The organism is Flavobacterium luteolum, assembly GCF_027111275.1.
GTDB lineage: Bacteria > Bacteroidota > Bacteroidia > Flavobacteriales > Flavobacteriaceae > Flavobacterium > Flavobacterium luteolum.
Window position 1 is genome coordinate 288,356 of record NZ_CP114286.1, and the last position, 57,671, is coordinate 346,026.

At 36.2% G+C, this 57,671-nt stretch carries 33 protein-coding genes and 1 tRNA gene (2 of these 34 running past the window's edge); 7 read left to right on the forward strand and 27 right to left on the reverse strand.

Annotated features, from left to right (window positions below):
- The 3 genes in view from OZP10_RS01035 to OZP10_RS01045 are tightly spaced (at most 28 nt apart) and all read right to left on the reverse strand, a layout consistent with a single transcriptional unit that may run on beyond the window.
- Positions 1-1,818: the 5' portion of a SusC/RagA family TonB-linked outer membrane protein gene (locus OZP10_RS01035; RefSeq protein ID WP_281633112.1), read on the reverse strand. 1,200 nt of this gene lie to the left of the window's left edge; the window shows 1,818 of its 3,018 coding nt (coding positions 1-1,818); it begins with the start codon at positions 1,816-1,818; its stop codon lies off the left edge, out of view.
- A 28-nt stretch (positions 1,819-1,846) separates the two neighbouring features.
- Positions 1,847-2,929: a hypothetical protein gene (locus tag OZP10_RS01040; protein WP_281633113.1), complete on the reverse strand. Its 1,083-nt coding sequence runs from the start codon at positions 2,927-2,929 to the stop codon at positions 1,847-1,849.
- Between the two features lie 8 nt (positions 2,930-2,937).
- A complete protein-coding gene (locus tag OZP10_RS01045) occupies positions 2,938-3,459 on the reverse strand; it encodes a DUF5004 domain-containing protein (RefSeq protein ID WP_281633114.1) in 522 nt (173 codons plus the stop codon).
- A gap of 482 nt (positions 3,460-3,941) precedes the next feature.
- On the opposite strand from OZP10_RS01045, the gene susR reads away from it, so the two are divergent.
- Positions 3,942-5,540, forward strand: coding sequence for a SusR family glycan utilization regulator (susR, locus tag OZP10_RS01050; RefSeq protein ID WP_281633115.1), 1,599 nt, complete (start codon positions 3,942-3,944; stop codon positions 5,538-5,540).
- 368 nt (positions 5,541-5,908) lie between these two features.
- On the opposite strand, the gene OZP10_RS01055 is transcribed toward susR, so the two are convergent.
- The 9 genes from OZP10_RS01055 to OZP10_RS01095 all read right to left on the reverse strand — a co-directional run bounded on the left by OZP10_RS01055 (position 5,909) and on the right by OZP10_RS01095 (position 14,178).
- Positions 5,909-7,132 carry a sterol desaturase family protein gene (locus OZP10_RS01055; protein ID WP_281633116.1) on the reverse strand — a complete coding sequence of 408 codons (1,224 nt, stop codon included), beginning with the start codon at positions 7,130-7,132 and terminating at the stop codon, positions 5,909-5,911.
- 132 nt (positions 7,133-7,264) lie between these two features.
- On the reverse strand, positions 7,265-8,551 hold the full coding sequence (locus OZP10_RS01060; RefSeq protein ID WP_281633117.1) for a Glu/Leu/Phe/Val family dehydrogenase: 1,287 nt from the start codon (positions 8,549-8,551) through the stop codon (positions 7,265-7,267).
- A 447-nt stretch (positions 8,552-8,998) separates the two neighbouring features.
- A complete protein-coding gene (locus OZP10_RS01065) occupies positions 8,999-9,853 on the reverse strand; it encodes an EamA family transporter (protein WP_281633118.1) in 855 nt (284 codons plus the stop codon).
- Between the two features lie 100 nt (positions 9,854-9,953).
- A complete protein-coding gene (locus OZP10_RS01070) occupies positions 9,954-11,417 on the reverse strand; it encodes a MoxR family ATPase (RefSeq protein WP_281633119.1) in 1,464 nt (487 codons plus the stop codon).
- A gap of 163 nt (positions 11,418-11,580) precedes the next feature.
- Positions 11,581-12,699: a vWA domain-containing protein gene (locus OZP10_RS01075; RefSeq protein WP_202004307.1), complete on the reverse strand. Its 1,119-nt coding sequence runs from the start codon at positions 12,697-12,699 to the stop codon at positions 11,581-11,583.
- Between the two features lie 106 nt (positions 12,700-12,805).
- A complete protein-coding gene (locus tag OZP10_RS01080; protein WP_281633120.1) occupies positions 12,806-13,204 on the reverse strand; it encodes a YchJ family protein in 399 nt (132 codons plus the stop codon).
- Complete coding sequence (locus OZP10_RS01085) at positions 13,176-13,409, reverse strand: hypothetical protein (RefSeq protein ID WP_281633121.1); 234 nt, start codon at positions 13,407-13,409, stop codon at positions 13,176-13,178. Before OZP10_RS01085 ends, OZP10_RS01080 begins: the two co-directional genes overlap by 29 nt.
- Positions 13,410-13,489: 80 nt before the next feature.
- On the reverse strand, positions 13,490-13,636 hold the full coding sequence (locus tag OZP10_RS01090; protein ID WP_281633122.1) for a hypothetical protein: 147 nt from the start codon (positions 13,634-13,636) through the stop codon (positions 13,490-13,492).
- Entirely contained in the window at positions 13,636-14,178 is a 543-nt protein-coding gene (locus OZP10_RS01095) for a hypothetical protein (RefSeq protein ID WP_281633123.1), read from the reverse strand. Before OZP10_RS01095 ends, OZP10_RS01090 begins: the two co-directional genes overlap by 1 nt.
- Before the next feature lie 84 nt (positions 14,179-14,262).
- Between OZP10_RS01095 and OZP10_RS01100 the strand changes: the two genes are divergently transcribed.
- The 5 genes from OZP10_RS01100 (at position 14,263) to OZP10_RS01120 (ending at position 17,265) form a co-directional block, all read left to right on the forward strand.
- A complete protein-coding gene (locus tag OZP10_RS01100; protein ID WP_281633124.1) occupies positions 14,263-14,508 on the forward strand; it encodes a hypothetical protein in 246 nt (81 codons plus the stop codon).
- Between the two features lie 393 nt (positions 14,509-14,901).
- Positions 14,902-15,342, forward strand: a complete 441-nt coding sequence (locus OZP10_RS01105) for a KTSC domain-containing protein (RefSeq protein ID WP_281633125.1) — start codon at positions 14,902-14,904, stop codon at positions 15,340-15,342.
- 261 nt (positions 15,343-15,603) lie between these two features.
- Positions 15,604-16,365: a DUF4369 domain-containing protein gene (locus tag OZP10_RS01110; protein ID WP_281633126.1), complete on the forward strand. Its 762-nt coding sequence runs from the start codon at positions 15,604-15,606 to the stop codon at positions 16,363-16,365.
- Between the two features lie 36 nt (positions 16,366-16,401).
- The gene (locus OZP10_RS01115) at positions 16,402-16,770 is read left to right on the forward strand and encodes a TlpA family protein disulfide reductase (protein ID WP_281633127.1); all 369 of its coding nucleotides are present in this window, start codon (positions 16,402-16,404) and stop codon (positions 16,768-16,770) included.
- A 414-nt stretch (positions 16,771-17,184) separates the two neighbouring features.
- Positions 17,185-17,265, forward strand: a tRNA-Tyr gene (locus OZP10_RS01120).
- A gap of 694 nt (positions 17,266-17,959) precedes the next feature.
- Here the strand turns inward: OZP10_RS01120 and OZP10_RS01125 are convergent.
- From OZP10_RS01125 to OZP10_RS01165, 9 genes are all read right to left on the reverse strand, one after another.
- Positions 17,960-19,894, reverse strand: coding sequence for an OmpA family protein (locus OZP10_RS01125; protein ID WP_281633128.1), 1,935 nt, complete (start codon positions 19,892-19,894; stop codon positions 17,960-17,962).
- Positions 19,895-19,904: 10 nt separating this feature from the next.
- Entirely contained in the window at positions 19,905-20,816 is a 912-nt protein-coding gene (locus OZP10_RS01130) for a PorP/SprF family type IX secretion system membrane protein (RefSeq protein ID WP_281633129.1), read from the reverse strand.
- Positions 20,817-20,888: 72 nt separating this feature from the next.
- A complete protein-coding gene (locus tag OZP10_RS01135) occupies positions 20,889-30,080 on the reverse strand; it encodes a T9SS type B sorting domain-containing protein (RefSeq protein WP_281633130.1) in 9,192 nt (3,063 codons plus the stop codon).
- Between the two features lie 39 nt (positions 30,081-30,119).
- Positions 30,120-35,714, reverse strand: a complete 5,595-nt coding sequence (locus tag OZP10_RS01140) for a beta strand repeat-containing protein (protein WP_281633131.1) — start codon at positions 35,712-35,714, stop codon at positions 30,120-30,122.
- Between the two features lie 691 nt (positions 35,715-36,405).
- The gene (locus OZP10_RS01145) at positions 36,406-36,783 is read right to left on the reverse strand and encodes a response regulator (RefSeq protein WP_281633132.1); all 378 of its coding nucleotides are present in this window, start codon (positions 36,781-36,783) and stop codon (positions 36,406-36,408) included.
- Positions 36,784-36,808: 25 nt separating this feature from the next.
- Entirely contained in the window at positions 36,809-38,575 is a 1,767-nt protein-coding gene (locus OZP10_RS01150; RefSeq protein WP_281633133.1) for a sensor histidine kinase, read from the reverse strand.
- Positions 38,576-38,644: 69 nt separating this feature from the next.
- Complete coding sequence (locus tag OZP10_RS01155; RefSeq protein ID WP_281633134.1) at positions 38,645-39,283, reverse strand: response regulator transcription factor; 639 nt, start codon at positions 39,281-39,283, stop codon at positions 38,645-38,647.
- Between the two features lie 107 nt (positions 39,284-39,390).
- Positions 39,391-40,362, reverse strand: a complete 972-nt coding sequence (locus tag OZP10_RS01160; RefSeq protein WP_281633135.1) for a helix-turn-helix transcriptional regulator — start codon at positions 40,360-40,362, stop codon at positions 39,391-39,393.
- Positions 40,363-40,366: 4 nt separating this feature from the next.
- Positions 40,367-41,353 (reverse strand): helix-turn-helix domain-containing protein, encoded by a 987-nt coding sequence (locus tag OZP10_RS01165; RefSeq protein WP_281633136.1) that lies wholly within the window; start codon positions 41,351-41,353, stop codon positions 40,367-40,369.
- 435 nt (positions 41,354-41,788) lie between these two features.
- On the opposite strand from OZP10_RS01165, the gene OZP10_RS01170 reads away from it, so the two are divergent.
- Positions 41,789-42,766: an AraC family transcriptional regulator gene (locus OZP10_RS01170; protein ID WP_281633137.1), complete on the forward strand. Its 978-nt coding sequence runs from the start codon at positions 41,789-41,791 to the stop codon at positions 42,764-42,766.
- Between the two features lie 33 nt (positions 42,767-42,799).
- On the opposite strand, the gene OZP10_RS01175 is transcribed toward OZP10_RS01170, so the two are convergent.
- The 6 genes from OZP10_RS01175 to OZP10_RS01200 all read right to left on the reverse strand — a co-directional run.
- Complete coding sequence (locus OZP10_RS01175; protein WP_281633138.1) at positions 42,800-43,723, reverse strand: helix-turn-helix domain-containing protein; 924 nt, start codon at positions 43,721-43,723, stop codon at positions 42,800-42,802.
- Positions 43,724-44,279: 556 nt separating this feature from the next.
- Entirely contained in the window at positions 44,280-52,418 is an 8,139-nt protein-coding gene (locus OZP10_RS01180; protein WP_281633139.1) for an Ig-like domain-containing protein, read from the reverse strand.
- A 56-nt stretch (positions 52,419-52,474) separates the two neighbouring features.
- Positions 52,475-54,418 carry an OmpA family protein gene (locus OZP10_RS01185; RefSeq protein ID WP_281633140.1) on the reverse strand — a complete coding sequence of 648 codons (1,944 nt, stop codon included), beginning with the start codon at positions 54,416-54,418 and terminating at the stop codon, positions 52,475-52,477.
- Positions 54,419-54,429: 11 nt separating this feature from the next.
- A complete protein-coding gene (locus OZP10_RS01190) occupies positions 54,430-55,341 on the reverse strand; it encodes a PorP/SprF family type IX secretion system membrane protein (RefSeq protein ID WP_281633141.1) in 912 nt (303 codons plus the stop codon).
- A 939-nt stretch (positions 55,342-56,280) separates the two neighbouring features.
- Positions 56,281-57,210: a carbohydrate kinase family protein gene (locus OZP10_RS01195; RefSeq protein WP_281633142.1), complete on the reverse strand. Its 930-nt coding sequence runs from the start codon at positions 57,208-57,210 to the stop codon at positions 56,281-56,283.
- A 310-nt stretch (positions 57,211-57,520) separates the two neighbouring features.
- On the reverse strand, positions 57,521-57,671 hold the 3' portion of the coding sequence (locus tag OZP10_RS01200) for a hypothetical protein (protein ID WP_281633143.1). 419 nt of this gene lie beyond the right edge of the window; the window shows 151 of its 570 coding nt (coding positions 420-570); the start codon falls outside the window, past its right edge; it ends in the stop codon at positions 57,521-57,523.

A 57,671-nucleotide genomic window follows, 5' to 3' on the forward strand; every position in this document is an offset into this window, starting at 1 on the left:
CATGAATTCTTCGTTAGAAACTCTCCAAGCAGCAGAAGCAGATGGGAAAGTTCCCCATTTATTATTTTCTCCAAAACGGCTAGATCCGTCACGTCTTACAGTTGCAGTCAATAAATATTTGCCATCGTAACCGTAGTTAGCACGAGCGTAAAAAGAAACTAAATTTGATTTTCCTTTGTATGAATACACATCGCTTAAACGATAGTTGTAACCAGCTCCTAAATTATTGTAGCTGAAAGCATCTGTTACAAATCCGCCTCTTTGCGCTCCAAAACCTTCATAGATATTTTCTAGGTAAGAATAACCCGCCAAAGCGCTAATATTATGTTTGTCAATAACTTTGCTGTAGTTCACATAAAGCTCCCCTTGTGCATTTGTGTATTCTGCATACGTTCTTTGTGCAAAACCGCCTTCAGTCTGCCCTTCCATAACCGCATAAGATGGTTTGTAAGTTCCTCCTTTTACAGCATTGTGCTCTAACGAAATGTTTGCAGTGGCAGTAAAGTCATTCAAGAATTTCACATCTGTTTTAAAATAACCTAAAAGTCTGTGTCTTTCATTGTCAAAAGTTCTGTTGGTTAAAATCTCAACTGGATTTTGATAAAGGTTTCCTGTTACAACACTAAAATCTCCATTTGCATCGTAAACCGGAATTGTTGGATTTAAGTTGTATGCTCTTTCAAAAATTCTATAATCAATTGGGTGCCATTTGTCAATGTTTGCAAATAATCCCATATCAAATTTTACTTCTTTGTTATCTCCAAGAAATTGATAAGCACTAACATTTCCGCTTAATCTTTCTAAACCAGATTTTTTAATAACACCTTCATTGTTTAAGTACGAAAGCGAAGTTCTAAAACCGCTATCAGCTTTTCCAGAATTGATACTTAAAGTATGTGACTGAGAAATAGCTGTCTGCTCAATTGCTTTTTGCCAGTTTGTATTTGCACCGTAATCTACCGCATCGGCAATTCCGTTCTGACGAACATAACCTCTCCATTGATTTGCAGATAATAAATCTAAGTTGTCATTAACATATCCAACGCTAGATAATCCGCTGTACACTACAGAAACTCCTTTTGTTCCAGATTTTGTTGTAATCATGATTACCCCGTTTGCTCCACGAGAACCATAAATTGCTGTTGCTGAAGCATCTTTAAGAACGTCAACCGATTTAATATCTGAAGGCTGAACCACGTTAATATCAACACCTGCAATACCATCTACCACAATTAACGGACTGTTGCTAGCTGTTAAAGAAGTTCCTCCACGAAGACGGATTGTAGAACCTGCAGCTGGATCTCCAGAAGGACGAATAATATTTAATCCCGCAACTTTTCCTTGCAAAACCTGCTCTGTAGAAGAAATAGTTCCTTTTACTAAATCATCTGCTCCAACTGTCGAAATTGCTCCAGTTAAATCTGATTTTTTTACTTTTCCGTAACCTACAGAAACTACTTGAACTTCTGCCAATGTATATCCATCATTTTGCAGACGCACCTCAACATTAGAAGTACTTCCTGTAATTTGGATTTTTTGTGTTGTCGATCCGATAAACGAAACTTCGATTGCACCTCCTACGGCTACCTGAAGGCTAAATTTACCATCAAAATCTGTTGTAGTTCCGTTTTTTGTTCCTACTTCAATGATAGAAGCTCCCGGCAATACCGTACCCGTATTGTCATAAACGGTTCCTGAGATTTGTTTTTTCGTCTGCGCGAAAGTGCTGGCAGAAAGAAAAAGCATAAAAATCATCAATACCGCTCCTTTAGCAGTCCACATTTGATGCAGGACGCTTTTTGTATTTTTACTATTCATTAGAATTGGTGTTTTAATTTAATAGTGATTATTTATCTAAAGTTTTAAGCGGAATCGTTGTATCCGAAATCGTTTTGTCTTTATTGTCTTTTACCAAAACATGGATTTCGCTTAAGCTTGGAATTCCGTTTAACTCTGAAACTAAATTGACAAAACCTTTAATTTCTGCAGTTCCTCCAGTAAACTCACCAGAAATTGTTTTAGGTCCAGCTGTAATAGTGTAGATTAATTTGGTTACACCTGCTTCGTTATTTTTTCTCGACATTCCAAGAAAATCTTTTTGACTGATTTGTGATGGAAAGAAAGCAAAACTTGGTGGCGGTGGTGGAACAAATTCTCCTGCGTAAATAACCTGATCGCCAGAATTTGCTGTCCAATTCTCTGCTACCATCAGAAAGTTTATTTTTTCCATTACAAAATCATCTGGTGCATTGAAGTACTGCTTAGGAACAAAATCCATTTTATAAAAACCGTTACCTAAATCTTTCAATTTTGTTTTTTCGGCAATTTCTGGTTTTGCAGCTTCATACATTTGCTGAATAGCCCAATCATTTAAACCACCATGCATATGTACACTTGGAGTGCCAGCAAATGCAGGATTAAGATTTGCATTAAAAATAATACTTACGGGTTTATCGATTAATGGTTTTGATGGGTACGATCTAAATAATTCACCTGAAGTATAGAAAGATGAAAAATCAGTATAAGGAACATTGCCAACATCACTTTGTTTAGATCCGTTTTTATTTTTCAAACGAAACCAGAATCCTGCACTTGCTGCTATTTCCTCTGGAGTCTTAGAAAAATATGTGGTTGGAGTCAAGGTAAAACTCCAGATTTTGTTTCCTTCATATTTTAGTTTTGCAAAATCTGATGAATTTTCCCAGTTTCCTGCATCTGGTTCAGATGGAGACCAGATCCAGATGTACAAATCTTCTGTCTCAGCAAATGTCGATGCCGACATATCAAAGTACCAAGTAACTTTTTCATCATATTTGTAGATAACAGGAAATGATGATATTGGCCCTACAGCTCCAGCGGCTTCTTGTGCCTGAATAAAATTAGGAGCCATCAACAAGGCAAGTAAAATTGTATATATAAACTTTTTCATATTACTTTTTAATTAATAGCATTTAATTTAAACACATAAGACACAAAATCTACACCTCCAGAAGCATGTGTTAATTGAATCTGCAGTTCTTTGGTTTTACCTGGAACCGAAACCAATCTCAATTCATCTGTTTTCTGCGTTTTTTGAGCATCGCTGTACAAGTAGATTTTTGTTCCAACGCCGTTGGTCTGCTGAAAATCTGAACTCAATGCCCAATATCCTTTAGGAGCAAATAACGGAGGGACATTTCCAGTTACTTCATAACTTGTTGGATTGTTCTTTTCATCTACGTTAAATTTGATTTTAAAATCTTCGTAGTTAAAATAAGTACTCAAGTTTTCTTCGTTTGGTTCGATATTATTTGCTTTCGCAACTTCATCAACCATTTTCAGATTTGTTAATCCCCAATTCCCGTTTACTTTTTCATAAAGAGTAATTGGTGCTACGTAGCTTCCGTCATCTGTGTTATCGCATCCAATCGCAAAAAAACACATCATAAAAGCTAGCCAATAAAGACTTTTACATTTCATAAATTTTTGGTTTTTGTTAGTTTGTTATCCCCTTCAAAAGGATACAGCGAAACTAGCCGTTAAATAAATCTTAAAAAAAAAATCTGATAAAAATCAAGATGAAATTCAAAGAATAAAAAACATAATCAACTAATAATCAACTATTTAACTTTTTGTATTTTAGTAAAAAATCAAGACGCTGTTTAGATAAAAATAAGCAGTTTTTATATGGTAAAAATGACAATATGTAAAATAATCAGTATATTTTTTTCACTATGCATATATATAACTAGTTTTTATTGTATAATTGCAAATAAATTACCTGTTTTTAACATTTACAGCTTATTTTCACTCCGAAAATCACCTTTTAAAGCTATGTTATTAAACATTTTACAAGATTCTTGAAAAACAGGTTTAGCTTAATCTCAAACTTATTCTTAATTTTAAAACGAATTAACTAACTATATCTATCAACCAACTTTTCCCTAAACCAAAACAAAATCATGCAAAGAATATTGATGCTGCTTTTCTTCCTGGCAGGTTTTTCTCTTACTGCGAAAGAGACAAATCCTTATTTAGAAGAATTAGATCAGGTTCTCTTAAAAAAAGAGATTTACCTGAAACAGAAATATCGAAAAATTGAAGCTTTAAAGAAAAACGTATCTAAGTTTACCCTTAGCCAAAATAATGAAGAACTGTACAACTGTTATATGTCTTTATTTGATGAATACAAATCTTTTAAATACGACTCTGCTTATTACTATTTAGAGCAATCCAAAATCAAAGCTAAAATCTTAAAAGACCCGAAGTATTTATCTAAAAGCCGAATAAAAGAAGGTTTTGTGCTTCTATCTTCTGGACTTTTTAAAGAAGCAATTGATACCCTAAATGTTATTGATGACACTAAACTGGATCAAAGAAATAAATTTGAATATTACAACATTAAAGCTCGTGCTTATTATGATTTAGCCGATTACAACCGTGATCAGCGTTTTAATATTCATTATGTACAGCAGGGAAATCATTTCTTAAAGAAAGCTTTAGAATTAATCGGAACCAATACTAATGAATATTGGGCTGCCGAAAGCCTAAAACGCTTGAAACAACAAGATTGGCGTGGTGCCGAATTTGCTTTCAGTTACTGGATAAACAACTATAATCTGCCTCCGGATTACTACGGAATCGCTACTTCGAGTCTTGGTTATATTTATTCTGAGCGGGGTTATACCAAAAAAGCCATTCAGTATCTTGCACTTGCCGCTATCGCCGATGTTAAAAATGCTACAAAAGAAACCGTTGCGCTCCGAAATTTAGCCAATGAACTTTTTAAAATGGGCTATTTGGATAAAGCAAACGAGTACATCAATATTGCAATGGATGATGCTACGTTTTATAATGCAAGACACCGAAAAATTGAGATTTCGTCTATTTTACCTATTATCGAAAAAGCGCAACTGAATAATGTAAAGGATAAAAATGATAAACTTGAGAAGATTATTATTCTCTTGACGATCTTAACGGTTATCATTTTCGTTTTCCTCGGCATCATTTTCAAACAATTAAAAGAAAAGAATAAAGCAAGAAAAATTATGGCCGATTCGTACTTGCAGTTGCAGGAAATGAATGTGAGTTTGAGTGAAGCCAATGCTATTAAAGAAGAATATATTACCTATTTTATCAAAGCAACATCAGCCTTCATTAATAAAATAGACCATATACAGAAAAGTACGCTGCATAAAATCATTACCAAAAAAACAGATGAAGTTATTGCGAGTTTAAAGCGTTATAATGTAAAAGAAGAACGCGAAAATCTCTTCCATCAATTTGATGAAATCTTCTTGAAATTGTTCCCAACATTTGTAACCGATTTCAATAATTTGTTTCCAAACGATCACAAATGTATCGTCAAAAAAGGCGAACTTTTAAATACCGAATTGCGAATTTTTGCTTTGTACAGATTGGGAATTCAAGATAGCAGTCAGATGGCAGAATTCTTAGAACTTTCTGTAGCTACAATTTATACGTACAAAACCAGAATTAAAAGCAAATCTGATTTTAAAGATACTTTTGAGCAGAAGATTATGGAGATAAAGACTATTTAAAGTTGCTAAGGTTCTGAGATGCTAAGGTTCTAAGTTTTTTAGCCACGGCTCTAGCTATAAGGACTGGCAAAGCAATTAACGAATTATGTTTTAATATCACAGCTCCGGAGGAGCGGCATATTTATAGAATGCAATTCAAACGACAATCAAAAAAGCCCCAGCGGGGTGACATATATATATTTATGTCACCCCGCTGGGGCTTTTCTACATCTGCAAATATCTTTTCTATAAATATTTCGTCCCTCTGGGACTAAGTTTTTTTAGCCACAAATTCACGAATTTTATTTTAAAATGATACGTGAAATTTGTTCACAATAATTACACAAATAGATATTCAAAAATAATTCGTGAATTCGTGGCTAAAAAAGTTATTCAGCTGATTCCAATTGCAAAATGGTATTCTGGTAAATCGTACTCAATGAAAACAATTGCTCTGCAAAAATCATTACAGCAATCGGAACAAAGAAAAATGCGATTAAATCTTCTTCATATAGAAAATAAGTTGAGATCAAGGCTAAACGAGCATATTCTAGATAATAAATCCATTTTCGCTGTTCTAACAAGGCACCACAATTGATCAAAGTTATAATGACCAGCGAAAGCACAAATATTTTATCGTAGCTTTCTAAATAATCAAAATAATAGGTAAAAATGGTTAAAATAAACGTACAAAACCCTAATTGAATATAAAGGTAATTCTTAAACCGAAGTCTCTGATTTGGAGCTGTTTTATCCTGAAGAAAACGCTTTTCTAAAGTTGGTCGAATATCCTGATCCATATCAGCTGGACTGCCGAAAACTGCGTTCCATCTGGCTTTGAATCCGCTGGAGCGTTTCCATAATTCGTAGATTTCAAAGTAATAATGAAAATGCTGCCATAAGAAACTGTAGCTTTTCAGCGGATGCGTCAATCCGTATTTAGGTTTTTCCTCTTCGGTTTGGAAAGTTCCAAAAAGGCGATCCCAAAAAGTAAACATATCGCCGTAATTTTTATCGAGATATTTTTCGTCAGAAGCATGATGCACTCCGTGAACAGAAGGTGTCACAAAAACATATTCCAACCATTTTATTTTTCCTATAAGCTGTGTGTGCGTAAAGAAAGAGTAAGCGCCATGAACAATCAGCATTGTAATAACCATTTTAGGGTGAAAACCAATTAAGGGTAAAACACACCAAAATCCTGTTCTAATAATGGCTTGAAATGTCGTAATTCTAGCTGCGGCGGTAAAATTAAATTCTTCGCTATGATGATGCACAATATGAGCTGCCCAAAAAAAGTTGACTTCGTGCCCTAATCGATGGTACCAATACCAGACAAAATCGGTAGCTAGAATTAATGCAAACCAAACCAAGGCATTACTCGGAATATCAAAAAGTCTATAATCATCATAAATTAAATAATACAGCTGATAAAAACTGGCTGCTACAAATAAGTTAATCAAACGCTCTGCAATTCCGATGGAAATATTGGAAACAGAACTTTCATAGTTAAAAATTTCAGGCTTTTTTCTGCGTTGAGCAAGCTTATATTCCAAAAACAAAAAAAGAAAAAAGGCCGGCATGGCAAATGCTAGAAAATTGATATTTTTCATTTTGTATGATACTTTTCGATTCTAAAAATTATAATTACTAGTTCAAACGAAAAAGACACTTCCATCAATTACGTTTTTAGCAGACAAAAAACGTAATCAACGAAAATGATCTTTTACGAACTAAACCTGATTTTAATTCTGCTTAAATAAAGGAGCTTCCAATGCCACTTCTTTAACCGATTGCGTTTCGGCTACTTTTTTCAAAGCAATAATATAAGCAGCAATACGAGGCGTTACATTGTGTTTTACTGCAACTCTAAAAACAGTTTCAAAACCTTTCTCTAAAATATCTTCCAGACGTTTGTTAATCTGGTGAATTCTCCAAGACTCCAAAAGCGAATTCTGAAGCCATTCGAAATAAGAAACGGTAACACCACCGGCATTGGCTAAAATATCAGGAACAACTAATATATTTTTATCATGCAGAATCTGATCTGCATCTGAAGCAACTGGACCATTAGCGCCTTCCACAATAATTCTAGCTTTAATATCTCCCGCATTCTTCTGCGTAATAACATCTTCTTTTGCAGCCGGAATCAAAACATCAACATCTAAAAGCAATAAATCTTCGTGTTTTATGGCAACCGAATTTGGATAACCTTTTATCGTTTTGTTATTTAAATTATAGTACAAAATTAATTCTGGAATATTAATTCCGTTCGGATTATAAAATGCTTCCGAAACATCACTTACAGCTACAATCTTCACTCCTTTTTCATGAAGGAACAAAGCAGAATGCAATCCAACATTTCCAAATCCTTGAATTGCTGCCGTAGCTCTTGCGGGTCTAATTTTTAGTTTTTGAAGCGCCAAAAGCGTAATAATGCTTACTCCTCTTCCAGTAGCTTCTACTCTGCCTAAAGATCCTCCAGAATGAAGATGTTTTCCTGTTACAACCGCATGAATTGGTCTTCCGTGCAATAACGAAAACTCATCCATCAACCAGCCCATTTCGTCTGGACCTGTTCCCATGTCTGGCGCAGGAACATCTTTCTCTGGTCCGAAAATATCAGCTAAAGCTTTGGTATATGCTCGTGTGATTTTTTCTAATTCGGTTTTAGAATGGTTTCTCGGATCGCAAATAATGCCGCCTTTAGCACCACCAAACGGAATTCCAGTTACGGCAGATTTCCAGGTCATCCAGGCGGCAAGTGCTTTTACTTCATCTAGATTTACAGCCGTATCGTAACGAATTCCACCTTTTGAAGGGCCTAAAGCCGTATTGTGAATTACGCGGTATCCTTCAAAATTCTGAACCTTCCCGTTATCTAAAGTGATAGAAAAATTTACTGTGATTTGTTTCTCTGGGCGTTGCAGTTTTTGTTTAATAGAATCATCTAATTTTAAAATATCTGCAGCAATATTAAAACGATCAATCATGGATTGAAACGGATTATGTTTTATAATTTCTGAGCTCATAATATATAGTTTTAGGTTTGGGTTATTTTTTATGTTTATCAATCTTCTCTCTGAAGATCTTATCTGTTTTATACTGCCATTAGTGACAACACGGAATCTTTATCAGGCAGCGGCGCATCAAAATTTTCATATTTCTGTTGGTTCTCATATCTTGATTTTTTAACGATTCAAAAAAAAGCCTTTCATGGTGCAATGAAAGGCTAAAAAAAAAAATAACTAACAAGTACTTTCTCTATTAACGCCATTTCAAAACGTGATTCACCATACAGCACATCGCAAAGCTGCATGGAAAAGACGTCATTATATTTCGGCTATAGTTTTTCATTGTTGAGACAAAGCTACAAAAATATATTTATAAATTCTATAGAATTAGTAGAGTTAATTTAAAAGATTTTTAATTTACTTACAAAAACAACTGTAAATTAAAGGTTTATGAACTAAAAAAAATTACTGCAATTGCGATAAAAAGATGAAAACAACTGCTATAAGAGCCAAAAACAAACCTAACATATTAATTTTTGAGAGTTTCTCTTTAAAGAAAAAAGCGCCTATAAGAGTTCCTAAAATAATTACGCCCATATTCATTCCAGCAAAGACCGTTGACGGATTTTCTGCAAATGCTTTATGAGCTTTTAAATAAAATAATATATTTCCGAAGTTAAAAACGCCGACCAATATTCCGAAAGGAATGCTTTTTAAAACAAATTTTTCTTTTGCTATAAAGAACTTGTAAATCACTATAAGAATAGAAACAGCAAAAGCAATTAGAAAGACAAAAAACAAAGATGTTGTATAAGGCACAACCGTGTATAGCGCTATTTTCTTAAAAAGAATATCAATAACTCCAAAACCAAGTAAAACTGTTGCTGGATAAATCCATTTGTTTTCTGCGTTGTCTGATGGCTTTTTTAAGATGAACAAAAGTGCAGCAAAACCAACTAAAACTCCTATAACTTTATAAGTATTAAATCCTTCATTAAACAAGAGCCAAGCTGCCAGAATAGGAATAAATAAAGACAATCTTTGCGCTGCATCTGTCTTTGCAATTCCCATATACTTTATAGAAAGTGCTAAAAACAGAAATAAAATCGGAAGTAAAATTCCAACAGAAGTGTAGATTTCCAATGGCGCATTATTGTCTAATGCATTTAGATCTGGCGCAAAAGTAAAGTAACAAAGCGTAATTGCAGTAATGTAATTAAACGAAATAATCTGTGATGGATTAGCATTATATTTTCTAGAAATTTTGAATATAACACCTACAATAACACTGCAAAGAATACTTAATATAAGGAACAACATAAATTTATTTTTGGATTGTAAAAGTAGCCATTGTAAAATAAAAAAGTCCAGCCGGTTTTAAAAAACCAGCTAGACCAGATTATATTTTAATCTTATGTTTTTAAAATTTACTAATATAACTTCCGTAAATATCTCTAAACTGACTTCCTTTTGCAAAGCGGTCTTTGCTCAGTTTCTTATATTCTACCAAGCCCCAAAGAATAAATTCTTTCATAAAATAAACATCTTCTTTTGCTAATTGAGGTTGGTATTTTTTCAATAATTCATCTAATGGAGCCACTTCATCTAGAATATTTTTATACTCTTTCTCCGAAGCATCATCTAACAACTCGAAACCGCTCTCGGCAAAAAACCATTCCACAAGATCTGAGTATGGTGTTTTTTCATCAGGTTTTTCCAATTTTTCGATTTTAGGAAAATATTCAGGGAATAAAGTTCTGATTGCAGAACCAATTAAGCTTTCTGCCACAACATCGGCTCCCTCCTGCTCTCCTTCATAAACCAATTCTACTTTACCTGTAATGGCTGGAATAATTCCGATAAAATCAGATAAACGCAAAGTAGTTTTATCTACACCAGAAATCAATGCTCGACGTTCGGCTGTACTTATTAAATTTTCAAACGCCGTAATGCTCATTCTGGCACTTACACCACTTTTATTGTCTATATATTCGCTTTCGCGGGCTTCAAAACTAATTTGCTCCAAAATATCTCTCGCCAAACTCGGAACATACACAACATCGGTCTGGTTTTGATCTAATTTAGATTCTTGTTCTGTAATTGTTCTGGCAATCTCGATACTTTCTGGATAATGCGTTAGAATTTGTGAACCAATTCTATCTTTTAAAGGTGTTACAATACTTCCTCTGTTGGTATAATCTTCTGGATTTGCGGTAAAAACGAATTGCATATCTAAAGGCATTCTCAATTTAAAACCTCTAATCTGAATGTCTCCTTCTTGCAATATATTGAATAACGCTACTTGAATTCTTGCCTGCAAATCGGGTAATTCGTTGATTACAAAAATACAGCGATTCGCTCTCGGAATCATTCCGAAGTGTATTACGCGATCGTCTGCATAAGATAGTTTTAAATTTGCTGCTTTAATTGGGTCAACATCACCAATTAAATCGGCAACCGTTACGTCTGGAGTTGCCAGTTTTTCGAAGAAACGTTCACTTCTATGTAACCACGATATTGGAGTTTCATCTCCTTTTTCAGCAATTAAATCTTTTGCAAAACGAGAAATTGGATTTAACGGATCGTCGTTAATTTCTGAACCTTCCACAAACGGAATATATTCGTCTAACAACTCGACCATTTTACGCGCCAAACGAGTTTTTGCCTGTCCGCGAAGTCCTAGTAAATTAATATTATGGCGAGATAGAATTGCGCGTTCTATTTCTGGAATTACAGTATTTTCAAACCCATGAACACCTTCAAAAACAGGTTTTCCCGATTTGATTTTTTCACGAAGATTATTTCGCAATTCGTCTTTGATGCTTGTACTTTTATATCCAGTGGCTTTTAATTGACCTAATGTCTTTATAGTATTTATTTCCATTGTGTTGAAATATAGATTTTGTTATTTATTATGTGCGCTTCGACTCCGCTCAGCGTGACAATTGTTGTGTTAGACGCACTGCAGTGCATCTCTACAATATACGTAACGTATATTCAGGCGCAAAGAAACCTTAGTATCTTAGCATCTTAGAACCTTAGCAACTTTACTTAATCCTCTTCTTCCTATTCGCTTCGTAATCTTCAAAAATCATTTCACCCAAACCTTTAATTCCGGTATAAAATGCTTTCCCTTGATTAGCTTCTGTAAACTGATTCACAAAACGCTGTAAATATGGATCTCTAGCAATCATAAAAGTCGTAATCGGAATGTGTAATTTTCTCGCCTGCTGCGCCTGAGTGTAGCATTTATCGACAATATATTCATCCAAACCATTACTATTCATATAATAAGAACCATCACGTTCGCGAACGCAACTTGGCTTTCCGTCGGTAATCATAAAAATCTGTTTGTTGGTATTACGCTTTCTGCGAAGAATATCCATCGCCAATTGCAAACCAGCAACCGTATTAGTATGATAAGGTCCAACTTGTAAATATGGCAAATCTTTGATTGGAATTGTCCAGGCATCATTACCAAAAACCAATATATCTAAAGTATCTTTTGGGTATCTTGTTGTAATTAATTCAGCCAACGCCATAGCCACTTTTTTTGCAGGAGTTATTCGATCTTCGCCATACAAAATCATACTATGACTGATGTCGATCATCAAAACCGTACTCATTTGCGCTTTGTATTGGGCGTCTTCTACAATCAAATCATTTTCAGTGAGCATAAAACTTTCGACACCGTTATTAACTTGAGCATTTCGAAGGCTTTCGGTTAAAGAAATTCTTTCTAAGCTGTCACCAAAATTATATTCACGGAATTCTCCTGTGTGTTCATCGCCACTTCCCGCATATTTTGTTTTATGATTTCCGCTCCCAGATTTTTTCAAGTTTCCAAAAATCTGATCTAAAGCTTGCTGTCTAATGGCTCTTTCGGTTTTTGCAGTAATTCCGAAACCAGAACTTCCATCGTCTTTTACTTCATCTCTAATGTATCCTTTCTTTTTCAGATCTTCAATAAAGTCGTCAATAGTATAATTTTCGTCGGTAAGTTTGTATTCTTTGTCCAGTTCCCGAAGCCAGTTTATTGCTTCATCAAAATCGCCCGAAGTATGGGTGATCAACTCTTTAAAAATCGTAAAAAGTTTGTCAAACGGAGACTGAAAAGGAGCTTCGTAAGTCTTAAAATAAAAGCCTTTTTTAAATTCGTTTTTCATAAATCTAAAATTACATCTTTTTAGAATTATGAAAAACGAATCGTTTATTAATTTTTAGTTAAAATATTTAACCAAAATCCGCAGCTAACAGTGTTAGATATAATAATTATTCAAACTTTCCGTCTACATAGTACCAAGCGCCATTTTCGAATTTAAAAGTAGAGAATTCGTAATGTACTTGCGGATTATTGTTTGAATCTAAAAAATAAGCTTTGAATTCAACTGTATTTTCAGTAAAACTTAATATTTCGAGTTTCTGCCATTTATTGGAAACTGCCCATCTTAAAATTTCAGGTTTTGAGTAATATTTTCTTTCTGAAACATAAGTGGTTTCCATCAAATAATCGGCATTATGTGTCGCATAAGCTGAATATCTAGATCGCATTAAAGCTAATGCCGAAGGGGCTTTTTGATTACCACTTAAATACAATTCACAGCAGTTTTCAAAAAGCAATCCTGTGTCGCAGAAACATTTTTTATTCTCCATCAACTGGCTCTTCTCCATTAATTTTTACATGAAGCTGATTTAACAAAACCTGATAACGAGTGATTTCTCTCACTTCTTCGTCTTCTTCAGCAAAATCAATCATGTCGTCAAGTGTTTCGCTTACTTCCAATAACTTATTGTTTGCTTCTCTATCATTTTTCGCAGCAATCAAATCAATGATTTCCTGTACGTTTGCTTTTAGTGTTTCAAATTTACTATTCATTATTTTTTTGTTTCAGGTTTCAAGTTTCAGGTTCGCTATGCTAACTTGTAACATGAAACCTAAAACTTGAAACTATTTATTTACTCTTCGCTTTTACTTTCGTTGAATTTCTTTATAATCTCTTTTAATTTTTCTTTTCGGGAAATTTCAGCTTGTTTAGCTTTTGCCTGAGCTTTGTGCAATTTATCATTGTGCTTTTTGATGTTCCTTTCGTTATTGCGTCCCATTACACTTCTCTTTTAATTTGTTCTAACGTTTTTTCAGTAAAAATCAATTCGTTGATAATTTGTTTTCGCAAATCATCAATATCGTCATAGTCAAAATGCTTTGCCCAATTGGTCAGCTGCTGCAGGTTTCTAATCTGTTTTAACCTTTTCGTGGTTTCAAAACTTGTTCTTAACACTGCTTTTCCATCATATTCTGGATTATTTTTGTGCTCGTAATTGGCAAGGTTGTTTTCAAAATCAGCTTTAATATAATAGAGCCTTTCTTCGGCATTATCAGGATAAAACTCTTCCCATTTTGCAAAACCTATTTTAGTCTTTGATTCTGTTTCTGGATCACGGGCAATTAGCCGCCATTTACTGTTTGCCAGTCTTCCCCAATGATTTGAAACGCGATACATTCCTTCTTCTGTATAGTAATAACTACTTCCTGCTTTGCTTTCAAATTGCTTTTTTAATCCTTTAATGGCTTCTGGAAGCACTTCATTAAAAGCGCAAAAGGTATTTTTAAAAGAATTAGGATGTGGCTTAAAATTTTTCTGCATGTGCAAATATACTCAGATTACAGCGAACTCCCTAAAACAAACCTAAATTGCTTACCTTTGTACTTTAATTCAAAACAAAAAATCATGTCTATAGATTCAGAACAAAAAATGCCGCAAAAAGGAGTTTTTACCGGTATTATCGAAAAAGATGAAAACAATAATTATTTCTGCGGAGAATATCTTTTAGACTACAAAATGGTTCAGGCTAAGTTTAATGAAGGTGATTGGATTACAATAAAATCTGTTATTGAAAACCCAAGCGACATGAGCTACGATAAATATCCTAAAAAATCAAGAAACTTCGATAAGGCGAATCATAAGCCGGAATAGTTTTTTTGTTTCAGGTTTTGTTGGAACGGTTAAGTTTTACCGCAAAGAACGCTAAGAATTACGCAAAGTTCGCAAAGTTTTTATATAAAGCTTTGCGAACTTTTCTTTTGTAAATAATTTATAAAATAAAACTCTTAGCGTTCTTTGCGTAATTCTTTGCGCACTTTGCGGTTAAAAAAATCTTAGTGTACTTTGCGTAAATCTTAGATTACTTTGTGGTAAAAAAAAATCCCTGCGCCCTTTACGGTTAAATAAACTTACAGTTAACTTTTTTCAATATTTTTTCGATCAAAACTGAAAAGTTAAAAAAAAGTGTACCTTTGCAAAAAATTTGTCGATTTGAACTAAAACAAAACGATTTCAAACTAATAGACAAGTAGTTACCTTTTATTTATGAAAAAAATAGTTGAATACCGCAAGTTACTAAACGTAGAAAAAACTGCAGAGTTAAAAGATTTAAAGACAATTTATCGTAATGCGATGAAAGAATCTCATCCTGATAAATTTGTGGGAAATGAAGCTGGTTTAAAAGAAGCAGAAGAAAAAAGTAAAACGATTATCGAAGCTTACCACTTTTTAGTAAGTATTCACCCTGATACTATCAAACTTAATTTACCTGAGTATACAGAAACAATTTCAACTTGTACTATCACAGATTACAAATTTGTTGAAGGTCGTTTAATTATTGACTTCTCTAACGGAAGTGTTTACGAATACATTAGTGTTCCTAAAGCAACTTACGTGAAAATGGTAAATGCTGATTCTCCTGGAAGATTTGCAAAAAGACATATTTTAAATGCTTTTACTTGGAGAAAGAAAACAAATCAAGAATAGTTTATAGCACTATATTTTACGAAAAAGCACTCTGTTAAACGAGTGCTTTTTTTATGTCCGAAATTTAAAAATTTGAATAGAGATCTCTCAAATATGTTCCACATTAAGAGTTCTTGATCAGATTAAGCTAGCAAACACACTGATTTTATGCATTTTACAACCAAAAAAACTATAACAAAATTTTAGGTTACAAAATTCTGTATGTTTTATAATTTTAGATACTTTTGTTGCACAAATCAATTAACTAATTAATTTTTTATAATGAAAAAAATACTTTTTGTACTTACAGCTTCTGCAGCTATCATTTCTTGCAGCAAAGTTAAAGATGGAGAATACCTTATTACTGGTACTGCTACAGGAATTGAAAACGGAAAAACGATCATTTTGCAAGGTCAAGACCCAGCTACAAGAATGCCAGTTTCTCTTGATACAGTAAAAGTTGAAAATGGAAAATTTGAAATAAAAGGAAAAGTTACAGAACCAGCTTTCCATACATTAATTTTACAAGGTGCTAATGGTCCTATTCCATTCATTCTTGAAACTGGAGAAATTAATGTTGCTATTGATAAAGATAGTATCCATAAATCTAAAATCTCTGGAACTTATAACAATGATGAGTACTTTGCTTTCATGGAAGATATGAACAAAACTCAAAAAAGTTTAATTGATTTCCAAAAAAAGAACAATGATAAAATGAAACAAGCTCAGCAAGCGCAAGATACAGCAGTTATCAATGGCTTGATGAAGCAATACATGGAAATTCAGAAAGAAGTACAAGAAAGCAGCAAAAAGAAATACATGACTTATGCTGAAAGTCATCCAAAATCTTTCATTACAGCTTTAATTATTCAAAGTTTATTGAATGATCCAACAGCTGACATGAAAAAATTAGAAGGACTTTACAATGGTTTGGATGAGTCTTTAAAAAATACTGCTCCAGGTAAAGAAATCAAAACTAGATTTGGTCAAGCAAAAATGCCATCTGTTGGTGCTACAGCTCCTGCAGTAGGCAGCGCTAAATGAAGAGCAGATTTTTCGGCTCCAAATCCAGAAGGAAAAATGGTTTCGCTTAAAGAAAGCTTAGGCAAAGTTACTATTGTAGATTTCTGGGCTTCTTGGTGCGGACCATGCAGACAAGAAAATCCTCATGTTGTAGCTCTTTACAAAGAATTTCATTCGAAAGGATTAAACATTGTTGGAGTATCTCTTGATAAAGATGCTGCGAAATGGAAAGAAGCTATTGCAAAAGATGGTTTAAATTGGACTCAGGTTTCTAATTTAAAGTTCTGGGAAGATCCAATTGCTAGACAATACAATGTTGAAGCTATTCCTGCTACTTTCATTCTTGATGCATCAGGAAAAGTGGTTGCACAAGATTTAAGAGGTGATGAATTGAAAGCAAAGATTCAAGAATTGCTAGCTAAATAATATATCTTGAAATAATAAAAAAAAAATCTCCCTAGTGGAGATTTTTTTGTTTTACGGCATAATCCATAAACTTAGAATGGAAATTCATAAAAAGAAATAAAAGTTCAGCTTATCACATTATAGTTTCTTTTTTCTTCAGCATTTCACTCAAAGCATCAATAAATACAATTAGTGAAGAGTTTATGAAAGATTAAGTCCAAAGAAAAGATCTTATATTTACCGTAATCCTAATCCTACTTTGATGAATGAATTTTAAAAAAGAATATTTAATTGAATTTTATTTTATTCAATTCCAATGAATTAAAAAATAACTATAAAATAACTTAAAATTAAGTCGTTTTTTTGTTTGGAAATGTAGAAAGAGTTCCTATCTTTGCCACCGCTTAGAACAACAAAGCACAACAAGCTGAGATCGGGGAGATACTCAAGCGGCCAACGAGGGCAGACTGTAAATCTGCTGTGTGAACTTCGCAGGTTCGAATCCTGCTCTCCCCACGGAAAGGCCGAAAAACCTGAAAACTAAAAGCTTTCAATCTTTTCAAAAAGCCGCAAAAAATGTCTGAAGACCTGCAAATTCAAGGATTTGCAGGTTTTTTTCGTTTTAGGCCTATTTTCAATATTTATAAATCCTCACAAAATTAAAGGTGCAGAATCGGTGCACTTTGTCTAAGACATTTTATAAAACCTAGTATAGACAGGGCTTCAGAAATAAAGTTCGAATCCTGCTCTCCCCACAGAAAGGCCGAAAAACCCAAAACATAAAGTTTTCAATCTTTACAAAAAGCCACAAAAAAAGTGTGAACACCTGCAAATTCAATAATTTCAAGATTTTTTTTCTTTTTTGTAAGAATATCCAAAAACAAAGAGCAAGAGCTCCGATAAGCATCAGATATGACAAATAGTATTATTAGTGTAAAGTGAATAACTCATCATTTTTTTTCCTCAAATACCAATATACTTGTTCAAACCCCTCAATACTTGTAGTACTAATTCGATTAATAGTGAAATTGTATCAATTATTGATTTATTGATTATAATTTCATAAAAGATATATTTCTGTTTGTTTCCCAAAAGTATTAAAGTCTCGCTAATGGTGAGGCGATACAAGTTATATTCAATGTTCCTCTTTTAAAACCAAAAAAAAAGAGCCCGATAGAATCGGACTCTTTTATATAATAATATGGATGTTTTAAATCTTCGTTACAATAAACTCAGAGCGTCTATTTGCCTGATGTTCTGCTTCTGTACAAGGTGTTTTAACACTGCCCTCGCATTCACAATTATTTATTAACTGCGACTCGCCATAACCTCTTCCTATCAAGCGTGATCTACTAATTCCTTGTTTTACAAGCCATGTAATTGTAGATTTAGCTCTTCTTTCTGATAAAGCCATATTATATGCAGCACTGTTTCGACAATCTGTATGTGAACACACTTCAATTTTAAAACCTAGGTTCTCTCTCATTGCCTCGGCAATTTTAGCAAGTTCAACCGCTGCATCTGGCCTGATATTAGATTTATCCAGATCAAAATATATATTTTTTATATCAAGGCTTTTAGCAAGATCATCACCTAAATTAATTTTCTGCTGTTTTATAGCAACGTCAGTCTGGACTTTTCCTGTTTCAGTTCCCGTTGTGATTGTTTTTTCAGCTGTAACAAATCCTTCTTTTTCAACTTTTAACTTATATAATGTGCCGCAATCTACTGTTCCAAAATCATACATCCCATCTGCTTTTGTTTGAAACTCACGAACAAAAGCACCTTTACTGTCATATAAAACTACAGCAGCAGCTATTGGCTGACCGGAAAATGCATCAGTAATCCTTCCATATATATTTTGCATACATTCCTCAATGTTTTCCTTGTCTTCTTTAAGTTTGTAGATATCGTCACTTCCAACTCCGTTGTCACGATTTGAGCTAAAAAATCCATTTTTTGTGTTGGTATCGATCAAAAAGGCAAAGTCGTCGCTCGGGCCATTTACAGGTTCACCTATGTTTACCGGTTTTTCAAAATCTCCTTTAGAATTAGATTTTGCAACAAAAATATCCAAACCTCCCAGACCAGGGTATCCATCTGAAGCAAAATACAATTCGTTTTTGGCACTTACAAATGGAAAACTCTCCCTTCCCTCGGTATTTATGCTCGGTCCTAAATTAATTGGATTGCCATAGCTGTCTCCTCCGTTTATACTTACTTTGTAGATATCAGATTCTCCCAATGATCCAGGCATATCTGATACAAAATACAAAGTTTTTTCATCTTGGCTTAAAGCCGGATGTGCCACACTGTATTCATTGCTGTTAAAAGGCAATTCTTTTATATATTTCCATTTTTTACCCTCTAATGTTGCTTTGTACAACTTAAGCAATGTAATTTTATTTTTATCTGCCCCTGTTTTACCTCCTATATAATTATTTCTAGTAAAATATACAGTCTTTCCATCTTTTGTGAAGACCGGAGTAGACTCATTGAACTTTGTATTTATTTTCCCTCCAAATTTAGCTGGCCTCTCGATGGATCCATCACTTTTCAGTGCCGAAATATAAAGATCCGTACAGTATTCTCCGCTTGAAGGGTTTAGCTGGCCTTTTCTGCGCGCAGAAGCAAATACTATATTTTGCCCATAAAATGCACTCCCATAATCAGATCTACTGCTGTTTATGCCAGCATCTGCAATCGTATAACGGCCGGAATTTTTTTTGATCACCTCCAGATAATTCTTTTCTTCTGAAGCCATAAGCGCTCTTTTATCCTGGCTATCATTTTTATAAAACTCCTGCAGCATTTCGTCTGCCTTGGCATAATTCTGAACCGCTTTCAAAGATTGGGCGTAGCGATAATAATATTCTCCCTCTTTTGCATCTGGCATTGAAAAAAGCTCGCCATACCATTTGACTGCATTTTGATAATCTGCCTTATAATAGTATGCATTACCTAATTTCTTAAGCATGTCGGCTGATTTATAACCGCGCTCATATACTCTCTCGAATACTTTTACAGCGTCGACATAAGCATATCGATTATAATCCTTATCCCCTTTTTTCATCTGCATATTCTGTCCATGAACTCCGCAAGACAATAAAACTGCAGCTGATAAACATTTAATTGTATTTCTCATAGTATTTTTTTTAGAAAAATCTCGGTGATATAAAACCTCTATTTTTATTTACTAACTCAAACCTTAAAAATATCTCATGAGAGCCTGCATTGTAGTAGCTCAACTTTGTGGTTTCTAAGTCGTAACCGTAGCCGATATACATTCCGTTTGTAACCTGAAAACCAGCCATAGCACTTACTGCAGCTCCCCATCGCCAAGATGCTCCTAAAACAAATTTTTCATTAAACATAAAGTTTCCGGATACATCAAGCTGTAAAGGTGCGCCTTCAACTGCCTTTAATAAAAAAGCGGGCTTAAATTGAAGGGATGGCGATAAATCAAATACGTGTCCCCCTATTAAATATACATGCATCTTATCTAAATAAACAGCGCGATCATTATCTGCATACCTTTTAGTCTGCAAAAATTGCGGTACTGACAAGCCTAAATAAGTTTTATCAGAATGGAAATAAATCCCTGCCCCAACATTAGGGCTAAATTCATTTTTCACTGAAACCAGATTAGCATCTGATTGATCATAAATATGCAGTTTTTCAGTATCTAGATTAAAAAGACCCACTGATCCTTTTATCCCGAATGACAAATCGTACTTCTCAGAAACCAGAATAGTATACGAAAGGTCTGCCGAAATATTATTCATCGCAGTAGGACCAATACGATCATTTACAAATGATATTCCTCCTCCAAGACCCGAATCCCCCAAAGGTGAATTCATAGAAAATGTATTAGTTACAGGAGCTCCGTCTAATCCAACCCACTGGGTTCTATGCAATCCAAAAATACTTAGCGCGCCTCGGCTTCCAGCGTAAGCTGGATTGACATTAACAGTATTATACATATACTGTGTATATTGTGAGTCTTGCTGGGCAAACATCTTGGTACCCAAAAAAAACACCAATAACATTAAAATTATCTTCTTCATTTTACTCATCACTTTATTTTTTATTGTAATAACTCATTGGGGCATTTTTATCCCCAATGAGTATTAGCCTTGTTATCTATTAAGATATAAATATCCCGATTTCTCTTTTGTATTTCCTTGAATGTCTGAATATCTCAATATATAGAAGTAAGTTCCTGTAGGCAAACCTGCAGCCTTATCGACAGTAGCTCTTCCCTCTGAAATTCCAGTAAAGTAGTTGCCATTTTGACCATATTTCTCCGTTTGATATACCTTAACTCCCCAACGATTATATATTTCAAGCGTATTATTTGGGTAATATTCTATCCCTTTGATTATAAACTCGTCATTAATACCGTCTCCATTTGGCGTAAGTGCATTGAAAACTTCCAAATCCGACATACCTTCTACTATTCCAACTTCCACAATTACGGTCGCCGTATCACAATTTGATAAATTCAGTTTCTCACAAATGCTGTAGACCACTTCATAAGTGCCTCCTGATGTATTTGGCGCTACTGTAATCGTACCGTCAGGGTTTAATTTTAATCCTGCAGGGACTTTTACCTCTGTCAATTCAACATCTGATAATTTGACTGGTGCTCCGTTTAGAGTGTCATTTGCCAATACATTTTGGGTTGTTCCTCCATCTTTTCCATTAATGGTTTCTGCACCAAAATCATCATCTACTGCATCAATTACTGCATTACCCACCACTATTGTAGCAGTTGTGGCATCACAATTCGCTGGATTCAGTTTCTCACAGATACTGTAAGTCACGTCATAAGTACCCGCTGGCGTATTTGGAGCCACTGTAATTGTACCGTCAGTATTTAATGTTAATCCTGCTGGAACTGTTACTCCTGTCAGGTTTACATCTTGCCATACAACCGGTAATCCGTTCAGGGTATCATTTGTCAATACATTTGGCGTTGTGCCTCCTGATTTGCCATTTATTGGTGTTGCACTGTAATCATCAGCCACTGCGTCAATTACAGCTTGACCAACTGCTATTTTAACAGTTGCCGTATCACAATTTGTCGGATTCAGCTTCTCACAGATGCTGTAAGTCACGTCATAAGTACCCGCTGGCGTATTTGGAGCCACTGTGATTGTACCGTCAGTATTTAATGTTAATCCTGCTGGAACTGTTACTCCTGTCAGGTTTACATCTTGCAATACAACCGGTAATCCGTTCAAGGTATCATTTGTCAATACATTTGGCGTTGTGCCTCCTGATTTGCCATTTATTGGTGTTGCTCTGTAATCATCAGCCACTGCATCAATTACAGATTGACCAACTGCTATTTTAACAGTTGCCGTATCACAATTCGTTGGGTTCAGCTTCTCACAGATGCTGTAAGTCACGTCATAAGTACCCGCTGGCGTATTTGGAGCCACTGTGATGGTACCGTCAGTATTTAATGTTAATCCTTCTGGAACTGTTACTCCTGTCAGGTTTACATCTTGCAATACAACCGGTAATCCGTTCAAGGTATCATTTGTCAATACATTTGGCGTTGTGCCTCCTGATTTGCCATTTATTGGTGTTGCTCTGTAATCATCAGCCACTGCATCAATTACAGATTGACCAACTGCTATTTTAACAGTTGCCGTATCACAATTCGTTGGGTTCAGTTTCTCACAGATGCTGTAGGTCACTTCATAAGTGCCTGCCGGTGTATTTGGAGCTACTGTGATTGTGCCGTCAGGATTCAATGTCAATCCTGTTGGAACAGTTACTCCTGTTAAATTCACGTCTGACAAGACAACCGGTGTTCCGTTTAGGGTATCGTTTGCCAAAACAGTTGGCGTTGTACCTCCGTCTTTTCCGTTAGGAACAGTAGAATTATCTGCCACTGCATCAATTGGAGCCTGACCAACCACTACCGTAGCAATGGCCGTATCACAATTTGTCGGGTTCAGTTTCTCACAGATGCTGTAAGTCACTTCATAAGTACCTGCCGGCGTGTTTGGAGCTACCGTGATTGTACCGTCAGGATTCAATGTCAATCCTGTTGGAACAGTTACTCCTGTTAAATTCACGTCTGACAAGACAACCGGTGTTCCGTTTAGGGTATCGTTTGCCAAAACAGTTGGCGTTGTACCTCCGTCTTTTCCGTTAGGAACAGTAGAATTATCTGCCACTGCATCAATTGGAGCCTGACCAACCACTACCGTAGCAATGGCCGTATCACAATTTGTCGGGTTCAGTTTCTCACAGATGCTGTAAGTCACTTCATAAGTACCTGCCGGCGTGTTTGGAGCTACCGTGATTGTACCGTCAGGATTCAATGTCAATCCTGTTGGAACAGTTACTCCTGTCAAGTTCACGTCTGACAAGACAACCAGTGTTCCGTTTAGGGTATCGTTTGCCAAAACAGTTGGCGTTGTGCCTCCGTCTTTTCCGTTAGGAACAGTAGGATTATCTGCCACTGCATCAATTGGAGCCTGACCAACCACTACCGTAGCAATGGCCGTATCACAATTTGTCGGGTTCAGTTTCTCACAGATGCTGTAAGTCACTTCATAAGTACCTGCCGGCGTGTTTGGAGCTACCGTGATTGTACCGTCTGGATTCAATGTCAATCCTGTTGGAACACTTACTCCTGTCAAGTTCACGTCTGACAAGACAACCGGTGTTCCGTTTAGGGTATCGTTTGCCAAAACAGTTGGCGTTGTACCTCCGTCTTTTCCGTTAGGAACAGTAGAATTATCTGCCACTGCATCAATTGGAGCCTGACCAACCACCACCGTAGCAATGGCCGTATCACAATTTGTCGGGTTCAGTTTCTCACAGATGCTGTAGGTCACTTCATAAGTACCTGCCGGCGTGTTTGGAGCTACCGTGATTGTACCGTCAGGATTCAATGTCAATCCTGTTGGAACTGTTACTGCTGTCAAGTTCACGTCTGACAATACAACCGGCACTCCGCTTAGGGTATCGTTTACTAAAACGGTTGGCGTTGTACCTCCGTCTTTTCCGTTAGTCGCCGTATAGTTATCAGCCACTGCATCAATTGCATCAGTTAAAATTGTAGTTGTACAGCCTGTAGGGTTTGTACATACAGGGTCTGGATTACCAGGATTATTTGGATCCTCAGGCGTGGTTTTTGTCGGTGGAATGTTATCCACTGTGGCCGTTGCCTGATTCGATACCGTAGTAATTCCTGTCAAGTCATTGGCTACTTTCACTATAAAACTATAGCTGCTTGTGTCTCCAACGGCAAGATTACTGCCTGTAAAACTAACTGTTTGGGTCGCACTGTCATAGCTGCCGCCACTTACATAAGTCGTATTGGCTGGCACTACATCGCTGATGCTGATGTTGTTCAACACTAAGCTTCCTGTATTTTTAACTTTAATCGTATAAGTCAAGTTCTCGCCTGCTTCTACCTTACCGTTACCGCTGGCATCGGCTACACTCTTAACTGTCACGAAAGATTTAACACCGTCCGTTGGTATGTCGGTCGGACAACCTGCAACGTTTGTACACACAGGGTCCGGATTACCTGGATTATTTGGATCCTCAGGCTTGGTTTTTGTCGGCGGGATGTTGTCCACTGTGGCCGTTGCCTGATTTGATACCGTAGCAATTCCTGTCAAGTCATTGGCTACTTTCACTATAAAACTATAGCTGCTTGTGTCTCCAACGGCAAGATTACTGCCTGTAAAACTAACTGTTTGGGTCGCACTGTCATAGCTGCCGCCACTTACATAAGTCGTATTGGCTGGCACTACATCGCTGATGCTGATGTTGTTCAACACTAAGCTTCCTGTATTTTTAACTTTAATCGTATAAGTCAAGTTCTCGCCTGCTTCTACCTTACCGTTACCGCTGGCATCGGCTACACTCTTAACTGTCACGAAAGATTTAACACCGTCCGTTGGTATGTCGGTCGGACAACCTGCAACGTTTGTACACACAGGGTCCGGATTACCTGGATTATTTGGATCCTCAGGCTTGGTTTTTGTCGGCGGGATGTTGTCCACTGTGGCCGTTGCCTGATTTGATACCGTAGCAATTCCTGTCAAGTCATTGGCTACTTTCACTATAAAACTATAGCTGCTTGTGTCTCCAACGGCAAGATTGCTGCCTGTAAAACTAACTGTTTGGGTCGCGCTGTCATAGCTGCCGCCGCTTACGTAAGTCGTATTGGCCGGCACTGCGTCGCTGATGCTGATGTTGTTCAGCACTAAGCTTCCTGTGTTTTTAACTTTAATCGTATAAGTCAAGTTCTCGCCTGCTTCTGCCTTACCGTTTCCGCTGGCATCGGCTACGCTCTTAACGGTTACGAAAGATTTAACACCGTCCGTTGGTATGTCGGTCGTACAGCCTCCAGGGCTTGTACATACAGGGTCCGGATTACCAGGATTATTTGGATCCTCAGGCTTGGTTTTTGTCGGTGGAATGTTGTCCACTGTGGCCGTTGCCTGGTTCGATACCGTAGTAATTCCTGTCAAGTCATTGGCTACTTTTACTATAAAACTATAGCTGCTTGTGTCTCCAACGGCAAGATTACTGCCTGTAAAACTAACTGTTTGGGTCGCGCTGTCATAGCTACCGCCACTTACATAAGTCGTATTGGCTGGCACTACGTCGCTAATGCTGATGTTGTCCAGCACTAAGCTTCCTGTATTTTTAACTTTAATCGTATAAGTCAAGTTCTCGCCTGCTTCTGCCTTACCGTTTCCGCTGGCATCGGCTACGCTCTTAACGGTTACGAAAGATTTAAAATCATTAATTGTCACCTGAACTGTATTAGAAGCAGTACAACCATTTGCATTGGTTACTGTGTATGTAATATTAGCTGTTCCCGCTGTAACACCGGTTACTGTACCTGTTGCGTTAACAGGTGCTATTGCTATATTATCACTACTCCATACTCCTCCTGCAGGACTACCTGTAAGTGTTACATTACCACCCACATTGATGGAAGTTGAACCACTTGCTGTTACAACTGGTTGAGCAGGTGATGCCGGCTGTGCATTTACTGTTACACTTGCAGATGCAGGTGATGTACAGCCTGATACTTTATCGGTAATGGTTACCGTATAGTTTCCTTCCGGTGCTGTTACCAATCCTGTTGATGATACCGTTACACCTGTTGCTGATGGAAAAGCATAAATGTAAGTTGCTGCATCATAATTGTTAATTTGGAATATACCATTTGGAACTGCACAAGTTGGCTGTGTCACAACTCCTAAACTTGGTGCTGCTGGCTGCGAATTTACTGTAACTAATTGTGTTGCAGTAGCAGTACAGCCGTTATTATCAACAGTATAAGATATTATTGTCGTACCTGCTGCTACAGCTGTTACTAAACCTGTTGCATCAACAGTGGCTACTGCCGGGTTGGATGAGCTCCAAACTCCACCTGGTGTTGCATCGATAAATCGCGTACTAGAATCCGTACACATCACTGCGTCTCCAGCAATTGCAGCTACAACTGGTAAAGGATTTACTATTACCCTGCATGTTTTAACTTCAGGAGAAGAGCAACTTTCGGTGGTAACTCCGGTAATGGTATAGGTAATTGTAATAGGTGTTGAACCTGTATTCGTTTTTACTGCTGAAATATCACCAGTTCCGCTTGTGCCATCATCTGCAGTCCAATTGATAGTGGTTGATGACAATGAAGATGAAAAAGTAATATTTGCCGTTTGTCCGCTACAAATTACACTTTCACACACAGATGGCGTGATAGTCGCTGTAGGGTTAACCGTAACAGTAATTGTCTTGGTATCTGTACAGCCCAAAGAAGATGCTGTTACCGTATAAGTTACCATAATTGGTGTAGAACCATTATTTACTAATTGTTCGTTAATATCGCCCGATCCTACTTCTCCTAAGCTATTCGTCCAGGTAACCTGTGCATTAGCCGGTGTAGGAGTAAAAGAAGCGGTAAAAGTACTACCATTACACTGTGTTAATGAGGATGTTGTGTACGTAAGACTGACACCTGGGTTCACTGTCACCTGTACAGGTTTAATACCAACACCTCCAGCACTGCTGGATGCTTTAATATAATAAGTTCCGCTTACACTCACTGCATTAGGATTGCTTAATGCAATTGTTCCCGCCGCATCAGTAAAGTAAGTATAGGTTAACCCTGTTTCGCTGCCTGCAGTTATTGTTGCAGCTGTAAGATCTACCGTAGCCGGAGAACATACTGCTGGCGGATTGGCAATTAGGAAAGAAGATAATGGAATATCCTGACTTACATTTCCTAATACCGTAACATTGCTCTTACTATTAGTAGTAAATCCTGAAGCTGTTGCCACAATATCCACAACTGTGCCCTCCGGAATACCTGGGAAACTATAATATCCTGCAGTATCTGTCGTTGTTGTCCATACTGTACCACTACCTTTGTCGGTAGCTGTAACAGTAGCTCCTGCAATAGGGCCTGTAGACGTTGTCTTAGCATTATCATACACCGTTCCAAAAAGACTTGAAGGAAAAGCCTTCAATGCACCAAATGGTGTTGGTTCCTGAGCAACAATATTACCCAGATTAGTTGCCCCATTAAAGTAAGTACCAGTGTAAGCAAAAGAGTTATAAGCTATCTTGTTTGGATCAACTATTGCTCCTGCAGGTACAACATAAGTCATTTCAATATTGATATATTGTCCCGGCAACAAACGATTGGTGCCAAAGTCATACTTGAATGAACCAATCGTATTCATATCTGTTGGTGCTGTTGTAGTCCATGTTGTTGCTGCTCCGGTTCTGCTTATTTCCGGAATAGCCGGATCATTGGTTAATGAATAGTACAGTTTTTGTGTACCATTTAGTGCAGTGTATTCCGTACCATCTGCATTGTATACCTTAACAGTTAACCCGGCGAAATTAGGATCCCACTCCGTGTTCTTAGCAGCACCGGTCAGTAATGTCTTATCTCCGATACGCGGGATAATGTCGAAAAGCTTAAAATTGCTTACATCTACATTTCCTTTGTTTGTAAGTATTACGTTCATCTTGCCTGTACCCCCCGGTGCAATTAAGCCAGGTGTCTCTGTACCATGGTAAACCGCAGGTACATCTGCATTTCCTAAAATTTTAGTATCTGCCGATAAGTTCATGGTCTGAACAACCGTATAGGAACCGCTTGCTCCACTAAAATTGACATGCTGATTGGCAGGATCTCCCGGTACAGTTTGGTCATTAGGATTAGTTAAGTTAAATCCATACATCGCCATCGTTTCGCCTGAAGGTACATTGTCCATCAATTGAAAACGATTATATACATAAGCAGCGCTTGTATTATCGCTCGATTCAGCCGTTTGCGTGATTGAATAGGTACCTATTTTTGTTCCCGACAGAAGTTGGAAGACAACCGGAATTTTAAATCTATAATTTGCATTGTTATGAGGTACAGCATAGTTGGACAATGACGTAAAACGATACATATTGTAATCGCTGCCTTCATGAATGATGTCCATCCGCACCGCACCTTCATCTGTTGCAAACGTTGCACCATCAGTTCCCGAAAAAAGATCTCCATTAGAAACATATTTTAGATTTGGTAACGTTTTGACTACTACAACCGGCTTTTGCCAATCTGATGGAGCAGAATTACTGCTATTTGATCCTTGAATTTCAAAATTGACATTTTGACCCGGAACTAAAGCATTTCCGTTTGGATCCACATTGACCATTTTGCTTTGGGAAAAGTTCCCATAGTCAGAATAACGATGTGTAATACCGGTACTATTTTTCGTTACAAGTACTCCACTCGCATCATTATACGTGAGTGTAAATGGCACCAATATTGTTGTATTGAATGGCATGGATGTGCCATCAGGCCATTTTGCCCCATTCCATGTTTTAACTTGATAGTTTATACCAAAACTATTTTTTGCAGGAAGTACTCCAGGAGCTGTTCCTGTTGTTCCTGTTGGTTGTACATGGACTTCATCAATATATTCATTCCCCCCAAGTATTGGTAAGGCAAAATCAGTACTCTTGTTTATAGAAGTAGACGTGGTTGATCTGGTCACTCCTGTAGTAGCATCCTTAATTACATACCAATACTGAAATTTTGAGGCAGGACTGGCCGCACTCTCTGTATCATTATTAATCTGAATCCAAGCATAATTAATCTTAGCGCTACCAATAGGCTGTTTCCCAATCCATTCAACACCGCCGATATCTCCTGTACCTTGATTACGGGTTGAAGCAACATTTCCGTAAAACCAACCATAAATCGGAAACATATTCGTCAGTGATTTCGAACCATTCGGGCGAACATTGCAATCCGAAAACAAATTACTACCAGATTTATTATATTCATTGTATCTAAAATCCCATACATTAGCCGGGATAATCTGATTGGTAAAAGTGAAAGATTGCTGTACCGTTGCAGCAGATTGCCCATATAAAGCATAACTAAATTCACCAGTAACACGCGCTACATCTCCAACATTCCCCGGGAAAATTATTTGAATATCAGTCTGATAGAAACCTCCATGTGTATTAATACCAGAGTAATGATACTGATTCCATAGAGTGGAATTGGTTGGCAGGTTGTTTGATATAGTTACTCGCCCATCCCCTGCTACTCCTTGGGTCAGTCCTCCTGCATTAACAATTGTTGTTCCCGCGGGAAAATAATAAGTTTCTGTTACTGGAAAGCCAGGATCAAAATTAACTTTATAGTAATTTGTATTAATAACGTTCAGTCTATATGTTACAACAGAACCTATCGGGGTTTGATCAGTTATCGGATTCATTCTCTGATAAGTAATTTCTCGATCATTTGTTGCACTCGTAGCAATCGACCCAGAAGAAACTGTTGTACTAAATGCGGGTGACGCAGTCGATATTGTGGCATCAACTGTGTTCCACATCACTGTACCCGGAAGGACTTTGCGATTATAGGTTTGATTGAATGCAAAGTTTAAATAGATATTTTGGTTCGTTCCTTGTGCCACATTGTCTTTCAATGTAATCTCCACATTGGACCCCACTAAACTCACATTTTGTACCATCGCTGGCCAACCACTCGCCGGATTATCCACGGCTTTAAAACTGTAATAGCCAATCCCGTTGGGTGCTGCTTCCACAGGAATTACAATCTTTCCTCCTGTCACGCCGATTTGATTGACGGTGATGTCTACATTTACTGACAGGTTAGAAACCTGCTCTCCATCAAGTGCAAATGTAGGCGTCGTAGCAGGAGCTGATAGCGACACCGTAATCGGGTTCGCTGCCAGCGCTGCATTAGGCAGAAAAACACATGCGGCAATTAAAAATATAAAGCTTGCTAACTTTATATTCATGTCTTTTAAAATTTTGTTCATTTCCTTATTTATTACTAATTAATTAACCGTTAATGACACGTTCGTAACACTCATACACCCGTCTTTGGTTCCTGTAACCTTAAGGGTATATGAACCTGACGGTACAGCGTTGTTAAATACAACATTATCAGTTCCCGAACCGGTACTTACTACGCTGTTCCCTACAGTATTGATTAACTCCCAACTGATTGCAGTGCCTGACAATACCGAAGTAAGTGTAATGCGTGGCACTTCGAAAGAGCATACTGTAGCCGAAGAAGGCACAGCAATAACCCGAGGTTGAGGAAGTATCGTTACTGTTGCAGTTTCTTGACCAAAACAACTTCCAGCAGCAACTGCTGCATTCAAAAGCACGGTATAAGGCGATGTTCCCTTATTGGTAAGAGTTCCTGTATTGAAAGTAGTCCCTGAACCAGATAACCCTGGATAATTGGATGTCCAAGAAACCACACCTCCATTATCTCCCGAAACGGTTAGCGTTGCCTGATCTCCCGAACAAATTGTTTGAGATGATGGCGTAAGAGCCAATGGAAGAGATGTTATAACGTTTACTGTCGCAGTTGCTGACGGCACAGAAGTACAGCCTGATACTTTATTTGTAAGAGTTACTGTATAGCTTCCCGCTGGTACAGTTACCAATCCTGTTGCCGATACCGTTACGCCTGTTGATGGTGAAACAACATAAGTGTAAGTTGCGGCATCATAATTGTTGATTTGGAAAGTACCGTTTGGTAATGCACAGCTTGTTGGCTGTGTTACAGCTCCTAAACTTGGTGCTGCTGGTGCCGTTGGTGCAGCATTTACTGTTGCACTTGCAGATGCAGGCGATGTACAGCCTGATGCAATATTTGTCATAGTTACCGTATAGTTTCCTGCCGGTGCTGTCACCAATCCTGTTGCTGATACCGTTACGCTTGTTGCTGGTGAAACTGCATAAGTGTAAGTTGCAGCATCATAACTGTTAATTTGGAAAGTACCATTTGGAATCGCACAACTTGTTGGCTGTGTCACTGTACCTAATGTTGGCGCAGTTGGTGCCGTTGGTGCAGTATTTACTGTTGCACTTGCAGATGCAGGCGATGTACAGCCTGATGCAATATTTGTCATAGTTACCGTATAGCTTCCTGCCGGTGCTGTTACCAATCCTGTTGCTGATACTGTTACACCTGTTGATGGGTTAACCACATAAGTGTAAGTTGCGGCATCATAACTGTTGATCTGGAAACTACCGTTTGGTGTTGCACAGCTTGTTGGCTGTGTCACTGTACCTAATGTTGGTGCTGTGGGTAATGAATTTACTGTTACAACAACTGGCTGAATACTACTACAAGTAGCATTACTTCCTTTGATGTAGTAAGTTCCGCTTGTGGCTACTGCATTAGGATTGCTCAACGCAATTGTTCCTGCCGCATCGGTGAAATAAGTATATGTCAATCCTGTATCACTACCCGCTGTAACAGCTGCTGCTGTTAAATCTACTGGAGTAGAAGAACATACTGCTGCCGGATTAACAGTTACAACATTAGGCATAGGATTGATATTAATTCTTACAGAATCATTTACATCTAACCAAGCATTACAACCATTTGACCAAAGTTTAACAGTATATAGACCAGCTTCACTAAGACCTGGAACAATAGTTGTGTCATCTGTAGTGACAACATTGTCTTTATATAAAATACCGTCTTTATATACCCTCAAAACCACTCCCGCTACTGTACCATGCACATGAAGATCAATAGACGGTGTTGGGATTGGGCAAACGCTTACATTTCTTATATCATTGCCAAAGTCGATAGTTGCCAAAGTAGTACAAGGACAATTAGCCCCGTCATTATTGGCTAATATACTCAACGTAGATATTTTAGTTGCTGTATAAGGAGCGTTTTTAGCTAATCTATATAATCCACCAGTTTTATTACCATAAACATACATTACATCATAAGCATCCCTAAAAATAGACCCGCTGGTTCCTTCAGAATTTAAACCGGATGTTCCTGGGTCCACTACTGTGTTTCCTACTATAGCACCTGTTGTCGAATTGAATTCAAAAAGTCTGGTTGGAGCCCCAACTGACACAGCTTTAATTGTGTTTGAGCTTTGATCAAATATCCAGTCATACAAAGCATAACCCGCACCATTCCCAAGTTGTGTGCTTCCAGCATAAGTAGGTGTACCATTATTTATATTTACTTTATAGTAGTTTTTACCTTGCTGATTGTATAGATATATATTTCCATTTTTATCAAAACTGCCACAAATAAATGAAGCATAGCTACTCGTTTCATTATTACTTGCACCTGCAGAAGGCGTATTAGGCAATCCCGTTACTTTATAAAATTGGGCCTTACCAGCCGTATCAATTTTTGCCAAGTAACCATAACCTACCGGAGCCCACAAAAAGTTATCCTTTTCATTGTATGCTAATGCATTATAGGTTGTTTTTGCTTTTCCCAATGGGCTATTCGGCAACGCTGCAATCAATGTTGTTGTGCCTGTTCTTGCATCAAAAGAATAAAGGTTGTTATCTCCAACCATATATCCAAGTGCACCGCACTCAAACGGAAGTACTCCACTTCCATTAACAATAATATTCACCGTGTATGATGCACTACAGCCACTCGCATTTGTAACTGTGTATATAATATTTGCAGAACCAACTGCAACTCCAGTCACCACACCAGTACTCGCATTTACTGTTGCTACACTAGTGTTATCACTGCTCCATACTCCTGCCGAAGGCGTACCTGTAAGTGTAGTTGTTGCACCTTGATTAATCGAGATTGAATCTGCAGGACCTACAGAAGGTACAGCAGGTAGTGCATTTATGGTTACTACCTGTGTTGCTGTTGCAACGTAACCATTATTATCTACAGTATAAGATATTGTTGCTGTACCCACTGACACACCCGTAACTAAGCCTGTTGCGTCTATAGTTGCTACTGTATTATCAGATGAACTCCAAACTCCACCTAGAGTGGCATCGCTTAATTGTGTTGTAGAATTTACACACGCTGATGCTGTTCCTGTAATCACTTCAGAATCAGGCAAAATTGTAACTGTAAAAGTCTTTGCTGTTCCAGGACAACCCGAAGCTGTAGTTGGCGTTACTGTAATGTTTGCAACAATAGGTGTTGAACCTGAATTTGTACCTGTAAATGAAATTGATCCCGTACCGCTTGCCGCCAAACCAATTGCTGTATTATCATTTGTCCAGTTATAAGTAGTAGCAAAGTCTACAGAAGTAGTTGCATCACTGTATTTTTTTGCAGCTATACCCGTTATCGGAATATTAATTGCCAAATTTTTATGGACAATTACATTAGCAACTGTATTAACAGACGATTTGTCTAATACATCAAGATGCACTTTTATTGGATCTGATGTACAAGTTGTGTTACTTACTGTAACATAATAATCTCCCGCCATAGCAGGTGTAGCACCACCTAAGTTTTGTTGTTTACCCGAATGTGTAGAACCATCAGGATAAGTCCAGGTATAAGCAGTACCGCCCAGAGCATTAATATCCAATTTTACAGGATCTCCTATACACTCTATATCTTTTGCAGGATTATTATTTATGGTCGCCATCAGGTTAGATGTTACTATTACGACTTGAGTAGTAACAGTACCACAAACTGTTTCTCTAATTTTTACAGAATAAGTACCAACATTTACATTTCCGAATCTATTTGATGATTGCCATGAAGCTCCATTATCAATACTGTATTCTAAAGTAGCTCCACTAACAACTGTTGAAGCCTCAACTACAACATCTCCTTTTCCTGAAGGATCACATGCAAAACCACCACTGTTTAAAGCATCAAACCCTATTGCACTTGATGCAGTAAAAGTAAATGGATCCAAATCGAGGACACGACAAGTTCCCGTTGAACCAATAACTCGTAAAGCAAGCGTGTAAGTACCATAAGGCATGTTTGTAAAGGTAGTCGCACCAGATGTAACCGCTCTTGTAGTACCTGCAGTTGTCCCCGGCCCACTTATTATAATAAGCTCATATCTCGATAAAGAGTCATATACACCATTTACAGTAAAGTTGAAAGAACCACATATTGCTGTCTTTGTAATGTCAGTCACAACAGGTTTAAGTCCGCTAGAGGTAACATTCACTGTTTTTCCATCATAACATCCTCCCGCAGTTGGAGTTTTCACCATCAGAGTATAGTGTCCTCCCGGCCAATTATTACTCGATGGACTAAGTGTAAATTCAGGGATAAAGTCTCCTCCACCACCCCAAGGATTCAATCGCCCTGTGTATCCTACAGGAACCAGGGGATTATCAGAAGCTGTAACCACATAAGTCAGACCTGCACTAAAAGGAGGTATTCCTTTTATAGTTACAAACATTCTATAACTTTCATTATACCTGCAATTATCCGCATCACTAGCTCTAAAGCTTAAATTTTTTTCTCCATTTGTAAGATCTTTAGTAAAATCTAAAGTGTTACCTGGCCATGTTTTTCCGTCATTATCAATAATTTTCCAATCTACATGAGTGTTTGGAGTAAAATCCAAAGTCTTCAAAACACTACTTGTAGCAATTACTGTTTTAGTATTTTCCGGATGAAGACCGCTTGTATCTGTAAAAACAAAAGTAGCAGGATATGAAATTAAACTATAGCCTTGGTAAGTTATCTGTGCCGTTCCACAAGAAGCGGTAACGTTTACGATCGGCAGAGTCTGATAAACATCAAGTTCTTTAACCGAATTATCACAAATATTTCTAAGACAAAGTTTAAGAGTATGCCCCAATACATTATCACCCGGAGGAAGATTAATCGTTACATTAGTAATTGGTTGTTCGGGATACGTAATTCCTGTGGTAACATCTTTTATATATATAGTAAAGAATTGCTGTTCAGCAGTTGTCATATAAATATATCCAGCTTTAAAAAAAGTAGCAGTTACAACTTTATATCCTCCCGCGGCGGTAGCCGGGTTTTGAAGCAGTAGTTCCCTTTGGTTTACTGTATATGCAGAAGCCGATACAGGCGTTTGTATAGTATAAGATCCTGTAGTATTTGCAACTACTGCTGAGGAACAGGTATTATCTTTTACCCAGAATTTATAAGAACCCGCTGCCAAGCCCGTAAATGTTGCCGAAGCCTGATAAGTCGCAGGTTCAGTATTTTGTGCAACAGGCGTAATCCCGTAACCATAATTACCGCTGCCACCAGTTGCAACTACTGTTAAACTCCCCAAGTCTGTAGGACACGCGACTTTGGTAACAGGAGAAACCGATACCGTAAGAGGAGTATAATTAACAACAGTAGTTACATTCGTCGAGGTAACGATTGTACTGTCATCATTATTACCTCTAGCCTTTACCGTATAAGTGCCGGCCGGTAAATTAGTAAAATTGCCAGAGGAATCCCATCCGGAGCCTGCAAAAGGCCTTACGATCGTCGATCCTGACAACAATTGAAAACCAACAGGTCCTGCCAAACCAGACGTTGTCGCAACAACACTAGTTTCATTAGGACAGTTGGAATTTGTTCCTGTAGCATTGACGGTTTGTGCAAAAACACTCCCCCCCATAAAACTAACTACAGAAAACAGAAACAGCACCAAAAATTTAATTTTTAATTTCATGATTATATTTAAGTCTGATTAATTAACTGTTAATGATACGTTTGTAACACTTGTATCACCAACATGAGTTTTCGGCATTGTTTCAAATGCATTTGCTTGTACAAACAAGTTCTTTTTGAAAAAATTGAGAACTTGAAAGGCGTAAAGAAATAAGAAGAGTACAATTTTTGTTTTCATAATTTTTTTTTAAAAAATATTATTTAAATTCTAACATAAAGGCTCTGTAAAAGAGCTTAATATTTTTTTTTTGCAAAGATAGATTGACTCAGATCCTGCATCTGTAGACCAATTTATTTTTAAATTGTAGTACTAGTTCTACAATTTAAAAAACAATTGCATCCCCACTTTAAAAAGAAACTGATTAAGCTAATTATATTGGAAGTTGGTAATTTTTGTAGTAAAATTTTATTCTTATTTTTAGAATAAGAATCCATTTATACCAGACTGTTTTTTAAAATTTGAATAATTGCTACTATTAAAATTTAGCTCTAACAAGCATATAGCCATTAATTTAATAACCTTACCTAATATCTACTGGACTTAGGAGTAAAGATTTAGTTAGAGGTATTGCAAAACAGTAACACATTTTAAAAACGTATATTTTCTTTATTAAAGCATGCTAATTCCTTATTAAAGCATGTTGTCAACTAACAAGAATAACTTTTTTATGGTGTATATATCTTCTTTTGATCTATGCTCTTTTAAGAGCCAAAATAATTGCTTGCTCAATATCAGATCCAGTAGCAGCCTTATTCAAATAGCCATTAGCGCCAGCTTCAAAATATGGTAGAGATTGAGAGCTTTCCTCTAAAGCCGAAAAAATTAAAATCTTAATTTCTGGCTGTATTTTTTTAACAGTTGGAATTATGCCTAAACTTACGCCATCTGGAAAATTGATATCTAAAACTATTAAATCAATTTTCTCTTTTTCTACTAGTTGTATTAAGTCTAAAAAAGTTGCCGCTTCATGCACTACTACAGAATCATAGGTGTTTTTAATAAAAAAACTCAATCCATTTCTGACAATATTATTGTCATCTGCAACTACAAAAGTTTTATTGCTAATCATATTCATTTAAATTTATAAGATTGTACTACGATATTAGAATCTCTTTTTTAGATTCCTTATCAAGATTGATATCTCGTACCTGTAGGAAAAGATTAAAACTTATGGTCGTGCCTTTATTTAATTCACTTTCAACATGAATATCACCTCCAAATAATTCAACAAACTCTTTACACAGATTTAACCCCAATCCTAGTCCAAGATTATGCACTTTATCTGAAACTTCACCCTGATAATAGGCTTCAAAAACATTTTTCAAATCTTCTGGCGGCATTCCGATACCATTATCTTTAATTTTTACTTTTAATTCATAGCTGTCTAACGTTACAGGACTACAACATACAAAAACTTCAATTATTCCTTTATTGGTAAATTTATTTGCGTTGCCTATAATATTGTAAAAAAGTTCTTGAATTTTTATTGCATCACTGCTTACAACCAGATCTGAAAATATATTCATCTCTAACTTAAATATGTTTCCTTTATCTTGCACTAAACTTGCCAATCCATTTAAAATTTGGGTCAATTCTTTTTTCAAATTAAATTTTGCTTTATTTAAAACAAGATTTTTTCCTTCATTTTTTGAAAAATTCAGTATTTGGTTAACTAATAAAGAAAGTGATTTTGTTGTAAATTGAATTGCATTTACTGATTCTCGAAGGTCTACATCTTTAATCTGCTTACTTATCGCACTTAAATAAATTGAAATAATATGTAAAGGAGAACGGACTTCATGGGCAATCATACCTACAATCCTGCCTTTAAACTTAAGATTTTGCTCGATCTTTCTTTGCATGGTTTGAAGACGCTCATTATCAATATAAGCAAGACGAGTAAAAAAGACCAATGCACCTGAAACTAAAATCATTAAAGACAATAAGCCAATGTTGGTATAACTTCTGGAGTCAATATTTTCTGCATATTGTTTTTTAAACTCGGCTATTGTATTGTCTTCAACTGAATTTAGAATTCTTGTATAATTATTTAGCAGTATCCCAAGTTCATTAAGCGTTCTCTCATAGTTTTCTAAAATTATGCCATTAATTTTCTTCAATCTTTCAGTCTCTTTCTTATATTTTTCAAATTCATTTTGATAATAGCTATTATTTTTTTTGAATATGTGGCTTACCTGATCTTTTATATCCCCAGAACTTACTTTATCACCATATTTCATCGTCATAATAAAATTCATTCGCTCTTTTTGAACAGCGGTTTTACCATTGATGGCGTCGGATAGTCTTCCTAAAAATTTCTTTTTAACAACACTATCAACCTCATAATGCGACTCAACATGGATGCTATTTAAAATCTCTTTATAGCTAAGCGGTGTCATATTCTCAGATTTGCCTCTAAAATCCCGACGAAGCAGAACCTGTCTGTTATTAAGGGAGTCAATCTTAGAATTAAAACCATAAAAAAAATCCTTATAGTTTTTTTTTCTGCTTACTTCACTATAAAAATCTTTATTAGTTTTTGTAAAATCCGACAACCCCTTTACGTGTTCTTTTAGCTTCTCCAAATGAGCATAATATTGCTTCAAATAAACTTCATTTTTTGAGTAAGCATACATCCTAAATTTTCTCTGCATAGCTATAAACTCTCCCTGCACCTGAAAACTTAAGCCCTTTGCTTTAGAAGAAAATTTTATTTTGTTCTGCAAATCTTCAAGTTTTGATTCATTAACTGTTTCGCTATAAAGCTGGATCAGCAGAAACATCTGTATAAAAATGATGCACCCTAGTAAAGCAAAATGCACCTTTTTTCTTTTTTTACATTGTGGTATTTGTTCTTGCATCTTAACTACATTAAAGTTTTTCTTGTGTATCTAATTTTGAGTATTTTTTATATAACTCTTTCATTTTGACTACGCACTTTTAAAATAAAGATTAAAAAAGCCTATTAACGAAGAAAGATTGCTAATTTCTAACTTCTCAAAAATTCTATTTTTATAAGTGCTTACTGTTGTTTTTTTTATGTTTAGATTTTTTGATATTACACTATTTCCACAGCCATCAACCATTAACTTTGCTATTTCTATTTCTCTATTTGATAATAGATCTAGCGGATTTGCAGGTCTTTTTAAAATATATGAATCCAATATCTTGTTTTGAATCTCTGGGCTTAAATACTTTCCTTTTTGAAGCATCGAGTCAATTGCCTCTTCCATTTCTTCAATGGCTGCCAATTTATTTAAATACCCGTTAGCGCCAGCATTTAGATATCTAATTGCATAAATTTCTTCTTCGAAAGCTGAAAAAATTAAAATTTTAATATCAGGCTGTATATTTTTAATAGTAGGTATTAAATTTAGGCTGGTTCCGTCTGGAAAATCAATATCGAGAACAAGCAAATCAATTTTCTTTATTTTTATCAGATTGATTATTTCTAAAAATGTAGATGCTTCATCTACTTCAGAATATTCATATTTTTTTCTAAGAAGGGATGCCATTCCTTTTCTAACAATGGCAAAATCATCTGCAACAACAAATTTTTTTACTGACATAATTTACGATGCTTTATATAATTATCTTATTAGTTTTGCGCCACATTTTCTCTAAAAAAGGACACATAAAAAGTTCTTCATGCATTCTTAAAAATGGATCTGTTTTTTTACAAGTCATCTGCACATTTAAAATCATCTAATGGATGGCGATTAAAATATTTAAAATAGGCTGTAATAAATCTTTTTCGATTATAGTTTACCTCATTTGAAATTTCAATTAAAGAAGTAAAATTTCCAGTTTTAATTAATTTATTAGCTTCTGTCATTTTGCATCTTACAAAAAACGAATATGCACCTTCATCATAAACCTTTTTAAAACTTGCTTTAAATTTAGTCTTAGACATAATGGCAATTTTTGCTAAATATGATAATCCTGGAAAAGTGTCCTTTACATTAGTAATTAAAAATTCAGCTGCAGTATTTAGTCCATTTAGCTCTACTTTACGGATATCAGATTTTGTAGGCTGGGTATAGGTATCTATAAAATTTGCCAGAACTTTAAAAGAAATTCCTTTTATGTACAATTCAAAATCAGCGTCAAATGCAGATCTACCTTTCAGCGAATTGATTAAAAGCTTATTGTTAGAATTAAGATGATTATAGAATAAAATTTTCTTTTCTATATTTTTCAATTTTTTATCTTTCTCAATCAGATAATTTATAAGTTTTTCTCTCTCTATTAAAATACGCAGGGTAAAAACACGCTGCCCTTTTAAAAGAATAAGATTACTGCCAATTGAACTATGCACTACAGAAAAACCAGATTTGCATTCTGGAACGCAACCATCCATTCTATTTTCGTCAATATTAAGCGTATTTATTTTTTCACTTAAGTCAAAATGCAATATGTATAGATCATCATCAGATTCTATTCTTTTTGCAAGCACATCAGCTGTAAAAACCCCATCAATGAGAACAACTGACATTCCATCCATAACCGTACAGGAAAAAGATACCCCTTGTCCAATATTTTCGGGAAAAATAGCAATCTTATCATTAATTAAAGTTGCATTTATACTTTTTGCCAGCGCGGTGTACCAATCTATTTTATGCGAATAAGTATGTTTTAATTCTACCATATGATTATAATTGAAGAGAATATGCTTTAGGCAACATTCCAAATTGTTTTTTAAATGCAATTGAGAAAACTGAACTAGAAGGAAAATTTAACTTATAAACAATTTCTTCTATAGTAAACTCTTGCGTATCTATAAGTTCTTTTGCTTTAAAGAGCTTATTGTTTAAGAAAAAAGAATGTGGCGTATAACCTGTTATCATCTTAAAAAAAAATTTAAACCTAGTTTGTGACATCCCAATCTGATTTGCCAAAGATTTAATTCCAGGAAAGCGATTTTGCAAATTTTGTATTAAAATATGCTGGCATTTAATAATACTAAAGAAATCCGATTCACTGACATGCTGTCTGATGATTTCATTTTTACCAATTCCTCTTAAATAATCAGAGATCAAAATGTGAGTTGTCCCTTTCATCGAAAGATCGAAAGTTATACCGTCTTTTTTATGTTTTCTTAAATCATCAAGAAGTTGAAAACAATCATTACTCATACGGTCCCATTCCGTAATTTTTTTTTCGGCAGAGTTTATGTTTATAATATCATTTATTCTTTCACTATAGAGTTTATTTTTTTTAGCAAATAATACTAACTGTTCTTTCTTTATGAAAATGCAGAATATAAATACTTCGCTTCCCTTTTTTATATCAAACTTAAAATCTGAGTCGCTGTCAATTAACGATAAATTGTAAAACCATGCTCCCATTGCATCTGAACTACCTCCACATGTTAGTTCAGCCTTAGATTTTGAAAGATTGTAAAAAAGTGCAACAAAGTCCTTCTTTATATTTTGCTGTATCAGACATAAATCTATATGATATTTTACATCAACATATAAAGCAACAATTCCCTCGTCGCATGACAAAACATATTTTTCTCCAGTATGAATTTCTTTTGGGACTATTATAGAATTTCCTGAAACCTTTCCTCCAAACTGCTTAGCATAGGAATCAACCCATTCCAAATCACCACCAAAATGTTGTATTATTTTTTTCATTGAATTTTTAGTAGTAACAATTTTTGATTTATGCTTTAATCTTCAAATGCATTTTCATTTACACTTTTACCTTATAATTAATGGATTGAAAATCGTATCATAAACTTTTTCTCATTAATTTACAGGACAAAATTAAGTGAAGAACAATGTATCATTGATTAAGCATGAGTCCGAAAAACATAAAAATAAGACTAGAAGAGAAAAACGAATCTAAAAAGGATGCTATAGAGAGTTTAATCTTACAAATAGAGAATTTTAATGATTGTAATTAAAATAATTAAATATTCTCTGATTAGGTATCAACGAATGTCCTTTACTAATAATTTAAGATTCCAACCGTACAATCCTTCTTAAAAGCAACACAATACACTGAAAATCATTTAATAAATTTCACATTTTTGTTGTACATTTATATTACAAACCTTTTTTTTACCAGTGAAAATTATCAAACACTCTTTTGGAGCAGACCTTGAATGGATTGATTCCTATGCTAAGCAGTTTGGAGGAAAACTTCTTGGAAATACTATAATAGTACCTGAAGAAATTCATAGCGGTATCAGGTATTTTGCAGATTGCGGAGATGATGCCATTGCACTATATATTAATGTGCAATATAATACCGACATACATTTTATTCAAAAAAATATAAAGGACGATTTTATTGCCTTTTACTATGATTTAAACCAAACTGAATCAAAAAAAACTAATGAAGTATTTTGCGATATAGGCCGTTTCGGATATAACTTATCAATTATTGATGGGGCACTGGATACAGATTACAGTGTGCACAAAGGCAGCTCGACATTTATTCTATGCATTTTTATAAAGAAATTAAAAATAAAACAGTATATCAAAAAGACACCTGCTTTTGCAGAAAAGCTTGACAAGATAATGGATTCAAAAAAAAATATCTTTATTAAATTTGATAGGATTTCCTTGAAAAGCAATCTAATATTAAAGGAACTTCAAAACGAAACAGTTGGTACAGGTACTTTTAGTTTAAGAATTAATGCGGCTGTCCACTTACTGATTTCTGATTATTTAGATCAGATGACAAACGAAAGTATTGTGATAGAAAAGATCAATTATGAAGATGTAATGACCATAATCAATATTCAAAATTTTTTATTTGAAAATTATCAATACAAATTTCCTTCCATTACAGCACTTGCTAAAAAAGCAAATATGTCTGAAACAAAGTTTAAAAGACTGTTCATAAAAATTTCTGGAACTACCCCACATATTTTTTTTACAGACAATAAGCTATTTAAAGCTAAGGAACTTCTTTCTGAAAAAAGAAATAATATTTCTGAAATAGCAGCTATGCTAAATTTTGAAAGCTATTCATACTTCATTGCAAAATTTAAAAAAAAGTTCGGCATATCTCCCCTAACTTTTTTACAGAAAGCATAATTACTTTTATGCCGTTTTGCACTTTAATATAATTTAGTTTTCATTTTTCCTATAATCATTTTTTTTAATAAAATCATGAATAGGCCTTCTTCTAAAGAATTTGAAGTAGAGCTCTGAAAAATAATTTAATTGTGAATAATTTAAATCTTCGACCAATTCAGTTAAGGTATAGTAATTACCGCTTAATAGTTTTTCATGAGCTAGTTTCATTTTTGCCTCATGAAACATATTTTGGGCAGTTTTTTTAAAATATTTTTTAAATAAATTCTTAAATTTAGTTTCAGACATTCCTGCTTTCTGGGCAAGAACCTGTATTGTTGGAAATGCTTTGTCTATATTGCTTAGTAAGTAAGCCTCTGCTTTTAGTATCCCTCCCTCGTCCCAAGCTGAAATGTGACTTTTCGCTACAGTGCCTAATTTAAGCAGAACATTAGAAATTAGACGAAGAGAAATGCCTTTTAAACTAACCTCATAAGAAGAATCCCTGAATGACATATCTTTTAAATTAATCAGCTGCAATAAACTGTCTGCATCAAGATCATCAATATAGATTTTTTTTCTGTCGAATACGATTGCTTTTTTTATAAGTTCACTCTCTGGATTCTCTTCTATTAATTCATTCATCAGAAGATTATCGATAAATAGTCGCAAAGCAAAAATTCTATGTCCTATTACAGGCTCAAAACAATATTTCCCCTGATTTTTGAATATGGAAAGACCTCGCTTTATATTATTCCCCATTTTATAGGTAGAACTTTCGAGATGCATTTTATTCTCTTGCTCACTTAAATCAAAATGAAACACATATCGATTTACACCGTCTTTTATACGGTTAATCTTCAATTCAGATGATAATGTAAAATCCATAACAATGGCTGCAACTCCAGGAACAACCTGAATAAAAAAAGTATGTCCCAAACCCAGTTTTTCGGGAAAAACCAATAGTTTTTCATCCAAAAATGACGCATGAAGCGTCTTAGCCATTTCCTGCTGCCATTCAGGTGTAACGCAGTAAAACCGGTGTTTACTATACATTCCTTTATATTTTACATTGAAAAATGATTAACTTTTTTTAACTATAGTAAAGGTAACCTTTTTTACAACTTAAACACTTAACTTTTAACAGATTAAACAAAAGTACCTTTTTATTTTATCAAAATCTTTAAACAAAATCAATAAAACTAAATGTTTACGAGGTATAATATTTTAGACTGAAAAAAAGCTTTTTATCTTAGCCACCATATGTACAACTTCTATTCCTGCCAATGTTCTTCTGGCAGACTCAAAAATTTTAAAAACCCAAACAGTTTTGTATCTGCAATTTAAATATTCATGTAAATAATTTTCAATATATGAGATTCCAAACTGATATAATATGACAAAAGCCTGATTGCGCAATCAGGCTTTTCAAAAATATTTCACATTAATTTAAAAAAACTTTTTTTCTCACAATAGCTAAAATAAAAAAAACAATTCAAACTTAAATTAAAAAACAAACGCTCTCAAGGTATCATTATTGGTTCATGCTTAAATAAAGATAACCCGCAGTTGTTACTTCTTTTTGATCTGAATTTTGATATCTGAGAATATAATAATAAGTACCCGTTGGGAGTCCTTTGCTTTGATTAATCACAGCTCTTCCATTAGAATAGCCCTCAAAAGCATTGTTTTGATTATTGTATCCATCGGTATGAAAAACAATTACTCCCCAGCGGTTATAAATTTCAACCGTGTTTTTTGGGTAACATTCAATACCATCAATTGTAAACCTATCATTTACACTGTCTCCATTTGGAGAAAATGCGTTATGAACGACTACTTGGCAGCCCACTATATCAAGAACTGTCGGGTCATTGTCCTCATTGGTTGGCGACGATTTGTCGGACAGGTCACTAACATCTTCCCCATTAGGATTTACAGGTGTTGGAGGCCCTTTCGCTTCTGCTAAAGCCTGGTTGACAACTTGACCTTTTGCTAAATCATCTGAAGTGATAACATAATCAGCTCTATAAAGCCATTTCTCATTTGTATCTAGATATCCGTTTGAATTAAGATCTCCCGTTTTACTACTCGAATCTACAGGATCAAGTGCAGGTGTTGACATTCCAGGAAGCGGATCTGTTACTTTTACATTACTTAAACGCGTATTTCCGATATTGCTTACCGTAAAAAGATAACTTATCACATCGCCCACTTTTGCATTATTAAAGTTTCCACTAAATGAAGAAATCTCCTTAACAATTGCAATTTTTGGAATATTTGGCAACGGAACTACAGTACAAGTTGGACAATTCGGATCATAATACTCATCATCCGGCTTAACAGGATTAGTTGGGTCTTCGGATGTATCATTTACTACCGTACCTCCAGGATTATCTGGTGTCGGCGGTGTGTTACCTTGAGCAATCGCGCTATTGTAAATTACTCCTTTCTCAAAATCTGACTCCTTGATTGTATAAATTAACTGAGCCCTGCCCGTTTGTCCGGGATCCAAAGTGCTAGGCGTTAGTGATAAATTAGTTATGCCTAAAAATTGATCGTTGATTTTTACATTTTCTAATCTAATATTTCCTGTATTCTGCGCTGTAAAAGTGTATGTAATTGTTTCATTTACATCAGGAAAACCATTTCCGTTACTATCATTAGATGCGGTGAAGGAAGCATCTTTATATAATAAAATTGACGGTTGTGGTATAATTGGAGTCAAAATCACACTATCTTGATCATTTTCTGCTGGATCATTGTTGTTTGGAGTTGAATTTGGATCAAAATTATCCGAAGCAATTATTTGAGCTACATTTTTGTATTCATCCGCTGATCCAGTCGAATTATTGACTCTAACTCTGTAAACCAATGAAACAGGATTATTAACAGAAACATTAAAAGTCGGCCACGTAATTGTGCTTCCAGATAATACTCCGCCGTTGTTTGCACTAATAAAAGTATAACCAGACGGTAATACATCATTAGCACGTACACCAGTAGCGTCATTTGGTCCAAGATTACTTACAGTTATTGTAAAATCAACCTGATCACCAACGAACGGCGACATATTGCTTACCGATTTTGTCAAAGCAATATCAGAACAGAAAATAACTGTTAGATCAACTTTTAACGCATTGCCAATACTATTTTCACAAATAGCATTGTTTTGCACTGTAACGTAGTAAGATGTAGTTGCCGTTATAGCAGGCGTCACAAAGGTCGGGCCTGTATAAAGCAAAACAGATAAATTAGCATCTTGATACCATTTGAAAATAGGATTAGTAATAGCACTAGAAGCTGTAATTGATGCACTGCCTCCAGTACATAACGAAGCATTTGAAGTAGTTGCTGAAATATCAGAAGCCAAAGCCAAAGGATTGACTGTTGCCACAACCGCTTTTCTTGTGTTGACGGCGTTTTCGCAGACTCCATCGCCGCTTACGCTGACATAATACGTTGTCGTTGCTGCCGGAGTTACAGTATAAGTATTTCCTGTAAAGAGTGCCGTAGTCGTTGTCTGATCGGCATACCATCTGAAAATTGGTGTTGTTACTCCAACTGATGAGGCTGTAAGCGTTGTCGATGAACCCGCACAAATTACAGCATCGGAAGCTGTGATATCAGCATCCAAACCTAATCGATTCACAGTAACCATAACCGCTTTTCTGGTATTAATGGCATTCTCGCACACTCCATCACCGCTTACGCTGACATAATACATTGTCGTTGCTGCAGGAGTTACGTTATAAGTATCTCCCGTAAAAAGTGCTGTAGTTGTTGTCTGATCGGCATACCATGTAAAAACTGGCGTTGTTATTCCAGTAGTTGAAGCTGTAAGCGTTGTCGATGAACCCGCACAGATTATAGCATTAGAAGCCGTTATATCAGTATCCAAACCTAATCTATTAACTGTAACCACAACCGCTTTTCTGGTATTGATGGCATTCTCGCAGACTCCATCACCGCTTACGCTGACATAATACGTTGTCGTTGCTGCAGGTGTTACACTATAAGTATCTCCAGTAAAGAGTACCGTAGTCGTTGTCTGATCAGCATACCATCTAAATACCGGTGTAGTTACTCCCACAGACGAGGCAGTTAGCGCAACCGATGAGCCTGCACAAACTACTGCATCTGAAGCCGTGATATCAGCATCCAAACCTAATCGATTCACAGTAACCAAAACCGCTTTTCTGCTATTGATGGCGTTTTCACAAACTCCATCACCGCTTACGCTGACATAATAAGTTGTCGTTGCTGCAGGAGTTACATTATAAGTATCTCCTGTAAAAAGTGCCGTAGTTGTTGTCTGATCAGCATACCATCTGAATACTGGTGTATTTACTCCTGAAGACGAAGCAGTTAGCGCAACCGATGAGCCTGCACAGATTATAGCATCAGAAGCCGTTATATCAGAATCTAAACCTAATCGATTCACAGTAACCACAACCGCTTTTCTGGTATTGATGGCGTTTTCACAGACGCCATCACCGCTTACACTCACATAATACGTTGTCGTTGCTGCAGGTGTTACACTATAAGTATCTCCCGTAAAAAGTACCGTAGTCGTCGTCTGATCAGCATACCATCTGAATACTGGCGTAGTAACCCCAGTGGATGAAGCTGTAAGCACAGTCGATGAACCAGCACAAATTGCGACATCTAAGGCCGTGATATCAGAATCCAAGCCTAATCTGTTGACAGTAACCACAACTGCTTTTCTGGTATTAATGGCGTTTTCACAGACTCCATCACCGCTTACACTCACATAATATGTTGTCGTTGCTGCAGGTGTTACACTATAAGTATCTCCTGTAAAAAGTACCGTAGTCGTCGTCTGATCAGCATACCATCTGAAAACTGGCGTTGTTATTCCAGTAGCTGAAGCTGTAAGTGTAGTTGATGAACCCGCACAGATTACAGCATCTGAGGCCGTGATATCAGCATCCAAACCTAATCTGTTGACAGTAACCACAACTGCTTTTCTGGTATTGATAGCGTTTTCACAGACGCCATCGCCGCTTACGCTGACGTAATACGTTGTCGTTGTTGTCGGAGTTACGTTGTAAGTATCTCCAGTAAAGAGTGCCGTAGTCGTTGTCTGATCAGCGTACCATTTGAAAACTGGCGTTGTAATATTCGTTGAAGCTGTAAGCGAGGCTGATGAACCTGCACAGATTACTGCATCTGAAGCCGTGATATCAGCATCCAAACCTAATCTATTCACAGTAACCACAACCGCTTTTCTGGTGTTAATAGCATTTTCACAAACGCCATCGCCGCTTACGCTGACATAATACGTTGTCGTTGCTGCAGGTGTTACATTATAAGTATCCCCTGTAAAAAGTGCCGTAGTTGTTGTCTGATCCGCGTACCATCTGAAAACTGGGGTTGTTATTCCAGTTGCTGAAGCTGTAAGCGTAGTCGATGAACCCGCACAAATTAATGCATCTGAAGCTGTGATATCAGCATCCAAACCTAATCTATTCACAGTAACCACAACCGCCTTTCTAGTGTTGATCGCGTTTTCACAGACTCCGTCACCACTTACGCTGACGTAATACGTTGTCGTTGTTGCCGGTGTTACAGTATAAGTATCTGCTGTATTTAATACTGTGGTACTTGTCTGATCAGCATACCATCTGAAAACTGGATTTGTTATTCCAGTAGCTGAAGCTGTAAGTGTAGTTGATGAACCCGCGCAAATGACAGCATCGGAGGCTGTGATATCAGAATCCAAGCCTAATCTGTTGACATTTACTACAACCGCTTTTCTGGTGTTGATGGCATTATCGCAAATATTAGTTCCTCTCACACTAACATAATAGGTAGTCGTGGTTTGTGGCGAAGGATCATATACCGCTCCGACTGATAGCGGATCCAGAGAAGTTTGATCAGCATACCAAAAAAATTCAGGATTACTGATTGTTGATGATGCGGTTAAAACTGCGACGTCTCCTAAACAAATAGTTTGATCAGCAGCATCAATATCTGCTGCCGTCGCCAAAGGATTCATTGTAACTGTTACTGGTTTTCTTGTATTTGGTGCATTTTCACAAACATTGTCTCCGCTAACACTTATAAAGTAAGTTGTATTTACTGTTGGAGATACTGTATAAGTGTCTCCAATATTTAATACTGCTGTTGTCGTTTGATCGGCATACCATCTAAAAATTGGAGAAGAGACAGTTGATGAAGCACTAAGAACTGAAGCTTCGCCTGGACATGTTGTAGTATCAGCAGCGGTGATATCGGTAGCAATTCCTAAAGGATCAACATTCACAACAACGGCTTTTCGTGTATTAATTGCATTCTCACAGACTCCGTCACCGCTCACGGTGACATAATAAGTTGTCGTTGATGCCAGAGAAACATTATATGTATCTCCCGTACTCAAAACTGTTGTACTTGTCTGGTCTGCATACCATCTAAAAACGGGCGTGGTAACATTGGTTGTTGAGGCAACAAGACTCACGGAAGATCCTGCGCAAATTGTTTCATCCGCAGCAGCGATATCTGAATCCAAAGCCAAAGTATTTACATTTACTGTTACTGCTTTTCTTGTATTTAATACATTTTCGCAAACTCCATCCCCGCTTACACTTACGTAATATGTTGTAGTTACGGCTGGAGAAACAGTATAAGTATCTCCAGTGAAGAGAACTGTAGCACTTGTTTGATCAGCATACCATCTAAAAACGGGCGTTGTCACGGTAGTTGATGAAACTGCCAGTGCTGCAGAAGAACCAGCACATATTGTTGCGTTTGTACTTACTATATCAGAATCAAGCCCTAAAGAATTTATTGTTACTGTAATGGGTTTTCTATTATTGATCTCATTCTCACAGACATCATTACCTTTTACACTTACATAATACGTTGTAGTTGAGGTTGGAGAAACAGTATACGTTGTACCAGTATTAATTGCTGTCGTACTGGTTTGATCAGGATACCATGTAAAGGTAGGATTACCGATAGTCAATGTACTTACTGTTAGCGTAGCACTACCGCCGGGACAGACTGCACTGTCTGCACCCGTAATATCAGATGCGATAGCGGAGGCATTAACATCTACAGTAATCGTTCTTGTTGTTGCAGCTGATGGGCAACCACTCAAGCCAGTTATCGTATAGGTAATTGTTGCAGTTCCCGGTCCATTACCAGTAATTACCCCATTTGCATCTACAGTGGCAATACCAGGAAAATCTGTACTCCAAAGTCCGCCCGGGTCGCCATCAGTAGTAAAAAGGGTTGTATCTCCCGGACATAAATTCTGTTTTCCTGATAAAGTCCCCGGATTAGCTTGAATAATATTTACAGAATAAACAGAAGGTATAACCGGACAACTTCCGGTTTGTATTATTGTGTATTTTATATTTGTTGTACCACGTGCAACGCCCGTTACTACACCACTTGCATCAACTGTCGCAATTGTTATATCTTCACTTTCCCATAATCCGCCGGGAGTTCCAGTCGAAGTTAATGCAGAAGTACCGTTAACACAGATATCCTGATTTCCAGATATTATACCTGATTCTGCAGCGTCTTCTACTGTAATTGACCTTGTAACCGATACATCAGTACAACCTCCTGTTCCACTAACTGTATAAGTTATTGTTGTTGTACCTGGCAATATTCCGGTAATTATACCACTGCTGTCAACAGTTGCGATCGTTGTGTCGAGACTTGACCATGAGCCACCCGCATCACCATCAGAACTAAAAGTTGTTGTTGCGCCTTGGCAAATATTTTGTGTTCCTGACAAATTTCCAGCATTTGGAGGCGCTGTTATGGTCAATGTTACCGGAGTTCGCACAGAAGTTGTGCAACTGCCATTATTTCCCTGTGCATAATACGTTACGGTTCCTACTGTGCTTAGTGTTGGAGATGCTACAATATTTCCAGCAGTCGCGGCATCATACCAAACTACAGATTGACCTGTAGGAACGCTCGCAGTTGCTGTCAGCGTGGTTGGAGAACATCCTTGAGAGGCAACTGTTGTATTGACTGGTACGCTTGCAGCAGTCAACGTAATTAATGCATTATTTGAAATATTCCCATCAGCATCTCTGCCGTTATATGCCATTGGAGTTGGTGCTATTACACTGCTGGATTGAGGTTCAAAAGTAACTTGACCAGCTGAATTAACTTCCCAAACTCCTTCTCCCAGAATAGTTATTGAAACAATATCCCCTTCTCCATCGGTAATAATATTTGTCCCTGTTCCCGGATTAACCAAACTTACAGTTGAGGGTACAATTGCATTTCCAGTAGTATCATTGGACAAAATATTTATTGCCCCCGAAGGACTTCCTACATTGAAACAAGCTACATCTGGCGAAGCAGCTGGAAGTCCAATTGCATAATCTTCTACTTCTCCATCCATAAATGCACCGCCTGTATCAGAAGTTGTAATTGCTTCTGTCGTTGTTCTTACTCTTAAATAAGTTCTGGCATGACCTGCTGTATTAGTCAAAGTAACATTATTCCAAGTAAGATTAACGCTTCCTGTCAATGTTCCTGCCGGCGTTGTTGCGGTAGTCCCTTCTGACGGCTGAAATACGCCGTCATTATTCCAGTCAATCCACGCCACATAATTTGCGGGCAGTCCTGTATTATTGTGAAAAGTAGTAGAAACTGTATAACTGCTGATTAATTGTCCATTGTTTGTCAATGGCGGAATGGTCTGTATTCCATCATCATCAACAGAAGCGTCTGCCAATACAGATGGCGAACCATCGGGTTCAGTGTAATTAGTATCTCCTAAAATAAGTGTTCCAACAACGCCGTGAGATGGCCCACCGGAAGCTAGCAATGTTTTATAACTGTCTGGTGCGTCTCCAAAATCTGAACTAATCGTAATTACGATCGGACTTAAGCCTGATGCTTGAACATTGGCTTGACCAGTAACACTCCAAATTCCTGTCATCAAAAAGAAATCAGTTACTTTAGTAGTCGTTGATGGTGGAGTGAATAGTACCTGATGGTTTAGATCATCAGGAGTACCAGATCCTCCACTAGTTGTCTGTCTTCTGATAGTCATATTATTAGGTAATGCCGCCGCCGCTGTTGCTCCAATTGAATTACTTACTAAAGTTCTCCAACTGTGATTTGCAGCAGAAGTATTGATTGATTGATTGATAAGCTGTCCAGTGATCCCGCCAATAATATATGGAACATACGTATTGCCATCATAACCAAAAAAAGCAACCCATTCAGCGTTTCCATTTGGTGTTCCATGAACACCATCAATATCCAAAGCAAGAAAATTAATGCTGGAAATAGGTCGGCTGAAATAAATTCTAAAACCAATGCTGTTCGTACAATTATTTCCCATTCCGTTATCGGCATTCTGGGTATTCGCCATTTGAATTTTAGTGAAATTTGTTGGTGTTTTATCTCCAACATAAGCAGGAAGCGTGATTCCAGTGAATAATCCTCCAATATCTGGTCCCGCAGTTCCTGAACCCGCGGCTCCTGTAGAATGTGTGGCGCTACCTGTAGTTATCATCTGTGCTTTTACAATAGTTCCATCAGGCATTCTTTTTCCATTTGGCATTGAGCTTAAAATATCAGCAATTGAAAAACTGTAATTCGTTTGAGCAGATACACTTGTTATTAAAAACACTGTAATAAATACTAATAAGATTTTAACTGTATTTTTCATTATCGATAAATTTTAGTGTGCTATATTTTTTTCTTTCAGATAAGTTGTAGCCGACTTTACAAAGCAGTAATTATAAATTCGCTTCGTCTATTGGCTTGATGTTCTTCTTCGGTACATTGAACCCCATCTGAACATTTATTGACAAGTTGTGTCTCTCCGTATCCTTTTCCAGTCAAGCGGTCGGCTTTTACGCCATTTTTAATCAACCAATTAATTGTTGATTTTGCTCTTCGGTCAGATAAAGCTTCATTATATTGATGTGATGCTCTACTATCGGTATGTGAACGAATATCAAGTTTCATTTTAGGATACTCATTCAATACCGCTAATATTTTTTCTAAATCTATAGCCGCTTCGGTTCTGATATTGGATTTGTCCAAATCAAAGTAGATCATTTTTATACCAAAACAAACTCCTAGATCATCGCCAACAGTTACCTGGCAAATGCTTCTATCTAAAGCAATTGGCAAGCTGGTTTTTCCGTTATTTTTGGGAATAGTTATGGCTACTTCTTTAGTTTCATATTCTGCTTTTTCAGCTCGAACCTGATACGATTTACCACATTCTACAGAAAAAGAATAATTTCCTGAATCGTCTGAAATGGTAGTATTTTTAACAGCCATTTGATCGTCAAACAAAGTAACCTTAGTTTCTGGCAAAACTGCTCCTGTTTGAACATCGGTTATGACTCCATAAAGTTCCTGAATACAATTAAGTCTTCTAGTTTCTAAGAAACTATAGATGTCATCAGAACCATGCCCCCCATCTTTATTTGAACTAAAATATCCTTTTCGGGTCGTAGGGTCAATGATATAAGCAAAATCATCTTTGGGTGAATTAACATCTGAACCTATATTTTGAACATTCCTTATTTTACCATTTGAATCAATATTAGCAACAAAAACATCCAAACCTCCCAAACCGGGATGACCATCTGATGAAAAATAAATCTCATTTTCACTTGTTACATACGGGAATGTTTCTTTTCCTTCTGTGTTGATTGTATTACCAAGATTTTCTGGAGTACCATAGCCACCGTTCGAATTTATGCTGACTTTATACAAATCAGATTGTCCGATTGTACCTGGCATATCAGAAGCAAAATAAAGTGTTTTTTCATCGGGACTTAAGGCAGGATGCGCCACACTGTATGTATTGCTGTTAAAAGGAAGTTCAGTAATATTTGACCATTTATTATCTTTATCTAACGTGGCTTTATAGATTTTTATAAAGGTAGTCTTGTTCTCATCTTTTCCTTTTTTTCCATTGAGGTAATTATTTCTAGTGAAATAAACCGTTTTTCCATCACGTGTAAAAACGGGAGAAGCTTCGTGAAATTTGGTATTAATCGCAGATTTAAACTTATTTACTTTTGTCGATTTTCCGGTTTCAGCGTCAAGATCTGCATTGTAGATATTCGTAAAATATTCGCCGGTCCATTTATGTTTTCGCTGTGTAAAATTTCCGGTATCTCTAGCAGAAGCAAAATAAAGTTTGTTGTTGTAAACAAATGATCCGTAGTCTGAGTATTTGCTGTTTACCCTGGCATCTTCAATTTTATATCGACCAGAATTTGCTTTAATAATATCCAAATAATTGACATCTTCTTTATAAAGCTTGCCCCTATTATCATTTTTTGATTTCAGATAAAAATCATCCATAAGCGTATTTGCTTTGTCAGCCTCGCCTATTGATTTTAGTGATTGTGCATATCTGTAGTAATACTCTGGTTCAACGGCTGTATTCATTGCAAACAACTCGCCGTACCATTTTGAGGCGCCTGCGAAATCAGAATTAAAATAATAGGAGTTTCCTAGCTTTTTGAACATATCCTCAGACTTGTATCCTTTGTTGGCTACTTTTTCGTATGTTTTTATGGCATCGATATAGGCGTAGTTATCGTATTTTTTATCTCCAGAATTTACTTTGGCTTGCTGCGCATAACTGCCAAAAGAAAAAGTACTTACAGCTGTAAGGAAAAGTAGTGTATAGTTTTTCATGATACTTTTTTTTAGAAGAAACGAGGAGTTGTGATTTTGCCATTGTTTATGAAGAATTCATAGCGCAGAAATATTTCGTGCGAGCCAGAATTATAGTTCCTTAATTGGGTGGTTTCTTGATCGTATCCATAGCCAATATATAATCCATCTGTGATTTGAAATCCAGCCATGGCACTCACAGCGGCATCCCAACGATAGGCAACTCCTAATGTCAGTTTTTCAAAGAATAAAAAGTTAGCGGATACATCAACCTGAAGCGGCGCTCCCTCTACCATTTTTGTCAACAATGCTGGTTTAAATTTTATTTCCTGAGAAAAATTGAAAACATAACCGCCCATCAAGTAGTAATTTATTTTGTCTTTATAAATTGCTACATCATTGTCGTCATATCTGTTGGTCTGAATAAAGTTGGGGACAGACAATCCAATATAAGCTCGATCTGAATGCCAATAAATTCCAGCTCCTATATTTGGAGACACATCGCTGTCTAAGTTTTGAAATTGAGGATCACCTTGATTTTCAGGATTTAGCTTACTTGCGTCAAGATTAAAGACATCTACCGAGCCTTTAATCCCAAAAGAAAGTTTCCAAGTTTCGGAAGTCGGAATAGTATAAGATAAATCTACAGAAAATTCATTTTCATTTGTAGGTCCAATTTTGTCATTGACTAAAGACGCGCCAATTCCAATATTGCTATTGTTTATCGGAGTATTTACAGAAATTGTATTTGTTTTTGGTGCACCATCTAACCCTACCCATTGGTCGCGATGCAATGCAAAAATACTAAGCACGCCACGAGAACCGGCATAGGCAGGATTTATGTTTATTGTGTTGTACATATATTGCGTATACTGTGCGTCCTGCTGTGCATAACTGCCGCAATATCCAAATAGAAATATGTAAAAAAGTATTTTTTTCCTCATCTTTCAAATTTTTAAATTTAACATTAAGGCATGACGAATTAGTCATAAGAACTGACGCTCTTCAACAAAATCAATAAAATACATGTCTGATTAGTCAAATTAGTTCCAATAGCTTTATTGGAATCTTAAAGACTAAATCAAAGGGAAATGATAAAAATTACAGGAGTGTAATATCCGGTTTGGAAAATATAAAGCGTATCAACACTTTATTATAAGGCTTCAATTGGTTTGGCTAATAAAGAATCTTACATTTTAAGTACAAAATGACTCAAAAAAAGTGGGGCCAAAAATCGATGACAAACCAATTAAGTTTATCATGAATTGATTTATGATGGGGTAGGCAATAAAACTTAGGGCAAAAATTCACTTGAATAAAACTTATTTTATTGATCAGATAAAACAAGTCAGATAGTTCTCATATCATTTCTTTTAAAATGAGAACTGGTTAACAGTCTGCATTAAGAAAAAATCAAACAAAATAATTTTAAGATCTCTAAAGATTTAAAATTTGAGTAGTTAATCTACTCGCTCAATCATACTATTATATAAAATCTCTGATTACAAAAGTTGACAAACTTCAATAATAGTATTAAACCTCTTACAAATCTAAAACTTTTATATTGATAATCAACTATTTAGATTATTTTTTTTTTACACTTTAACACTAATGGCATTAAATCGATCTTTTTTATTTTTTTGTGCTTTTCAATTTTTCTAAAAACGTACAAAATCTCTACGGTGGTATCGTGGCACATTTAACATTCGGAAAAATGCGCCACAGAATTATACCTAAACACAGCAACCACAGAAATTAAGAAAGCTAACAACTCTTGTTTATTGAAGCAACCAAAACAAACGTATAACGCTTAATATGAGCTTTTTTAATTGCTTTTTAATCCAATAATAGATTCAATTGTTTTTGAATTATAAATTCAGTCCTTAAATAGATATAGCTGCAATGTTTTGTCTGCCTCTAAAATCTTCAAATTCTTTTAAACTATATTCCGGGCAAGCTCCTTCTTTTGAAGTAATAAAAGCACCGAGCGAAACGGCTTGCAGCATTATAGAATGAACATCATTTGTTATGGATAATCGTTTGGATAAAAGTCCGGCGAGGAATGAATCACCGCTTCCTACCGTATCAACAACCGTTATAGGAACAGCAGGGTATTGAAAAATAGCGTCCTCATTAGCATATAAAGCACCTTTGCTTCCTTTTGAAACAATTATTTCATCGATATTAAATTTCTCCTGAATATATTTAATGCTGTCACTTTCGTTTGTGTATTCTTTTCCAATTGATCCAAGAACAATTTTTAACTCAGCTTTATTGAATTTTGCGAGATGCGTTTTATACAAAAGTTCGCTGATGAGTTTGATATCATCATGTGGTTTTCTGAGATTAATGTCAAAAACATTAAAAGAACTGTTTTCAACCAACTCAAATAAGGTCTTGCGTGAAACACTATTCCGAGCAATCAAAGAACCAAATACAAGCGCATTTGCTGCTTTGACAAACTCAATATTCTTTTGGCTTGACTGAATAAAATCCCATGCCACATTTTCAGTAATCGTGTAATGCGCTTCATTATTTTCATCTATTTCAGCAATTACCGTACTAGTCGGGTGTTCTTTGATTATTTGTATTCCGTCTGAAGAAATATTCCAATTTTTTATTTTCTCAATAAGTTCCTTTCCCAACACATCCTCTCCTACACCACTAATCATTCTTGTTTTTATACCCATTTTAGATAAGTGATAGGCAACATTAAAAGGAGCTCCGCCGGCTCTTCGGTTGTTTCCTGGGAAAATATCCCATAATACTTCTCCAAAACAAACGACCTGAACTTTATTTTCGGTATTCATCATATCGATTTTTAATTATTAATATAAAAAATTAACAAGACCAAAAAGATCTTGTTAATCATAAATTACTTATTGTAAGCTGGTTTACGCCCTAAAAAGAGTATACCTCTACAGAAAACTGTAAAAACGCATGATTATCTACTGGATTCCACATCGCCCATAAACCCAAAGGCAGTTTATAGCCTTGAATCTTTGTGTTTCTCGAAAACATCAAACTTACTTCGTTTAAACCAGCTTTACTTGCAAAAAAGTTGCTTGTCTCATTTTCGCTATTATTCAGAGCAAAACTGTAACCAGCACGCCCGCTGATGCTTCATTTGCCGCTTTTCAAAAAAGGATACTCTACCGATACAAACGTAGAATATCTGTTTTCTGTGTTGGCAAGATTTCTATCTCTTCCAAAAACGACAGTGTTCCAACTCAACACTAAGGGGAACTTTTTACTAACTGTATAGTACGTTCTC

Bases quoted from the DNA above. Each gene is read 5' to 3' on its own strand.
- OZP10_RS01040 (WP_281633113.1), bottom strand. From the start codon at position 2,929: ATGAAAAAGTTTATATATACAATTTTACTTGCCTTGTTGATGGCTCCT.
- OZP10_RS01045 (WP_281633114.1), bottom strand. From the start codon at position 3,459: ATGAAATGTAAAAGTCTTTATTGGCTAGCTTTTATGATGTGTTTTTTT.
- susR (WP_281633115.1), top strand. From the start codon at position 3,942: ATGCAAAGAATATTGATGCTGCTTTTCTTCCTGGCAGGTTTTTCTCTT.
- OZP10_RS01055 (WP_281633116.1), bottom strand. From the start codon at position 7,132: ATGAAAAATATCAATTTTCTAGCATTTGCCATGCCGGCCTTTTTTCTT.
- OZP10_RS01060 (WP_281633117.1), bottom strand. From the start codon at position 8,551: ATGAGCTCAGAAATTATAAAACATAATCCGTTTCAATCCATGATTGAT.
- OZP10_RS01065 (WP_281633118.1), bottom strand. From the start codon at position 9,853: ATGTTGTTCCTTATATTAAGTATTCTTTGCAGTGTTATTGTAGGTGTT.
- OZP10_RS01070 (WP_281633119.1), bottom strand. From the start codon at position 11,417: ATGGAAATAAATACTATAAAGACATTAGGTCAATTAAAAGCCACTGGA.
- OZP10_RS01075 (WP_202004307.1), bottom strand. From the start codon at position 12,699: ATGAAAAACGAATTTAAAAAAGGCTTTTATTTTAAGACTTACGAAGCT.
- OZP10_RS01080 (WP_281633120.1), bottom strand. From the start codon at position 13,204: ATGGAGAAGAGCCAGTTGATGGAGAATAAAAAATGTTTCTGCGACACA.
- OZP10_RS01085 (WP_281633121.1), bottom strand. From the start codon at position 13,409: ATGAATAGTAAATTTGAAACACTAAAAGCAAACGTACAGGAAATCATT.
- OZP10_RS01090 (WP_281633122.1), bottom strand. From the start codon at position 13,636: ATGGGACGCAATAACGAAAGGAACATCAAAAAGCACAATGATAAATTG.
- OZP10_RS01095 (WP_281633123.1), bottom strand. From the start codon at position 14,178: ATGCAGAAAAATTTTAAGCCACATCCTAATTCTTTTAAAAATACCTTT.
- OZP10_RS01100 (WP_281633124.1), top strand. From the start codon at position 14,263: ATGTCTATAGATTCAGAACAAAAAATGCCGCAAAAAGGAGTTTTTACC.
- OZP10_RS01105 (WP_281633125.1), top strand. From the start codon at position 14,902: ATGAAAAAAATAGTTGAATACCGCAAGTTACTAAACGTAGAAAAAACT.
- OZP10_RS01110 (WP_281633126.1), top strand. From the start codon at position 15,604: ATGAAAAAAATACTTTTTGTACTTACAGCTTCTGCAGCTATCATTTCT.
- OZP10_RS01115 (WP_281633127.1), top strand. From the start codon at position 16,402: ATGGTTTCGCTTAAAGAAAGCTTAGGCAAAGTTACTATTGTAGATTTC.
- OZP10_RS01125 (WP_281633128.1), bottom strand. From the start codon at position 19,894: ATGAGAAATACAATTAAATGTTTATCAGCTGCAGTTTTATTGTCTTGC.
- OZP10_RS01130 (WP_281633129.1), bottom strand. From the start codon at position 20,816: ATGAAGAAGATAATTTTAATGTTATTGGTGTTTTTTTTGGGTACCAAG.
- OZP10_RS01135 (WP_281633130.1), bottom strand. From the start codon at position 30,080: ATGAATATAAAGTTAGCAAGCTTTATATTTTTAATTGCCGCATGTGTT.
- OZP10_RS01140 (WP_281633131.1), bottom strand. From the start codon at position 35,714: ATGAAATTAAAAATTAAATTTTTGGTGCTGTTTCTGTTTTCTGTAGTT.
- OZP10_RS01145 (WP_281633132.1), bottom strand. From the start codon at position 36,783: ATGATTAGCAATAAAACTTTTGTAGTTGCAGATGACAATAATATTGTC.
- OZP10_RS01150 (WP_281633133.1), bottom strand. From the start codon at position 38,575: ATGCAAGAACAAATACCACAATGTAAAAAAAGAAAAAAGGTGCATTTT.
- OZP10_RS01155 (WP_281633134.1), bottom strand. From the start codon at position 39,283: ATGTCAGTAAAAAAATTTGTTGTTGCAGATGATTTTGCCATTGTTAGA.
- OZP10_RS01160 (WP_281633135.1), bottom strand. From the start codon at position 40,362: ATGGTAGAATTAAAACATACTTATTCGCATAAAATAGATTGGTACACC.
- OZP10_RS01165 (WP_281633136.1), bottom strand. From the start codon at position 41,353: ATGAAAAAAATAATACAACATTTTGGTGGTGATTTGGAATGGGTTGAT.
- OZP10_RS01180 (WP_281633139.1), bottom strand. From the start codon at position 52,418: ATGAAAAATACAGTTAAAATCTTATTAGTATTTATTACAGTGTTTTTA.
- OZP10_RS01185 (WP_281633140.1), bottom strand. From the start codon at position 54,418: ATGAAAAACTATACACTACTTTTCCTTACAGCTGTAAGTACTTTTTCT.
- OZP10_RS01190 (WP_281633141.1), bottom strand. From the start codon at position 55,341: ATGAGGAAAAAAATACTTTTTTACATATTTCTATTTGGATATTGCGGC.
- OZP10_RS01195 (WP_281633142.1), bottom strand. From the start codon at position 57,210: ATGATGAATACCGAAAATAAAGTTCAGGTCGTTTGTTTTGGAGAAGTA.